Below are 56694 nucleotides of genomic sequence, written 5' to 3'. Positions count from 1 at the left end.
TGGCGCACCAAAAAGATGCGCAGCGTTTGCTCCTTGAAACGGGGTTGCGGAAAGGGATCATTAAGATGGCTCGTGAGATTGAGGGCTTCTAGTTGTGCGGGTTGTCGCAAGCCGTTGCTGAAATTGAGGACACTAATGCCGCCATTGGCCTGCTGCAGCCGCAAATAGCCCTTGACCCCCAAGCCGAGACCCGTGCAAATCAGGGCACGATTCATACCGCTGTGGCCGACAATGACAATGGTTTCATTTTCGTGAGCCGTCAGCAGCGCTTCCAAAACCATGCCCGCGCGATCGTAGAGATCCAATAGCGGAAAAAACTCCTTGGTTTGGCCACTCTCCGTGGTGATTTTCATCATCAAGGTTTCTGGGGCTTCCTGCCAGCGGCGATAGTCCTCGGGAAACCGTGCCTTCACTTCGGCAAAGGGCAGATCTTCCCAAGCGGGCAGCGCAATCTCTTTGAGTAAATCAAGGGAATGGGGTGGCTTGAGTTGCGGGTCTTGGAGCTGAGCATGGATGCCCTCTGCGGTTTCCGTTGCCCGTTTCAGGGGACTGGTGTAAATCTTGCGGATGGGAATGCCCCGTAGAGCGAGACCCACTTGGGCTGCCATCCAATGACCGCGTTCCGTGAGCGAAGAGGCATCACTGTGACCTTGCACCCGCTCTTGGACATTAAACGTGCTTTCACCGTGGCGGACAATAATGACTCGGGTACTCAGAGGTTTCTCCTTAGCGATTGACAGACAACAAGCTTGGCCGTCCCACCGTGCCATAAAGACTGTACCAGAAACCGTGGCTTCAAGAGCGAAAGATTCAGGAATCGGCAGGCATCATCTCTTGAGCATCACATAAAAATCAAAAAACCGACCGCAGGGGCGATCGGCAAGTATTAAAGACCTATTCGCTGATGGATCAGAGGCTACTTCTTGGTGATCCGAGGAGGCTCACGGAAGAAGATGGCAAAGAAGAACAGCGCGATAATGCAGGCAAAGATGAAAACGTAGGTGATGGTTTCCATAGTAGTCCCCTAGGAATGACTAGACAGCTTCTTTGCGACGAGTGGTGACATCGCCCACTTTTTGGTAGAAGCCCCATTCCACTTGCTCCGGCGACAGTTCGGGATCAATCCCAGAGAAGACATCGCGGAACAGCGTGCGGGCACCATGCCAAATGTGACCAAAGAAGAAGAGCAAGGCAAACACCGCATGGCCGAAGGTAAACCAGCCACGGGGACTGGTGCGGAAAATCCCGTCGGAGTTGAGGGTTTCCTTATCGAATTCAAAGATCTCACCGAAGATAGCTTTACGGGCATAGCTCTTAACGGTGGGTGGATCGGTGAAGGTTTGGCCGTTCAATTCACCACCGTAGAAGCTGACGGTCACGCCTTGTTGCTCAAAGCTATACTTCGACTCGGCACGACGGAAGGGAATGTCGGCTTTGACAACGCCATTCTTATCGGTGAGGATGACGGGGAAGCTTTCAAAGAAGGCAGGCATGCGACGGACAAAGAGTTCTTCACCCTCTTTGTTGCGGAAGACGGCATGGCCTTTCCAAGCTTGGGCAATCCCATCCCCTTTGTTCATCGGGCCCGTACGGAAGAGACCTCCTTTGGCGGGGTTGTTGCCAATGTAATCGTAGAAGGCCAGTTTCTCTGGAATGGCTGACCAAGCCTCTTCAAGGGTGGCGCCACTGGCGAGGGAGGCCTGCACGCGGCGGTTAATTTCCTGTTGGAAGTAGCCACTGTCCCACTGATAGCGAGTCGGCCCAAAGAGTTCAATGGGCGTGGTGGCACTGCCATACCACATCGTGCCGGCAACGACAAAGGCAGCAAAGAAGACGGCAGCAATACTGCTGGAGAGTACCGTTTCAATATTCCCCATGCGCAGAGCTTTGTAAAGTCGTTGGGGTGGACGTACCAGCAGGTGGAATAAACCAGCAATAATACCGACAATGCCTGCGGCGATATGGTGAGCAACCACACCACCGGGGTTGTAGGGATTAAAGCCATCGGGTCCCCATTCGGGTGCCACAGGCTGGACACTGCCCGTCAAGCCATAGGGGTCAGAGACCCACATCCCAGGACCAAAGAGACCGGTCAGGTGAAAAGCACCAAAGCTAAAGCAGAGTAAACCGGCAAGGAACAGGTGAATGCCAAACATTTTCGGCAAGTCGAGGGCAGGCTCACCGGTGCGAGGATCGCGGAAGAGTTCCAAATCCCAATAGACCCAGTGCCAGCAGGCCGCCAAGAACAACAGACCTGACAGGACGATGTGAGCGAGGGCAACCCCCTCAAAGCTCCAAAAACCGGGGTCAATCCCTGTTTCGCCAGTAATACTCCAACCGCTCCAAGACCCCGTGACCCCCAACCGTGCCATGAAGGGCAACACAAACATTCCCTGCCGCCACATTGGGTTGAGAACGGGATCACTGGGATCAAAAATAGCTAGCTCATAAAGAGCCATCGACCCTGCCCAACCGGCGACCAATGCCGTGTGCATCAGGTGGGCCGCAATCAACCGCCCTGGATCATTGATCAGGACAGTGTGGACTCGGTACCAAGGTAGTCCCATTGACTACGCTCCTCCTATACAAAAATTTAGCGTTTGCATGAACAAATTTTATTAAGCAGCCGGATCACGGTCATAACCGCTTCCCTACTAAGAGTTTAACGGCCAATTTACCCGTAACTTCAGCTACGGTTGGGCAGTTTTTCTGCCAAAATGAGAATGTATTAAGAATGGTAACTAGCGTAGGTTCCTATGGCAAGCAAAGCTGAATTTGTGGCCACAAATATTAAGTTTGTTAACGAAAACAAAGAAATTATTGCTGCCAACGGCGCGAATCTGCGCTTAAAAGCAATGGAAGCGGGGGTTGACCTCTACACCCTCAAGGGCAAGTTCTTGAATTGTGGGGGCTACGGCCAGTGTGGCACCTGTATTGTTGAGATCGTCGAGGGTATGGAAAACCTTTCCCCCCGCACACCAGTGGAAGAACGCAAGCTCCGCCGTAAGCCAGAGAATTATCGCTTGGCTTGCCAAACTCTTGTCTATGGACCCGTGTGTGTGAAGACAAAGCCGAAGGGCTAGATTATTAGACAGCCCTTTTCAGAGCCTGTAGGGCACTGCCGGCCTGCTCTAGCCACTTGAGTAACTGAGAATCATCAATGCTGTGGGGAATACTGAGGAGGTCTTGCAGGTGTTGCGGCGATCGCCCCGTTGTGGTCTGCCATGCCTGAATGAGTTCTGAATCCCTAGGCAGATGGTGAGGATTGGCGGCAAGGCCGAGTTGGTTGGCTAAATCATAGCGAAAGCGATCTTGCAGCTGTTCTAGGACAAAGTGCCGCTGCTGTGCCCGCTCAAGAACGCCTGCGAGGGCTGCAATGTAGGCGGCACTATTACTGGCCACAGGTTCTTTTTCCAATAGGGGTGGGCCAAAACGTTGACTTTGCTGCCATAGCAAAAAGAGGAGCAAGAGGCTGAATTGCACCCCCACAGCCAGCCAAGGGGTACGACTGAAGTAGTCGAAGAGGGTTTCAGGCACCGTCTCCCTGACCACATCCTCTGGAGTGCGTTGGCGGTAGCCGTGGAGCCATTCATCAAAGTATATCGTTGCCCCTGGTTCGGCCACCTCCTGCAAGAGCTGAGCCACAACCGCAAAGTTGGCAAGGGCCGTTTCGCCGCCATAGACATTGGCCACCAACCAAGGATAGACGCCAAGGATACGCTGTTCATGGTTATGGGGACTATTAGAGCGTCTGAGATAGACAATCAAACCGTGATCATCCTTGAGGAGAGAGCGATCGCCCTGCTGGAAAGGAACGCGGCGGCGGGTTTCAATCAAGACCTTGCCCTGGGGCGTCGAGAGCCGTGCCGCAAAGGGGGCTGCGGTGGGTTCACCATGCCAGTAGAAGCGCACCAGCGTATTGCCCTGAGCCAGCCACTCCACAAGGGACGGTGACCAACCAATGGGACGACCACTAATCTGAATAAGAATGTGCCCTGTGCCCCTGAGGTTGTTATAGTTCCGCTGCCAGCGCTCCACCCGAAACCCCTGCTGCTCTAGGTAGGTATAAAACTGCTGCGTGCCCCAAGGGGAGGCATCAAAGGAGGAGCCAGCGCGGCTACTCGGCGCCGCCGCCAGAATCAGGAGGCCGACCACCAGCAGCACAAGGACAGCGAAGCCGAGGAAAAACCACTGGCGACGGTTGATCGCGATCATTGCTGGCGCTCCCGCAGGAAGGGGTCCACCTCAAAATAGGCGGCTTGACAGGTGGCTAGGGTTTGGGCATCCACCGCCTCGGCGCCATAGTAACTGCGACTGTGAACTTGAAAGAGGTGCTGAATACTCCGCCGCACGGCTGGCGATCGCTCCCCCAGTTGAAAGAGTCGCTCCAATTCCCGTAGATAGTCGCCATTGGTCCAGTGGGGCTGTAGCCGTAGCCAGCCCGCTTCCTGCAACCGATAGAGCAAGGCCATGTAGAGGGCACGACAAGCACCCCCATAATCCCCCGCCAATTGCAGGTCTTGAGCAAGTTCCAGCCACTCGCGCACAGGCCGCGGTCGCTCCTCAAGGGTAGAAACCAGTGTTGCTGAGGAGGATCGCGATCGCCGCTGCCACCATCGCCACAGGCTGCGCCCTAGGAAATAGAGGGCGAGTCCAAGGCCAACGAGCAAGACCCCTTGAAAGAACCAGCGTAGCCATGCCTCTAAGGAGGGGGAATCCTCCCAAAATGGCTCCGTTTGCTGGCGAAAGAGTTGGCGAAAGCTGTACTCAAGGGCTTCAGCCAATTGTCGCCCCTGGCGATCGCCCTGCCAGCGCAGATCATCAAAAAGGCTCACCGCCGCTAGCCCAGACTACGCCTCCAATTGTCGCACAAAGAGCACGGGGCACTCAGCATAGACCCGCACATAGTCTGAAAGGGAGGTGCCCAAGAGGCGATCTAAATCGGGCAAACTGCGGGCGATGGACGGACGCCGATCCGGGGAACCCAGAACGAGGAGATCGGCATTGGTATCAGCAGCAATGCGGCAGATTTCTTCACTGGGCTTGCCGGTGGTCAGGACACACTGGTATTCCACACCCCGCTGCTTGGCCACCGTTGCGGCTTCCGAGAGAATCGGATCTTTTTCAGCAGCCGTGCTGGGGGTATCAGCATGACCCTTGAGGTCGGGATTGACGTGGGCAAGAATCAATTTACCGCCCTTGACCCCCTCCATCAGGCGTACGGCTAAGTCCAAGGAGGCCTTGGCTGCGGCGGAATTATTGAGCGCTACCATGATGCGGTTGATTTTCTTCACAAAGAGGTCATCGCGCACCAGCAACATCGGTCGGGAAGACAGTTGAAACACATACTGGCTGACGGAGTTTTCGAGAATGGATTGCAGGCGCTTGAGTCCCCGCGATCCCATGATGATTAAGTCGGCATTGATTTCATCGGCCACGTGCAACACGGTATCTTTGGGATCCCCCTCCCGCAGCATGGTATTGACACTAATCACTGGGTCAAGATGCAGTCGAGCAACGGCTTCCGCTAGGAGTTTGGCACCCGCTTGACGTTGTTCGGCCATCTCCTCGGCAGTAATTTTCGGTGGAATCACGTGCAAAACAGTGACGGCAGCCCGTTGAATCGCTGGCAACTCCATCAGCGACTTGAGCATTTGTTCGGATTGTCCAGTTCCTGAGTCTGCCAATAGAATATTTTCAATCATAAATCTTAAACTCCCAACATCTGGTGAGCATCAGGGCACGGATGGCCACTACAGCCCTTTTCCCAAGGATGGCACACGCTGAAAACAGTCAAAACTGCTGGAGGATAGGATGCTCTCCTCATTCGTACACGCCACATCTCAAGAAAAGGGCTGTATGACGATCTTAGGTCTGGGGTAGGGGCTTCTTGGTGGAATGCTACAAATCTTAGGCATTGGCTAGGGGGCGCCCTTGGGAGTGCTTTTGATACACTAAGCAAGAGACCGTTCAAGGAAGCCCTATGCCGCGATCACAACGGAACGACAATTTTATTGACAAAACCTTTACGGTCATGGCTGACCTGATTCTCAAGGTCTTGCCCACTAGTTCGCAATCAAAAACCGCCTTTGCCTATTATCGCGATGGCATGTCTGCCCAAGCGGACGGGGAATATGCTGAGGCACTGGAGAACTACCAAGCAGCCCTAGAACTAGAGGAAGACCCCAACGATCGCAGCTACATTCTCTACAACATTGGCCTGATCCACGCCAGTAACGGCGATCATGAAAAAGCCCTAGAGTATTATCACCAAGCCCTTGAACTCAATCCCCGCATGCCCCAAGCCCTTAATAATATCGCGGTGATCTACCACTACTTGGGCACACAGGCAGAGGAGCAACAGCGTTCCGAGGAGGCTGAACAACTCTTCGATCGCGCCGCAGACTACTGGAAACGGGCGATTCAACTGGCGCCCAATAACTATATCGAGGCGCAAAACTGGCTGAAGACCACGGGTCGCTCCAGGATGGATGTTTATTTCTAAGGGAGTACACATGGCAACAAAAGTCATTACCGCAGAGGATGTGCGCAAGGTGGCTCACTTGGCTCGCCTCGCCCTTGATGAAAGCGAGATTGAAGCCCTGACCCAGCAACTAGATAGCATCCTTGACTATGTGAACCAATTGAGTGAACTGGATGTCACGGATATTCCACCGACGACCCGTGCGATTGAAGTCAGTAATGTAACCCGTCCCGATGTGTTGGAGCCTTGGCCAAATCGCGAGGATCTACTGGCGATCGCCCCGGATCGCGAGGATGACTTTTTCCGTGTGCCCAAAATTATGTAAGGCATCAGGCTGTGCGGCGGCGTCAATCCCACCATTTACAACTGGACTTATTTCCCTTCCTCTCGATCTTGGCCTGCACCATTGGCACGCTGATCCTGCTGGTGGTGGTGATTAGTGCTAGTAGCCTTGGGCGAGAACGTACCAATGTGCAAATTTTGGCACGGGAAAATGCCCAAAATGACGGGCGTACCCCCCGCTATCTGGAGTGCCGTCGCGAGGGGGTGATCATCCATCCCCAAAAGGTGCTGGTGTCCAAAGCAGACCTCGGCAAGCCCACTTCCACGCTGGCCATTTTGTTGGCCAATCTCCGCCGTCAGAGCGATCGCGAGTACATTATTATTGCCGTGCGCCCCGATGGCTTTGACTGCTTTGAGGAGGTGCGCTACCAAGCAGAACGGGCGGGGGTGGCTCTCGGTTACGAACCCTTCAATGCGGAATGGGATTTGTGTGTGCCGGCACCGGGGCGCAGCAATTGTCCCTAGGACTTAAATTGCCCAACCTGACCGCCGGCGTTTGGACTGGGTGATCTCGGTGGGAAAGGCGCTCAAGTGCACCACTCGCCCCTTGGCCACAAGGGCACTACCAATGACTTCGGGATGGGTGAGCCGCACATCTGTGCCTTCGGCCAAGGCCTCAAAGGTTTCAGCCGTTGCAGCCGCCACAGTCGTCAAAAAGGCTTTAGCATCGGCAGTTGTGACTTCTGAACCGTGAGAAAGAGAGGGTTTCAGGGCTTCAAGGCCGTAGCTGCGGCTGAATTTGGGGAGCAGTTTGCCAAAGGTAGCAGGGAAGTCAAAGAGTTCCAAGCCCAAAATTTGACCGTGCACGACGAAAAGCGCACCAATCTGCTGGGCGATCGCCCGAAATGCTTGGACGTACTCATCGAGGGAGTGGGCTTCTTTTTCATAAACATCAGCGAGGGCATCGGTGGCGGACTTGCAAGCAAAGAAAAGCAGATGGTCATCGACATCCGCCCAGATTTCCCCCTGATCAGCACGGCGGCTTCCCCTGTGTTTCAACGACTCTGTAACATAGCGGAGTTTCTTGGCGCGCCCTGTGGCATGGTAGGCGCGATCAGCAGCGGCAAACTCACGGCAGCGGTAGTGCCAGCGACCCCGTTCAACACAGGAGACGGGAATTTTCAGATCAGTGTGGGCAGGTACAAGTACTGTGAGGTTAAGAATACGGTTTTGCTTGGCACCGACGAGTTCTTCCCCATCCACAAGCAGTACCGAGCGATCGCTCCAGTTATGGCACAGGAGTTCAGGCACATGCCCCCCTTCAGACACCTCGGTAATCTTTAGCAGGTTTTGGTTCATTGCTTCCGTCAGCGTCCAATAGTCGGGTTCTGCCACAATCGGGCGCAGCAGGGGAAACAGCGTCATGCCACCAAAGGTTTGGGGAGTGCCAATTTCAACGGTTTGTAGGAGTTCTTGGAGAAGATTCATGGGATCACCTCGCAAGGGTATACATCTGGTTATCCATTGCTGTTGTTAGGGATATGCATCCACCCAGAAAATTTGCGATCGCCCCGCCAAACCATCTTAATTAACAGGTGCCTTTGTCCTTAGAAATCGCTTATGCTCAGGGTGAATTCTTGAGAGGTTCCAATGCTCCCAGTCGCGATCGCCTCCCTACTCTTTGGTTTTGCCACCAATATGGATAACTTTAGCGTGGCCGTTAGCTATGGTCTGCGCCGCTATCGTATGAGTTGGCTGGGGAATGTCCTGATTGCGGCTCTTTCTGGTGGCAGTACCTTTTTGGCCATGGAGTTGGGTGGGTGGGTAGAGCAGTATGTGCCGTTGATTTGGACACAGCGGCTTGGCAGTGGCTTGCTAATCGTCATGGGGGCATCGGCACTGGGGGGAGTCTTGCTCAACTTGAATCATCCCTCTAAAACCATAAAGCCGAACTTATTACCGATTCTTGACTATGCCTATGACTTCACGCTCTACCAGTCGCTGCTGTTGGGTTTAGCATTGACCCTGACGAACCTTGCCACAGGGGTAGCTGCGGGTTTGGCACAGTTACCGATCGCTAGTGCTGTGATAGCGAGTACAGTAACCAGTTGGGTCTGCATTGGCAGTGGCTTTTGGTTGGGGCAGCAACTACGGGAACAAGCCCCTCTGCACTTTACGCCCTACTTAGAAGGCGCTGCCAGTCTGTTTCTGATAGCCATTGGTCTCCTGAAGTGGTTTGAGTCCCTCTAGGGCGATCGCCAGAGCACATCGGCCATCCGACACACCTGCACCATTGCCGCCACATCGTGGACACGCACCATCTCGACCCCTTGGGCAATGGCATGACAGCAGACCGCTGCGGTACCCCAAACCCGGTCTTTAGGATTGGGCAGGTTCAGGATATCACCAATAAAGCGTTTGCGCGATGGCCCCAGCAGGAGAGGATAGCCAAGGCTGTGAAATTGCCGCAGTTCTCGTAAAAGGGTGAGATTCTGGGGCGTGGTTTTGGCAAAGCCAATACCGGGATCAATCATCAGATGCTCGGGGAGAATGCCGCTGGCAACTGCCCGCTGCGTTTGTTCCTGAAAATAGCGAAGCAAATCACCAATCAAATCCTCGTAGTCCGTTAATTGCTGCATGGTGGCTGGCGTTCCCCGCCGATGCATGAGGATATAGGGCACCCCCAATGCCGCTACCGTGGCAAACATTTCCGGATCCGCCTGCCCGCCTGAGACATCGTTGACAATATTGGCACCGGCTTCGACGGCTGCGCGGGCAACCACCGCATGGGTGGTATCAATGGAAATGGGAATCTGCGACTGCTGACGGATGCCCTCAATCACGGGCAACACCCGCGCTAACTCAGCACTAATGGGCACTTCACTGGCGCCCGGACGGGTGGACTCACCGCCGATATCAATGACATCAACCCCTGCCGCCACCATCTCAAGGGCATGGGCAACGGCACTGGCGGGATTAAAAAAGTCACCGCCATCGCTAAAACTGTCGGGGGTGATATTTAAGATCCCCATGATGTAGGTGCGCTTCCCCCAAACAAGGGCGCGATCGCCCACGTACCAGCCCTTCATGCACTAGCCTCTCCTTGCCGTTTAGCGTGCAGCCTTAAGAGAATCTCTTGGTGTACCGCTTGCGTAATGGGATAGAGGTAGGCTAAAACAATGCCAATAATGAGAAAAAAGGTTGGTAGCGGTCCAATGGCAATGCGGATTGCCAACAGTGCCGAGGGGGGCTGAACGGGGCGCGGTTCACCGGCAACGCTGGAGAGGTAGCCTGCCCACTGCAAGGCCTGACCGACGAGAAATAGCCCCAAGGCAAGACCAATTTTTTGCAGTAGCACCATAAAGGCATAGAAGATCCCCTCCCGCCGTTGGCCACTGTTGAGTTCATCGAGATCAATCACATCGGGAATCATTGACCAAGGGACAAGGTAGGCCGTTGAAACCCCAAACCCCGCCAGAATCGCGCAGATATAGACCAGCGTTGTTTGTCCCGGCTGCAATAAAAACAAGCCAGCTTGGGCAATCATCCACAGTGCCATGCCCATGTAATAGACCGCCTTCTTGCCAATACGCCGACTCACGGCACTCCAAACAAAAAGCATGATCATCGCCGTCGATTGCACCGCCAGCGCCACTTGCGTATATTCAGCGGGGGACATTTGCAACCAATCGCCAATAAAAAAGGGAATCAGCGAGGCAGTAATTTGCACCGCTAGCCAAGAACAGAGGTAAATGCCCATCACGAATAGGAAGGGCCGATTGCTAAAGACCAACCGCAGTTGCGTCTTCAAGGGTAAAAGACTTTGGCCACTGCTGGGGGTATGCCGTTCAAACTCCCGTACCCGTCCCCGTGTGCCCCAGACACACCAATAGATGGGCAGCACAGATAATACAGCGGCAATGCCCCCTAGGACAATGTACTGAGTTTTGGGTTCCTTAATGACTTGGAAGAGAATTTGCGCCAATAGGAGTGAGCCAATACTGCCGCCAATGGAAAAGGCAAAGCGAAAACTATTCAGACTAGTGCGTTCGTTGTAGTCTTCTGTCAGTTCTGGTGTTAGGGCACTGTAGGGTAGGTTGACTGCGGTGTAAAACGTGTTAAAGAGGAGACCCATGAGAACGTAGTAGCCAAAGAGCAACCCTTGATCCGTCGTTGGTACCCACCAGTTCAAGAAAAAGCAAATGCCAAAGGGAAGGGCTGCTAGGATCATCCAGATGTGGCGGCGTCCCCACTTGCCCACAGGGGTGCGATCGCTGAGGTAGCCGATGATCGGATCATTGATGGCATCCCAGATTTTGCCAATCATCAACACACTGCCTGCCAAGCCCGCATTGAGGCCAGCCACATTGGTCAAGAACACCATCAGGAAAAACACCTGTAAATTGGCAGTGATGGCGGTTCCGAGATCACCAGCACCAAAGGCAAGTTTTGTCCATAGGGAAAGGGGCGAACGGGCACTGGTGGCAGCGGAGTTTGGGCTGGATGGGTCTAATGGCATGATGCGTTGTCCATTGCGATTGTTTTTTTTTAACGATTAGCCAGCCACTGCAACTGCCCATTGACTTGCCCATTCTAAAATGCGCTGCACCTGTTCAGGCGTTTTCCCTTGGCAGTAGAGGCGCAGCAGGGGTTCGGTGCCACTAAAGCGAATCAGTAACCAACCGCCATCGGCCAGATGAAACTTGTAGCCGTCAATGCTCTCCCAGTGGCTCACGGGGCTATCCAAAATCTGGGTGAAGGGATGCGCTGCTAGGATTGCTTCTAGTTGTTGTCGCTGCGCTAAGGACGCGAGGGTGAGATCAACGCGATCGTAGGCACTGTAAAAGTTCGTGGTTGCCTGCAACTGCTGATAGTATTCCCCTACGCTCAAGCCAGATGTCACTAGGGCTTGTAGTAGGTACAGTGCTGAGAGTAAGGCATCTCGTTCAGGAAGATGATGGCCATAGCCAATTCCCCCTGATTCTTCACCGCCCAAGAGGACAGCTTCCCCTGCCAGCATGCGATCGCCAATGTACTTAAAGCCAATGGGCGTTTCAATCACCGCTAAACCATGGTGGGCGGACACTCGCGCCACTAGATCAGAACTGCTAATGGATTTGATCACCGCCCCTCGGTAGCTACTGTGTTGTGCCAGATGATCAATCAAGATGGGAATAATTTCTTGGGCAGTGTACAGCACCCCCTCGCCATCAATGACTGCTAGGCGATCGGCATCACCATCAAAGACGAAACACACTGTTGGGGTGGCACTGTGTTGTTGCCGCAGTTGCTCTTGGGTTGCAGTTAAATAACGGCCAATGGGTTCAGGAGCACCTCCCCCAAAGAGGGGATCGCGATCGCGCCGAAACTCTGGTATCGCTAAATCCAACAAGCGCTCTAGCCCTCCTGCGGCCACCCCATGCATAACATCGGCACAGATCCGCAGCTTACCGCTGGCGATCGCCTCACGAATGGGGCTTGGATCAACATGAGTGCGCAAGGCCGCACAATAGCTGGGCCACGGATCAAAGACTTGATAGTCTGTTTTGGCCTCACCCACGGGTGGCGGCTCTCCCTGAGCTAACTGCGCTTCAATGGCTTGGGTGACGGTCGTGGGTACGGAGCCACCAAAGGCGCCCTTCACCTTCAGTCCCGCATAGATACCGGGATTGTGACTTGCCGTCATTACCAAGCCGCCAATGGCTCCCTCTGCTTTGACGGCCCAACTAAAGGCGGGGGTCGGTGCCGCACAATTTGAAAGCCACACCTCATAGCCTTGGCTCGCCAGTAATTGGGCAACGGCTGCGGCAAACTGTTCCGCTAAAAACCGGCGATCGTAGCCCACAATGATCCGAGGCGTTGTGCCCTTGCCATAGGTTTGATGGAGCACTGCCGCCGCTGCCTTGGCTGCCCGCAGCAGACGGTTAAAGGTAAACTCAGCGCCAATGATGCCGCGCCAGCCATCGGTACCAAAGCGAATCGGGGCATCCTCAGGAATCAAAACCTGATCTAGGCGAAGGACAGAAGCAACCATAGAACCCAAGACCCAAGAACCCCTCTGAACATATCATGCTGCGAGACAGCTCTTTTCTGAAGCGGAAAGGAGGATGATATAATTATTGCGAATTGTTAATTAGGCGATGGGCACTGCTGCTAGGTGCCTTTTGGCGATGACTGATCTCTAGTAGCCTAAACCTGCATCACCTTTAGAGAGGTATTGAGCACTATGGCATTTGTACAAGAACCCCTTCCCTTTGATCCGGGCGCCCTTGAACCCTATGGGATGTCTGCGAAAACCTTTGAATTTCACTATGGCAAGCACCATAAAGCCTACGTGGATAACCTCAATAAACTGACTCAAGATACGGAACTCGCTGACAAATCCCTTGAAGATGTCATTCGCATGACCTATGGCGATGCTGCCAAGGTGGGCATCTTCAACAATGCGGCTCAAGTGTGGAATCACACCTTCTTCTGGAATAGCCTCAAGCCCGGTGGCGGTGGCGCTCCTACGGGTGATGTGGCCGCCCGGATCAACAGTGCCTTTGGGAGCTACGACGAGTTCAAGTCCCAGTTCAAAAATGCAGCGGCGACCCAATTTGGTAGCGGTTGGGCATGGCTGGTGCTCGAAGCGGGTACGCTGAAAGTGACCAAAACCCCCAATGCCGAAAACCCCTTGGTTCACGGTCAAGTGCCCCTCCTGACGATTGATGTTTGGGAGCACGCCTACTATCTCGACTACCAAAACCGCCGTCCAGACTTCATTGATAACTTCCTCAACCAACTGGTGAACTGGGACTTTGTTGCTAAAAATCTAGCGGCTGCCTAAGTTTCCCAATTTTTTGTTCCGCTCTTACTGAATGACTTCACTGATTTCACTGATCCCCGTTCTGATCGAGCGGGGCTTTTTTTGCTGAGCCATGATTCAGCCACAACTATGGTTAAGTTAAAATTAAGATAAAAGTAACCTTGGTTAATAAACGTTAATTTAATAGTGGTATTCCTTTAGGCGTTGAGCAGGGAGGGGGTCTTATGGAAACCCTAGGGCATATCGCGTACGCCGCTTTTGAAAAGTACTACCGCAAAATTAGCAAACACGAGCCGGGGGTGATTCGCGATCGCGATGTTGAGGCAATTCACCAGATGCGGGTGGGCTTGCGCCGCCTGCGAACGGCTCTGGAGGTCTTTTGTAATACCGTACGTTTGCCCAAGGGAGTCTCCATTCAGCGGGTACGGGCGATCGCCGGCAGCCTCAGTCCCGTACGGGATTTGGATGTGATGATGCTGGCGCTCAAGGAGCAGTATTACCCTCACCTACCTCGCCCTGAGCAACAACAACTGGCAAAACTGATCAAAAAACTCGAAAAGCAACGGACAGAACTGCTACAAAAAGCCCTTCAATTGCTGCGCAGCGATCGCTATCGCAAATTGCAACAGGGGCTAGAAGAATGGCTAGCTGCCCCTCAATATCGTGAGATTGCCAACTTACCGACGGAACTGATTGCCCCAGATATTTTGTTGCCCTTGGTGTGTCAACTGTTGCTGCATCCGGGGTGGCAAGTGGCGATTGAATGGCAGGGCGATCGCCCCCTTTTCCTTGCGGTGAGTAACCCGCCCCAGTGGCTGCAAACAGCGGGTGAAGATCTCCACGATCTACGCAAGCAAGCCAAGCGGGTACGCTACCAAATGGAACTCTTTAGCAGTGTCTATGGAGACACCTTCACTGAACAGGTAGATGCCTTTGCTCAGTTGCAAGAACTCCTAGGCACACTTCACGATGGCGTTGTCCTCCATGACTTTTTCCGTACCCAACTTGGACTCAATCTTCGCCAAGCCTCTCCTTGCCTCGCAGAAATGATTGCCCTTGAGCAAACACGCCAGTGGCAAACTTGGCGCTCCGTCCAGCAGGAATACCTCAGCCCCGAAAAACGCCATCAAGTGCGCTCTCTACTCCTCATGCCACCAATGACAATAAGCGCCAATGGCAACTCCCTCGGTCATCCGATGATCTCCTCTGCCAACTGACAGAGGTCGGGCGGCAATGGTAACAATTGATGTTCAATTGTCCTAGGGCGATCGCCCTTGCCGATCCGTATGCGACGATAAAAACAAAACCCCTGCCAGTCGAGGAGAGCAAGAAACGAATGAGTGTTATGGAGCAACAAGCTTTAAGTGTCGGTCTGCGGGTACGCGTCAAGACCCCTACCATCGTCTATCACCATCCTGATCACCGTAACGAACCCTTTGACATTCAGGGCATGGAAGGGGAGATTTTCGCCATTCTCAGCGACTGGCAGGGCCGTCCCATTAGTCCCAACTACCCGATTCAGGTGCGGTTTAGTCCCAAGTTCATTGCCCATTTGCACCCCGACGAGCTGGAAGTGATTTAGGTACCCTCTATATGCCTCCCCGTTGGCCCCGTAAGCCCGATCGCCGTGATCCGAGCTATCGCCGTTTGGACGATCGCATGAATTTTGCGGTTCATGTTGCCCTTTTTGCTGCTTTTAACTCTGGTGGCTGGTTTTGGCATCAGGTGCAACCCACGGCAGTACCCTTTATGCCAACGGTAACGCTGGTGTGGTTAACGTTATTGGCAGGCCATGCCCTCTACGTGTTCGCGATCGCCCGTTATTGAGAAATTATCTCCTTGAACGCAGGGGTGCTGAGATAAGAGCACTTTTTCGTGAGTCTCCATGAGCGATGATCGCACCATCACCTATAGTCCAGCTTTTACTCTTGTACCGACGTACGAGTGTTTTAATCGCTGTACCTACTGCAACTTCCGTCAGGATATTGGCACGAGTGGTTGGTTGAGTTTAGAGGCGGCGGCTCAACAGTTGGCAGGGCTTGACCCCCAACAGGTGCGAGAAATTTTGATTCTCAGTGGCGAAGTTGCCCCCAACAGTCCCCAGCGTTCCCAATGGTTAGAGCGTCTCTATGATCTAGCCGCCTTAGCCTTGGATCAGGGATTTCTGCCCCATACCAATGCGGGTCCCCTCAATCGAGCAGAAATGGCCGCTCTCAAGGCGGTGAATGTCTCGATGGGACTGATGCTAGAGCAATTAACACCGAAGTTGTTGCAAAGCGTCCATCGCCATGCCCCTAGCAAGGATCCGCAACTGCGTTTACACCAACTGGAACAGGCCGGGGAACTGGGCATTCCCTTCACTACGGGCTTGCTCTTGGGCATTGGTGAAGAGCCGCAGGATTGGGCAGAAACGCTCACGGCCATTGCTGAGTGTCATCGGCGGTGGGGACATATTCAGGAGGTAATTTTGCAGCCCCACAGTCCCGGCCAGCAACAGGAAGCAGCATTGCCCCCCTTTGATCTGAGGCAATTACCGAACGTGGTACACTGGGCGCGATCGCTTTTGCCTGAAGACATCACGATTCAAATTCCTGCGAATCTGGTCACAGATCCAGAGGTCTTTCGGGCGTGCCTAAACGCGGGCGCTCGCGATTTGGGGGGCATCGTTCCCTTGGATCACGTCAATCCCGACTATCCCCACACCAATGTGGCAGCATTGAGGGAACAATTACAGGCGTGGGGATGGGAATTAGTGCCACGACTCCCCGTCTATCCCCAATTTGTGGATGGGTTGCCGTCGCCCTTGAGGGAGAAAGTTAAGGGGATGCCTGTTTGAGCTGGAGTCCCAGTTGATAGATGTCGCGCCGTGAAAGCCCTGTGAGATCTGCCAGTTGACGGCTGGCTTGGGTAAGAGAAAGGCCTTGGCTGAGAAGTGTCGCTAATTCGTCTGCGAGATGATTGGGATTCACGGCCACAGAGTGTTCAGGGGCACCGCCTAAAACCAGTGTGTATTCGCCACGGGGGGGATGCTCCTGTAGATAAGTGCAGGCAGTGCCGAGGGTTCCCCGCCAAAATTCTTCGTGGCGCTTTGTGAGTTCGCGGGCGAGGACGAGGGGGCGATCGTTCCCCAAGATTTGACATAACTCTGTTACCGTTTGCAGCAAGCGATGGGGGGCTTCGTAGAGAAGAATTGTGCGCGTTTCCTGTTGCAGTGCTGCTAATCGCTGCTGGCGATCGCGCCCCTTGGTCGGCAAAAACCCTTCAAAACAAAAGCGATTCATCGGTAATCCTGCGGCCATCAAGGCTGTTAAGGCAGCATTCGCGCCGGGAATCGGTGTGACCGGAATGGCTGCGGCAATACAGGCCGTGATCAATTCATAACCGGGATCCGACACCCCCGGTAACCCTGCATCGCTAACCAAGGCAATCTGTTGACCCGCCTCTAGGCGCTGAAGCAGTTGGGGCACGCGCTGTTGGGTATTGTGCTCATGGAGACTGATTTGGGGTGTGGTAATGCCAAAATGCTGTAACAGGCGGCCGGTGTGGCGTGTATCCTCCGCAGCAATGAGATCCACCGCCTTGAGAATGCGCAGGGCACGAGCGCTTATATCCTCAAGATTGCCAATGGGGGTACCCACCACCCACAGTTGCCCGCTGCCCATTAGGAAATTTTCTCGCCACTGAGAATAAAGATCGGTTCCACTGCTGCAAAAATTTGGTGGCCGCCCCGCGTTTCCAGACGATTGATCACTGATTGCACCACCTCTAGGCTGCGGGCTTGGACTGTCGCAAACCCTTCAGAGAGGGCATAGAGATTTTCTAAACTGCTGGCGATCGCCACCAAGCGACCACCGGGCGCAAGATACTCCCACGCTTGCAGCAAAACTTCCTTAATCGGGCGCCCCCCCTCGAGACAAATGCGCTGCGGTGTGCGACATAACTGGGGAAAGCAATCTGGAGCGGAACCGGCAACAATCTGCACATTCTTGACGCCAAAGCGATCGCAATTGCGCTGGATCAGATCAACCACTTCCTCGTCTCGTTCAACGGCAATCACCTGTCCCCGCTTTGCCAAGCGTGCCGCCTCAACAGCGATCGTACCCGTGCCCGCGCCCACATCCCAAAGACAAGAGTCCGGCTCAAGGCGCAAATAGGAGAGCATCAATAATCGCGTTTCCCGTTGGGTGAGGGGAATACCTGGTAAGCGCTCAAAGAGCCCATCGGGGATACCCGGGGTCACAAATGGCCAGGGATCCGCCGTCATAGAAACTGCCTAAAATACTTAAGCGTTGCTGCTTTGGGCAAGGAGTCGTTCCTTAAGCTGTGCTAGGGCATCTGCCCAGCGGGGATCCGGTTGAGCAGCTTCCGTATCCATGGAGCTATATTCAGCCGGCGCCGAATTGGCTTGGGTACGCCGCCCATTGTTTTTATTATTTTTGCGATTATTGCGGTTGCTGGGAGTGGCTTTTTCAGCCACTGCTTCTTCTTTTTCCTTAGCTTCAGATTTCGGCTTGTCGTTGGCCTTCTCAATCTTGAGGGGATTGTCCTTAAAGGTGTAGCCGTTGAGTTTCTCAATCACCTGATCCGCCACTTCCTCGGATTCAACGGTGACAAAGCCGAAACCGCGGCACTTACCAGTCTTGCGATCGGTAATCAGTTTAGTGGTGCCTACTTCGCCCACTTCTTGGTTAAATAGGGCTTCTAGCTCTTCGCGGCTCAGTTCACGCGGCAGATTGCCCACATATAAACGCACGGACATAAAGAAACCTCCCTTAGGCAGCTTAAAAACAACACAATTGAAAAATGGACAGTCGGGCGTGAGAAACCGCTCGCAACTGAGGCCTACGTCCCGCAATGGTACGCAAAGTCTCCGCCTTTATTAGTGGTGTAAAATGACTGGATGGGTTCACAGCGATTGTTGCTAATTGAGAACCTGCATGGATGTCGCAGAGCAAAAGCAATGAGAGCGCTTAAGCTCCTTAATTGTCCCTACTTAGGGTATCACAGTTCCTCCACCTAGGGCTAGGATTTTGCGGAAAAATTTTGCTGTGGCAGCGCAAGCCCAATGTGGCACAATAATCAATGCTGTTTTTGCGATGTGATGCCTGTGACTGCGACTGCTGTCCCTCGTCGGCCTGTTTTTCCCTTTACGGCAATTGTCGGTCAAGACGAAATGAAACTGTCATTGTTGCTCAATGTCATTGACCCCAAAATTGGTGGCGTCATGATCATGGGCGATCGCGGCACGGGCAAATCAACCACCATTCGCGCCCTCGCGGATCTGCTGCCGGAAATTGAGGTGGTCGCCGATGACCCCTTCAACAGTCATCCTAGCGATCCCGATCTGATGAGCGATGCGGTCAAGGTGGCCGTAGCAGCGGGTGAACCCCTTCACACCATCAAGAAAAAAGTACCGATGGTGGATCTGCCCTTGGGGGCAACCGAGGATCGGGTCTGCGGCACCATTGATATTGAAAAAGCCCTTGCTGAGGGGGTGAAAGCCTTTGAGCCCGGACTCTTGGCCAAGGCCAATCGCGGTATTCTCTATGTGGACGAGGTGAACCTGCTGGATGATCACCTAGTGGATGTGCTGCTCGATGCCGCTGCCTCCGGCTGGAATACCGTTGAGCGCGAAGGCATTTCAATTCGTCACCCGGCACGCTTTGTCTTGGTCGGCTCTGGTAACCCTGAAGAAGGGGAACTGCGACCGCAACTGCTGGATCGCTTTGGCATGCACGCTGAAATTCGCACCGTCAAGGATCCAACCCTGCGGGTGGAAATAGTGGAACAGCGATCGCAATTTGATCAAAACCCCGAAGCCTTTTTGGCCAAATACCAAGCCCAACAGGAAGCACTGCAAGCCAAGCTAGTTGCCGCCCAAGCCCTACTGCCCAGCGTTACCATTGATCACGAACTGCGGGTGAAAATTTCCCAAGTGTGCGCTGAGCTAGATGTGGATGGCCTGCGGGGAGACATTGTTACTAACCGCGCGGCCAAGGCGCTAGCCGCCTTTGAGGGACGCACGGATGTCACCGTTGAGGATATTGCGCGGGTGATTGTCCTCTGTCTGCGCCACCGCCTGCGCAAGGATCCCCTCGAGTCCATTGACTCCGGCTACAAGGTGGGCAAAGTCTTCCAAGAGGTCTTTGGGGTGGAGATTGCTGCTTAGGCTGGGATTGGGATTACTTCAGTTGCTCTAGTCCCCACTCGTAGAGCGATCGCGCCACCCCTTTTTCTGGCATTTGTTCTTGATTGAGAACTTGGCAAAGGACATTTAACAGCCCTTGATGAATTTCACTTAGGGAGGCCTCTTCTGAAACGTCGGCTAACGCGGTTAGCTTTTGACGAGTGATCGCTCGATTGCGGTGAACAACGCCATTGCGATATCCATTGATCGTCTCCAGCTTTTTAACAAGGTCATCATCGTCCGATCGCTGCTCCACTTTTGCCCAAGTTCGCCACAGCACCCCCAATGGCAATTTCTTCGGATCACGATAGTTGCCCTCCTGCAAGAATGCCTCACCTAAGTGCCCCTGAGTGTGCCAATCTTCCTGTTCGCATCGCCAAAACAGGAGCCGTTCAAGCATCTGGGCAAATTGCATAAAGGCGAGGGTATAGTTCGCCTGCTGCAAGCTCAGATCAATGAATAGCTCAAATTCCCAAATTTTCAAGAACTTGCTGGTGGCCGTTTCACTATTGGGACAGCGAGTGACCGTCGCGTCGCGCCACTGGTTCCGTTGAGCTTTGCGAGCCACTGGTCTCGTAGACTCTTGATCCAGCCAGCGTTGCCCCTGAATTCCCTTGAGAAAATCTTGAATACTCCAGTTTTTTGCTAAGGCAAGGCGATCGGCCAAGTGATAGAGCGCTTCATAGCGATCGCGATGGGCTTCAAGGAGTACCTTTGCAGCCGTAAAGTCGCCCCGTTTCCATGCTGTGGCAATCCGCTGGCGCTCTAGGGGCCAAAAGATCTCACCTAAAGAGACCACTTCAAAAGATTCAGCACTGCGAGCAGACTGATTGCTTGGATCAAAGAACGGTTTTGGCTCTGTTGGAATAATTTTGCAAACGGGATACTGACGCATGAGAACTGCTGCAATCATGTTCAAAGCATCTGCCATTTGAGGGACAGACCCCTTTGTTTGAATTTGCAACTGCCAATTGCTAGCCGCGTTCTCTGGCAAACGCTCAATATATTGCTCTAACTGCTTTTCCGTGAAGTCCCACAGGGCTTGCCTCTCATTCACATCAACTGGACAGTTCCAAACCGTGACGTTGAGGTGGGGATAGCGCTGCTGAATTGCCCCTGCCATCAACTGCGCCAGCCAACAAGTATCCATGGCGTAAAATTGCCAACCGACCGATTCTGGCTGATCCGTTCCCCAGAGAATCACGTCTGCGGTTTCCGTTGGCGTGGCATAGTGCTCCGCCAAGATTTGCTCATCCAGCAGCAAAACCACGGGTGAAAAGTCATTCTTGGCTTGACAATGCCGATAAACGATTTCACTTAAATAGCGCACGTTGTGGCGGTGCTTTGCCTCAGGATCATGAAAACCCCGTTCGATGCCAAATTCCGCGTACAACTCACTCAGGTGAGGTGGCGCATCCCCCTTACAGGCAGGATCACCATCAGCTCCAAAATTGCGCACAATACCATCCTTGCACCGCCAGCCCACCTGTCGGTTGCCCACAGTAATCATCAGTGTTTTCATGGCACAGCAATTAAAATTGCAGAAATACCTACATACTAAATACTTACATGCTATTTTGTAAAGGGGGATGCTCAAGGGCGATCGCCCCCAAGTAACCGCGGCGATAGTCTTGCAAAAGTTGACGAGCCGCCCGTTCCAAGTCGCCGTGGTAGCGCTTAGTGGCGAGATCATGAAGATAGGTTTCACCCGTGTCGGTGACGGCTAGACCATAGCGAGCGCTGAGGCGATCGGCCTGTCCCAACTGGTGCAGTAGCTCAACAAGAATCGGCGCCACCCGACAAGGATCGTAGGCAGCTTGGCCAATGTCATCGCAAATGGCTAGTTTCACCGCAGCGTCTTGGTTCTTGAAATTCATGGGCAACACCCCCGGCGCATCCAAGAGTTCCAAGGTGGGGGACAAACGCACCCAACGCAGTTGCCGCGTCACCCCCGGCCGAGCGGCACTCTCGACCACCCGCTGCTGCAAAAGGCGATTGATCAAGGCAGATTTGCCCACATTGGGAAATCCCAGAACCACAGCCCGCACGGCTCTTACTTGCATGCCCCGCTGTTGGCGGCGTTGATTCATGACAGCCCCTGCCTGCACCGTCGCCTGTTGGAGGCGGTAAATGCCTTCCCCACGCTGCGCATTGGTGAAAAAGACGGTTTCTCCTTGGGTCTCAAACCAAGTGAGCCACTCTTGGTGATCGCGATCGCTAATCCTGTCCATACCATTGAGCACTAAGAGGCGTTGCTTGCCACTGGCCCACTGCCGAATTTGGGGATGGCAACTGGCCAAGGGAATCCGTGCATCCCGCACTTCTAAGATCACATCCACCTGTTTCAGTTGTTCCTTGAGGGCACGTTCGGCCTTGGCAATGTGGCCGGGATACCATTGAATGATCGGACTCATAGAAATTCCACCCCCTTTTTTACAAAAACAATAGAGCGATCGCCCCCCATGAGTGCCATTCAATTGATTTCGGATAATCCTCAATCATTTTTGAATAGAGAGAAGACTATAGTTATGCGCCTCTGATTAGAAACCCATAAACAACTCTAAAGATTGATAACCCAAACCTATAGAATAATTAAGAATCTCCAAAGCAAAAGTTATTGCATTGGGTATCAACTAAGCTGATGCTAAGCATAAGACCTACGACCATATCACAGGCTTGCGGATGGTTGCATCCTCTCGCTGAGTTTTGCATTGCTCAATTTTGCCCCATTTTCGGGGAATCGTAGCGTTCACACTACCCATTGCAAAGGTTGCCCGTAGAGATTGCTCTACTTGGCACAGTAGCTGTTAAAGAGGAAAAATGTCTATGGCCTACACGCAATCTAAATCCCAGAAAGCTGGGTATCAGGCAGGGGTAAAAGATTACCGCCTGACCTATTACACCCCGGATTACACCCCCAAAGACACTGATATTCTAGCGGCCTTTCGTGTGACCCCGCAGCCGGGCGTGCCCTTTGAAGAAGCTGCTGCCGCCGTTGCCGCCGAATCCTCGACAGGGACATGGACCACCGTGTGGACCGACCTGCTGACCGACTTGGATCGCTACAAAGGTCGCTGCTACGACATCGAGCCCCTGCCGGGTGAAGATAATCAGTTCATCGCCTACATTGCCTACCCGCTGGATCTCTTTGAAGAAGGCTCGGTCACCAACATGCTGACCTCCATTGTGGGGAACGTGTTTGGTTTCAAAGCCCTCAAAGCGCTGCGCCTTGAAGACCTGCGGATTCCTGTGGCTTACCTGAAAACCTTCCAAGGGCCACCCCACGGGATTCAAGTGGAACGCGACAAATTGAATAAATACGGTCGTCCCCTCTTGGGCTGCACCATTAAGCCGAAACTGGGTCTGTCGGCGAAAAACTATGGCCGTGCTGTTTATGAATGCTTGCGCGGTGGTCTGGACTTCACCAAAGATGACGAAAACATCAACTCCCAGCCTTTCCAACGCTGGCGCGATCGCTTCCTGTTTGTCGCCGATGCCATTCACAAAGCCCAGGCTGAAACTGGCGAAATCAAAGGCCACTATCTCAACGTAACCGCTCCCACTTGCGAGGAAATGCTGAAGCGGGCAGAGTTTGCCAAAGAACTGGAAATGCCCATCATCATGCATGACTTCCTGACCGCGGGGTTCACTGCCAACACTACCTTGGCCAAATGGTGCCGTGACAATGGCATGCTACTGCACATTCACCGCGCTATGCACGCTGTGATTGACCGTCAGAAAAACCACGGCATCCACTTCCGGGTCTTGGCCAAGTGCTTGCGGATGTCTGGTGGTGACCACATCCACACCGGTACCGTTGTCGGTAAGCTGGAAGGGGATAAAGCCATCACCCTTGGTTTTATCGATCTGTTGCGGGAAAACTACATTGAGCAGGATCGCTCTCGTGGCATTTACTTCACCCAAGACTGGGCCTCGATGCCAGGAGTGATGGCGGTGGCTTCTGGTGGCATTCACGTCTGGCACATGCCCGCACTGGTGGACATTTTTGGTGATGATTCTGTGCTGCAATTTGGGGGCGGCACACTTGGTCACCCTTGGGGGAATGCACCGGGGGCAACTGCGAACCGGGTCGCCCTTGAAGCCTGCATCCAAGCCCGCAACGAAGGTCGTGACCTGATGCGCGAAGGCGGCGACATCATCCGCGAAGCCGCTCGCTGGAGTCCAGAACTGGCTGCTGCCTGCGAACTCTGGAAAGAAATCAAGTTCGAGTTTGAAGCGCAAGACACGATCTAGGTGGTGCAGTTGGGGTTCAATCGGAGCTACGGCAACGATTTCCCCGTAGGTCTATGGATGTCAAGCACATTGCGAAGCAAACCACCAAAACCCTGATGAGTTATCTCACCTATCAGGCCGTGCGAACCGTGATTGGGCAACTGGCCGAAACCGATCCACCGCGATCGCTCTGGCTACACCAGTTCACGAGTCAAGAAAGTATCCAAGACGGTGAACGCTACTTGGAAGCCCTCTTTCGCGAACAGCCCGATCTCGGTTTTCGCATCCTCACGGTACGCGAACATCTTGCGGAAATGGTGGCAGACTACCTGCCAGAAATGCTACGTGCGGGCATCCAGCAGGCCAATTTGCAACAACGCTGTCAACAACTGGAGCGAATGACCCAAGTGTCGGAAGCCAATGTTGAGAGCAGCAACCCAGAAACCCCTGAATAATTTGTTGACTGTGAACCAATTGAGGAACCTATGAAAACACTGCCCAAAGAGCGTCGTTACGAAACCTTCTCCTACCTGCCTCCCCTCAGTGACGCCCAAATTGCTCGCCAAATCCAGTACGCCATTGATCAGGGCTACCACCCCTGCGTAGAGTTCAACGAAACCTCTGATGCTGAGATTCACTACTGGACGATGTGGAAGCTGCCCCTGTTTAACTGCACCAATGCCCAAGAGGTGCTCAACGAGGTGCAGCAGTGCCGCTCGGAATATCCCAACTGCTTCGTCCGGGTGGTGGCCTTTGACAATATCAAGCAGTGCCAAGTGATGGGCTTTATTGTCTACAAGCCCAATCAGGCCAACAGCGGCTACGGCGGCTATCGCTACTAAGGCTGAGATTTTCTCAGTCCATTTCAGGGGGGAAACACCCCCCTATTTTTTATTGCTTTTTATTGCATGTTAACGAGGCGAGCGATCGCGCAAATAGGCTTCGACTGCTTGCGGTGCCGTTTTCTACTGATCAGAATTGGGTTTAGGCATCGGCACTCAGGGATTGGAGTCGGCGCTGAATAATCGCGAGTTGCTGTTGGGCAGCGGTCAATTGCGCCTGAGCCGTAGCCACCACCTCTGGTTGGGCTTTGTTAACAAAATTGGGGTTGTTGAGGCGAGCCGTTAAAGATTGAATGTCTTTGGTCAGGCGATCGCCCTCCTTCTGGAGTTTTGTTACCAAGGCCTCCACATCTACGACCCCCGCTAGGGGAATGAGCACCTCGCTTTTGCCAACCACACCACTAAACACCTGCTGCGGAATTTGCAGTCCAGTACCAATGGTTAGCGACTCGAGACGCGCTAGGTGTTGAATATCTGTCGCCCCAGCCTCAAAGATCGGTGCTTCCTCAGCACTGGCCTCAATCAAGGCCGTAATATACAACCCCGGCTTAATCCCCGCCTCTGCCCGCAGATTGCGAAGGGTGCGGATGGTTTCAATCAAAAGGCTAAATTGGGCTTCAAGGTCAGGGTCAATGGCGCGGCGATTTACTTTCGGGTAGGGTTGTACCGCTAAAACTTCCCTGTCTCCCACCTGATGCAGCGTGTGCCAAATTTCCTCTGTAATGTGGGGCATGAAAGGATGGAGCAGCTTCAGGATACCATCGAGAACCGTAGCTAGCACCTGTTGCGCCGTGCGCTTGGCTTTGGCGTTTTCCCCTTGCAAACGGGGTTTCACCAGTTCAATGTACCAGTCGCAAAAATCCCCCCAGATGAATTCGTAGAGTCCCTTGGCCGCCTCCCCAAGGCCATAGCTTTCAATGCGTTCGCGGGTGGTTTGAATGGCCGTGTGGTAGCGACTGAGAATCCAGCGATCGCTAGCCGCCAAGTCCCGCCGCCGCGGTGTCCCCAACTGGCTGGGGGTTTGCCCCTCTAGATTCAGCAGCACAAAGCGAGAGGCATTCCAAAGCTTGTTGGCAAAGTTGCGGCCAGCTTCGACGGTTGCCGATTCATCGGTTTTGCGGTTGTACTCTAGGCGAATATCCTGTCCGGCGCCGACCACTTCCTTGACTAAGCTATAGCGCAGGGCATCGGTGCCGTATTTTTCAATTAAGATCAGCGGGTCAATGCCGTTGTTGGCAGACTTGGACATTTTTTTGTTGTTTTCGTCCCGCACCAAGCCGTGGATATAGACATCGCGGAAGGGGATTTTACCGGTGAAGTACTGCCCCATCATTGTCATCCGCGCCACCCAGAAAAAGATGATGTCAAAGCCGGTGACCAAGGTGGCAGTAGGGTAGTAGCAGTGATAGTCTGGCGTATCATCCGGCCAGCCCAAGGTGGAAAAGGGCCATAGACCAGAGGAAAACCACGTATCCAGTACGTCCTGATCCTGCTGGAGCTGAATCTCCTTGCCAAATTGGGCGATCGCCTTGGCGCGGGCAGCGGCCTCATCCATGGCCACCACAAAGGGCGTGTCATCGCGCACTTCGCCTTCGGTTTCACTGACCACATACCAAGCGGGAATTTGATGCCCCCACCACAGTTGCCGTGAAATACACCAATCCCGTAAGTTCACCAGCCAATCGCGATAGACCTTTGCCCAGCGATCGGGGATAAAGCGGGGGGAGTGCTTTTTATCCAGTGCCTTGAGGGTGGCATCCGCGAGGGGACGAATTTTCACAAACCATTGGGTAGAGAGGAGCGGTTCAATGGGCACTTTGCCGCGATCGCTATAGGGAACGGTGTGTTTATAGTCCTCCACCCGTACCAAAAAGCCCTCTGCCTCTAGGCGAGCCACCACCTGTTGACGCGCCACAAAGCGATCCAGACCTGCAAACTCGCCAGCATTCTCATTGAGGGTGCCATCCTTATTCATCAGGTTAATCATGGGTAGGTGATGGCGTTGCCCCATGACAAAATCATTGGGATCGTGGGCTGGGGTGACTTTCACACAGCCGGTGCCAAAGGTCGGATCTACTAAGGGATCGCCAATAATGGGAATTTCCCGATTCATCAGGGGAAGCCGCAGCGTTTTGCCAATCAAATGGCGATAGCGATCGTCCTCAGGGTGAACCGCCACCGCTGTATCTCCCAGCATCGTTTCTGGCCGGGTCGTCGCCACCTCCAAATAGCCTGAGCCATCCGTCAGCGGATAGCGAAAATGCCAGAGATGCCCCTGTACTTCACGGTTTTCCACTTCTAAATCCGAGACTGCCGATTGACTGGCGGGGCACCAGTTCACCAAATACTTACCGCGATAGATCAGCCCTGCTTCATAGAGGCGATTAAAGGCGGTCAGCACCGCCCGCGACAACCCCTCGTCCATGGTGAAGCGTTCGCGCGACCAATCCACCGATAGTCCCAAGCGACGAATTTGGCCGACAATCGTATTGCCCGATGACTCCTTCCACGCCCAAGCCCGCTGGAGATAGGCCTCTCGTCCCAAGGCAAAGCGGTTGGTGCCCTCCGCCTGCAACTGTTGATCCAAAATCGTGCTAACAGCAATACTGGCATGGTCTGTCCCCGGCAGCCAGAGAACGTTGCGACCAATCATGCGGTAATAGCGAATCAGCACATCAATCAGGGCGTGCTCAAAGGCGTGCCCCATGTGCAAACTGCCGGTGACATTCGGAGGCGGAATGACAATGCAATAGGGCTTGCCGGGGTGGTTGGGATCGGCGTGAAAGACACCACTGCTTTCCCAAAGCTGTTGCCATTTGGCCTCGGTTTGCTTGGGATCGTATTGACTGGGGAGGGTAATCGCGTCGGTCATGGGTTGTTGCACTACTCCAAGGCGCCTAGGCCATCACCATACCACCATCCACATTGAAGACTTGCCCCGTAATGTAAGCGGCTGCCGGATCCAAGGCCAAAAAGCGCACCATCCCCGCCACTTCTGTGGGTTCACCATACCGCCCTAGAGGAATGAATTTAAGAATGTCCTCCGCCTTGAGTCCAGCGGTCATCTCAGTGGCAATAAAACCGGGGGCAACGGCATTCACGGTAATGCCCCGACTGGCGAGTTCTTTGGCCACAGTTTTGCTAAACCCAATCACGCCTGCTTTGGCAGCACTGTAGTTGGCTTGGCCAGGGTTGCCCATTTGCCCGGCCACAGAGGCAATGTTGATAATTCGTCCCCGCTTTTGCTTGAGCATCAGTTTACTCACCGCACGGGTACACAGGAAGACCCCCGTCAGGTTCAGGTTAATCACGGCCTGCCAATCCTCGAGGCTCATGCGCAGCAGCAGCGTGTCGCGGGTAATGCCGGCATTGTTGACCAGCACATCGACGCGGCCATAGGTGTCCACAGTTTTGGCCACAAGGGTATCGACCTGCTCAGGGACAGACACATCGGCAGCAATCGCGATCGCTGTTCCCCCTTGCTGTTCAATCATTTGCACCACTTCAAGGGCAGCTTCAGCAGAACGGGCGTAGTTAACCACTACCGTGGCTCCTGCTTTTGCCAGCTCGAGGGCGATCGCCCGACCAATTCCCCGTGAGGCACCAGTGACAATGGCAACGGCTGCTTCGCTCAAATCAGTTCTCTCCTAAGGGCAAAAATGCTGCACGTATGGATAATCCATCACAAATTTTAACAGCCGATGTTACCCCTCTTGGGTCTAGGGCATGTCAACCCAATAGATCAACACGCGAGGCAGTATTCTTAGGCGGAGTGATCGAGCCAATCAAACACTGCCTCTAGGTCAGTGAAGTCTAGGAGTGCTTCTGCCAACGCTTCGATTTGATCGGGAGAGAGCTGACGAATCCGTTCTTCAAGGTCATTGGGCACACTGCCAAACCGCCGCCTTAACTGCCGCAGGACAACGGCTGCTTCGCCTTGCTGTAGCCCTTGTTGCAATCCTTGTTGCAATCCTTGCTGCAATCCTTGCTGCAATCCTTGTTGCAATCCCTGTTGCAATCCCTGCTGTAATCCCTGCTGTAATCCCTGCTGTAATCCATCCTCTCGCGCCTCAGCATAAACCTCTTGATAAAACCGCGTCCGCTTTAGTTCCTCAGTGGTAAACCCCAGCATGCGCAGCACCTCCTCGCGACTCAGCTTGGTGAATTTGTACAACACAATGGTGGTGATCAACTCCATTATGACTTCTGGCCTTGGAACCGCCTCTATGCGAGTGCGCTCTGCCAGCAACCGTGCTGCTGTCGGCATTTCTGCTTCAGGTAACACTGTGAGCTGCATCAGCGCTAGGCTCAATGGCAACGCCTCAAGTGACCCCAGTTCATTCAAATAGACCCGATGCAGGCGATGACTATTCACCAACACCTCATAGGGGTCAAAGGACACTTGTTCTGCTTGACGATGGGGATAAATCACCACCGCTTGCCAGTCAGAAAAGGTGTGGCGATACAGCCGCAGATAGAGAAAGATTTCCGCAAAGAAGCGTTCATAGAAGCTGTTATCGCGCTGAAACTGCACCTCACAGAAATAGACGATTCCTGAGGGGTCAGGGGGCATGAAGACGCCATCAATGCGAAAGGCCGTTTGCTTGAGTTCGACGGACTCAAAACGATACCCCTGAGGGGTGTCTCTGCCCAAAAGGTCAAAGAGGGTCTGGGGTAGTTGGGCAAACAGTTGGTAAAAAAGAGAGTCACGGCGCATGGGCTAGGAAGAGCGATTTAGCCACGCAAACACTGCCTCTAGGTCAGTGAAGTCTAGAAGTGCTTCTGCCAATGCTTCGATTTGATCGGGGGAGAGCTGACGAATCCCTTCTTCAAGGTCATTGGGCACACTACCAAACCGCCGCCTTAACTGCCGTAGGACAACGGCTGCTTCTCCTTGCTGTAGCCCTTGTTGCAATCCTTGTTGCAATCCTTGTTGCAATCCCTGTTGCAATCCTTGTTGCAATCCTTGTTGCAGTCCTTGTTGCAATCCTTGTTGCAATCCCTGTTGCAATCCCTGCTGTAATCCCTGCTGTAATCCCTGCTGTAATCCATCCTCTCGCGCCTCAGCATAAACCTCTTGATAAAACCGCGTCCGCTTTAGTTCCTCAGTGGTAAACCCCAGCATGCGCAGCACCTCCTCGCGACTCAGCTTGGTGAATTTGTACAACACAATGGTGGTGATCAACTCCATTATGACTTCTGGCCTTGGAACCGCCTCTATGCGAGTGCGCTCTGCCAGCAACCGTGCTGCTGTCGGCATTTCTGCTTCAGGTAACACTGTGAGCTGCATCAGCGCTAGGCTCAATGGCAACGCCTCAAGTGACCCCAGTTCATTCAAATAGACCCGATGCAGGCGATGACTATTCACCAACACCTCATAGGGGTCAAAGGACACTTGTTCTGCTTGACGATGGGGATAAATCACCACCGCTTGCCAGTCAGAAAAGGTGTGGCGATACAGCCGCAGATAGAGAAAGATTTCCGCAAAGAAGCGTTCATAAAAGGTGTTGTCCCGCTGAAACTGCACTTCACAAAAATAGACTATTCCCGAGGGGTCAGGGGGCACGAAGACGCCATCAATGCGAAAGGCCGTTTGCTTGAGTTCGACGGACTCAAAACGATACCCCTGAGGGGTGTCTCTGCCCAAAAGGTCAAAGAGGGTCTGGGGTAGTTGGGCAAACAGTTGGTAAAAAAGAGAGTCACGGCGCATGGGCTAGGAAGAGCGATTTAGCCACGCAAACACTGCCTCTAGGTCAGTGAAGTCTAGAAGTGCTTCTGCCAATGCTTCGATTTGATCGGGGGAGAGCTGACGAATCCCTTCTTCAAGGTCATTGGGCACACTACCAAACCGCCGCCTTAACTGCCGTAGGACAACGGCTACTTCGCCTTGCTGTAGCCCTTGTTGCCGTCCCTCTTCTCGTCCTTCTTCTCGCCCTTGTGCTCGCCCCTCTTGTAACCCCTCTTGTCGCCCTTCCTCTCGTGCCTCAGCATAAACCTCTTGATAAAATCGCGTCCGCTTTAGTTCCTCAGTGGTAAACCCCAGCATGCGCAGCACCTCCTCGCGACTCAGCTTGGTGAACTTGTAGAGCACAATGGTTGTGATTAACTCCATTATGACTTCTAGCCTTGGAACCGCCTCTATGCGAGTGCGCTCTGCCAGCAACCGTGCTGCTGTCGGCATTTCTGCTTCGGGTAACACTGTGAGCTGCATCAGGGCTAGGCTCAATGGCAACGCCTCAAGTGAACCGAGTTCATTCAAATAGACCCGACGCAGGCGATCGCTATTCACTAACAATTGATACGGCTCAAAACACTCTTGTTCTGTTTGGCGATCGGGATAAATAACCACCGCTTGCCAATCAGAGAAGGTCTGGCGATACAGACGCAAGTAGAGAAAGATTTCAGCAAAGAATCGTTCGTAGAAGGTGTTGTCCCGCTGAAACTGCACTTCACAAAAATAGACTATTCCCGAGGGGTCAGGGGGCACGAAGACGCCATCAATGCGAAAGGCAGTTTGCTTCAACTCGACTGAGTCAAAACGATACCCCTGAGGGGTGTCTATGCCCAAAAGGTCAAAGAGGGTTTGGGGTAACTGGGCAAACAGTTGGTAAAAGAGGGAGTCGCGGTGCATGGGCGAGGAAGAGCGATCGCTCCGACCAGAAACTTCAGAACTAGAGTGTTATGGAGGCAGGTGTTCCCCCTATGCTAAGCTGAGGACTGTATAGAATATGTTGTGGTTTTGCATAGATCCCTATGGCGACGTACTATTACATTCTCGCAAGCAAAAAGTTTTTGACTGAGGAAGAACCCCTTGAGGAAGTGTTTCGCGAGCGACAGCGTCACTACCGGGAGCAGGGTAAGGAGATTGATTTTTGGCTGGTGCCCGAGCCGGCGTTTTTAGAGCAGCCCCAGTTTGCTGAACAGAAGGCGCGTTGTCCACAGCCCGCCGCAGCCATTATCTCCACCAACCAGCAATTTATTCAGTGGCTGAAGCTACGCTTGGAGTATGTGCTAATGGGGCAATTCACCAGCGAGGAGGTTCCGAATCCCCTTGCTTCCCTTGCAAGCGTTTAGGGACAGGCTTGAGCAACAGCGGGATTTTGTTGACGGTAGTCCTTGAGCCAGTCACAGGCACTGGTTAATAACTGTCCTAGGGTGGCCAGCGGGCTAATCAAGACCTCGTCATCCTCGGTACCGATCGCCACATAAAGTTCGTCTTGGCCACTCACATCAACGCTGTAGGGAATGGCAGAAATACGATCAATCAGTGTAATGAGCTGGCCTCTTTGGTTCCAAACCCGCACACTGCGATCGGGGGAGGCGGTGGCGATCATTTCACCATCGGGGCTAAGACCGAGACTGACAATACTCCGCTGGTGAGCACGAAACACACGGGGGTTGCTGGGGGCAGTTTTGCCGTGAATTGACCACAAATAGACGGAGCCACTTTCGCCAGCCGCCGCTAGGAATTGGCCGTTGGCACTAAATTCAAGACTGGCCAGCCATCCTGCATCAGGGTTCAGGCGATAGGCAAGGCGATCGCCCTCAAAATTCCAGACCTCAATTGTGCCCGCAGACCCCGTACTCGCCAGCAGGGGGAGTGTCGGATGGAAGCTGAGGCTCCAAATTTCCCCTTCACTTTTGCGCTTTTGAATGTTCTCTGGCCGCTGGAGGTCAACAAGATAAATAGTGCCTTTTTCATCGCCTGCGGCTAAGTACCGTCGTTGGGGATCCATGGACACGGTGTAGAGGGGAGCCTCGATGGGCAGTTGCCAGATTTGCTGGGAGCGATCCGCAAGGTTCCAGATCACTAATTTTCCCCCTTTGGTGGCGATCGCCACCCGCTGGCCACTGGGACTAAAGAGCACTTGGTTGATGCCTTGAGGATCGAGAACTGGGGTTGTGGCAAGGAGCGTGCCATCCCGTCGCCAGTACTTGACGCGACCATCTTTGCCCCCCGTGACCACTGTGGCTGCTTGGGGATCTAAGGCCACTGTCCAAATACTTTCTTGATCGGCAAACCAGTGTTCCGTGCGGTGATGATCGAGGTACCACAGCGTCATTTGCCCCCCGCGATCGCTACTGAGGAGAACTGACCCCGTTGGATTAAAGCTGACGGTATTGATCAGGCGTTCATGACTCCCCAACTCAGCAATCAGTTCACCCGTTGGCTGCCACAGACGCATCGTGTTATCTGTGCTCAGGGTCAATAGACGATAGCCCACAGGAGACGTACCCACAAAATACACTGGGGCTGCACTGACACGCCATTGATTGATTTGCTGCCCCTTGGTGTTCCAAAGGCGGAGGGTGCCATCTTTGCCTACCGTCGCCAGTTGGCCATTGCTGAGATAGGTCAAACTGGTTTGGGGAACGGGAAGATCGGCTTGGACTTGCCATGCTTGGAGCAGTTCCCCCTGACGGGACCAAACCCGAATCCAGCCTTCTTCATCGGCAGTGGCCAAGCGATCGCCCCTGATGGCATAACTCAAGCTATTGATACTCTGGCTAGGGGTGGGAATAGTGGCCAGTAATTCCCCTTCAAGGCTCCAACGCAGCATATCCCCTGTAGTTGTGGTGGCCGTCAACTCCTGCCCCTCTGGACTAAAGCGAAAGTTATTGATCGGTAAGGCAGGCAAACGCCGTTCAAAGATAAGTTTTTGCAGTTCGACACGCCACAGGGAAATTTCGCCCTTATTATTGAGCAGACCCACGCGATCGCCCGCAGGGCTGATCCGCGCCAGTTTGACATTGCCAATCTCCAAAGACTGGGCACTCAGTCGCTCGCCGTTCACTCGCCAAAATTCGACAAGGCCGCTTTCACTAATGCTGAACTGCTGACCATCAGCCGTCAAAAAGGCCGCCATCAGGGGGGTATTGTCACTCTGCCATTGGTTGCGGGCTTGAATGTGATCGAGGAAAAAATTGAGCACAAAGAGGGGGCGCGTCGTGGGGTATTGACTCAGGGGGCGATCGCCCACCAGTCGTTTTAAGTGGCGTCCTGCCTCAATACCTGCTAAAAGGGCGGGTAACTCTTGGGTTTGAAACTGTTCCAGAAGATCATTACTGGTTTGCTCAAGGGCTAGACTTTCTTGGGCGGCTTGCAGATTCGCATGGGTCTTTGCCAAAATTGCCGCTACCCCTAGAGAAATCACAGAAACAATACCAAGAGCCATGAGGGCGCGGCGGGTCAGACGACTGGCTTTTTGGCGAGCTGCCTCGAGAATGCGGTTGGCAGCACTGATCGCCTCCTTTTCTTGGCGCTCGAGCAGTAACGTGTCTTGAATCGCTTTCTGGTTGGCCTCCTGACTGGCAGAAAGATACTGATAATCCAGATCACTGAGACTTTTGCCACTGGCCCAGATCAACGCTTCCTCAAGGGCTTGTCCCCGCAGGAGACGGGAGCTATCACTCCCCCCAGAGCGCAGCCATGCTTGGAACTCCTCACTGTAGGGGCGCAGTTGTGCCAACTGTTGCTCCACCCACGCAGCGTCAAAAATATGGGCATAGATGGGGTTAAAGACTTGCAATTTGCCTTGGCGCTGACACACCAGTCCCGTTAGAGCGAGGGCACGCTGCTCACTACTGCCATCAAGGGGAATGCCCCCCGTTTCTAAAACCCGCTGATAGAGACCCAAGAGCCGACCGATGCGCTGTTCATCAGCCAGCAAGCGATTGCGAATGGTCTTGAGGTGTTCGGGTTCATCTTGCCGCTCCCAATCCTGAAGGATATGCTCTTGGACAAACTGGGCTAACTGCTGGGAGAGGGTTGACGTTGGCATGAATGACCCGTGGTGTTGCAGCAGGCGACAGAGTTTTTGGGTCAAGAAGGGTTGGCCACCCGTCCAATTGAGAATTTCCGCCAAGAGTTGATCGGGGTTGTCGCTAAGATGGGCAATGCCCTTGAGTAGGGGGGTGGCTTCCGCAAGGGTAAATCCCTGTAAATCAATGGCACAACCAATGTTAAAGGGGGTGCGTTGCTTATCTTGAATCAGTTGATCGGGAGTGGCCACGCCAAAGAGAGCAAAGGTTAAGCGCTGATATTCGGGATAATCTGCCCGTTGGTTGTAACAAGCGCGGATCCAAGCAAAAAAATCATCGGTGGAAAAGGGCAGACTCAACAAACTATCAATTTCATCAATAAAAATGACAAGAGGTTCACGGGTGTGGGCAAGCAGCACTGTTTCTACGAAATCACTGAGGCGCTGAATGGGTGACACCAGCTGGCGATCGCGCCACCAAGAGCGCAAGGAGACCACATCAGTTAACTGAAATCCCTGAATGAGGGCACCCACAAAGCTGGCATACCACTGCTCGGGTTGAATATTTTGGCTGCCAATTTTGGTAATGTCGAGGGCAGCACAGCGGTACCCCATTGTCATCAATTGCTGCGTCACCTGCACCCGCAAGCTGGATTTGCCCATTTGCCGCGAATTGAGAATATAGCAAAATTCGCCAGCGGTGAGGGCAGCCAACAGATCCGCATCCGCTTGCCGTCGGACATAGACTGCCGATGTGGTGGGTAAACTGCCCCCCACTTGATAGGTGGTTGCTGCATCCATTGAGGGTGACCTAGTTGGAAACGGTACGCTCAGGTGCTGTTGACGTGGTTGCCCTCTCTGAAGTGGCCTGACTAGCAAGAAATTCTTTTTCTGTCACTTCTCCCAGTTGCCCCATCGGTTGGGACGGACCATTATTGACACTCACCTTGACAGCGCCAGCATTCCCCGTGCGGACAATTAAACGTTCCTTGGCTTGCCAACTGCGCTCTGTTCCCGACTCCAAAATACCGGCATAGACAACTCGACCATCGGCTTCCACCTCGAGCCACGAGGCATCGGAGAGGGACAACTTGACCTCAACCGTTTCAGGGGTCGTAGGGCTGGGCGTCGGTGTTGCCGCTGCTGTGGGGGTGGGTGTGGGGCTGGGGGACGCGGTAGGGGTCGGTGCGGGGGCTAAATCGGTGATGCTTTGGGCTTGGGGACGAAAGAGATAGGCCAACCCAGCCACTGCCGCTGCCACGAGGGCAAAGTACATCAGGTAGAGGTGAATTGGGCGCAACTGCCAACCTATGCCACCCTTGGGAACACTGGGTTTATCGGGGCGCTCCACAGGGTCAGCCACTGTTGGAAAATTGGCGGCAATACTTTTGCCATCAAGGCCAAGGGCATCGGCAAAACGGCGAATAAATCCTTGGGTATAGACGGGTTCGGGTAACTCCTCAAGGTTGGCATTTTCAATGGCTGCAAGGATTGACTGGCGCACCAACGTTTTGGCGGCCAACTCCTCAAGACTTAGACCCACTTCCCGTCGCTTTTCGCGGAGGAAGGCACCAATTTCTGCCAGTTTTTCTGCCTGTTGATTACTGAAGTGAGGCATCGCTATCTATCTCCTGCCGTCAGTCTATGCCAATTTGCCGAAGAGGGGTTTAGCCATTGGGATTATCCTATAGCAAGCTGCTGTGGATTGGGGGACTGCCTTTGCTAGGCTAGATCTGGCTTTTAGACGCACCTCATTTTTATGACTCAGTTCTCTCCCTTGTACGAAGGCAAGGCAAAGATTATTTATGCCACAGCGGATCCAGACATCTTGCTGGCGGCGTTCAAGGATGATGCCACCGCCTTTAATGCTCAGAAGCGCGGCTCGATCCAAAACAAGGGAGTGATGAACTGCGCGATCGCCAGCCATTTGTTTCAGTATCTAGCGGCTCAGGGCATCCCCAACCATTTTATTGCCCAAGTGGCGCCAAACAAGATGCACATTCGGCGAGTAGAGATTATTCCCCTTGAGGTGGTGGTGCGCAATCGGGCAGCGGGAAGCCTTTGTCGGCAGACGGGATTGCCCTTGGGATTAGAACTCAATCCCCCCTTGGTGGAGTTTTACCTCAAGAATGATGATCTTGGTGATCCGCTGCTCACGGGCGATCGCCTGCGCCTATTGCAGATTGCCACAGATGAGGAAGTCGCAAAGATCAGGGAAATGGCCTTGGCCGTCAATACCCATCTCAGTCGCTTTTTTGCTGAGTGTGGCATTACCTTGGTGGACTTTAAGCTGGAGTTTGGCCGCAGTCCGACGGGGGAGATTCTCTTAGCGGATGAAATTAGTCCCGACAGTTGCCGCCTCTGGAATCAGGATGAAAGTGATCCTGAGAAGCGCATTCTCGATAAAGATCGTTTTCGCCAAGATTTGGGCGCCATTGAGGATGCCTACGCCCTCGTGATGCAGCGAGTGTTAGCCCATAGCGTGAGTTAGCAAGGGGTGGGCAATGACCGTTGTACTTGGCGCCGATGTGGGTGGCACAAAAACTCTCATCGAGTTATGGGATGTGGTGGGTAGCGATTGGCATTTGCTCCACAGGGCGAAATACGCCAGCCGCGATTTCCCTGACTTGACAGCTCTTTTGCAAATGTTCCTCAAGGAGAGTCCTGCCCATCCCCAGCGGGCTTGTCTGGGGATTCCGGGGCCTGTGATTGACCAAGTGGCTCAGGTAACCAATTTGGGCTGGCGGGTCAGTGGTGCTGAATTAGAAACGGCATTGCAGATCCCTTGCGTGACGCTGCTGAATGATTTTGCAGCCGTGGCCTATGGTGCATTGGTGTTACCGCCGACGGATTTTGTTGTCCTTCAGGAGCGACCGCGGCGCCCCCAGGCGCCTATTGCCCTATTGGGAGCAGGTACTGGATTAGGGGAAGCACTGATGATTTGGCAGGGCGATCGCTACCAAGTGATGCCCCTAGAGGGCGGCCACACCGACTTTCCACCCCGCAATGAACAGGAAATGGGTCTATTGCGCTATTTGTGGCAAACCTACGAGCGAGTTTCTGTGGAACGGGTGGTTTCTGGCGCGGGGCTAGTGGCAATTTACGAGTATCTCAAGAGTGTCCACTTTGCTCCCGAATCAGCAGTGGTTGCAGCAGCCATGGCAGAGGTGGAGGATCGCGCCGCCGTGATCAGTCAATACGGCCTTGAGGGGGATCCTCTGTGTGCAGAAGCCTTACGGATGTTTGTGGATGCCTATGGGGCAGAGGCTGGCAACCTTGCCCTGAAAAGTTTGCCCTTGGGGGGGGTGCTGATTGCCGGAGGGATTGCCCCGAAAATTCTGCCGAAAATGACCGATGGCACGTTTCGCCAAGGGTTTGTGAGTAAGGGACGATTTCGCCCCCTGATGGAGCAGTTGTACGTTGCAGTGATTACGAATCCAGAGGTGGGATTGCGGGGCGCGGTACATTTAGCCGCTCAGGGGGCCTAGGGGTTAGAGGTGCTTCAGTTGTGGATAGGCCATTAGCAACTCATCAGCAGTGAGGGTGTCACCAATGGCTTGGGGTTGCCAGAGCAATTCGACCGCCAGTAGGCGATCGCTACCAATGCCTCCCAACTGTTGCAGCGCTTGCCGTAGCTCTAGGTCATTATTGACTGCGGGCAGTTTCAAGCGACCCGTGGCAGCCACCACCAAAGTTACAACAATATATTCACCCACATCATTGCTCACCACAGGGACGATCGCTGTCTGCTTAATTTCACGGCGGTAGTTGGAGAGGGTTTCTGCACTGAGTTTGCTGCGCTCCGCAAGCGCCAGTTGGTTAAAGGCTGTTTCCGCTTGCAGCAGTTTCGTTTCTTGGCTGCTGGCGTGGGCATAAACCCAGTATTGGGGATGGCGCAGCAGAGCAAGCGTTGCCTCTTGCAGCACTTTGGTGAGACCTTCGGGACTTTGGGTATCAGCGGTGAGCGCTAGTTGATTCAGTTCCTCTTGGAGTTCGCGAGCTTGGGCGAGGAGTCCCACATGCAGCGTATGCAGCGAGACCACGGGGTTGTCTTGGTAGATCTCTGAGTCATCGCCGCTATTGCGGAAGTTGCGGAAGGTGGAGATCAAAATATTGGCCAGCACACCAATCATGATGATCGTGAATAGGCCGCCAAAGCCACCGCCAAAACCAAAGAAGGGAATCAGGAAGGGAAAGCCAAAACCACCGCCATAGACTGGAACAGGCTGAGCATAGCCGCCGTAATCACTGCGGGGGGCACGGTAGGAACGGGCGGGCGCCGGACGACTAAAGGAGCCACCCCCGACACGTCCACCACTGCGGGCTGCCCATGCGGCACCACTGTCAAGGACAAGATGGGCAATCAATACCCCCACTGCCACAATTGCTGTCACAGATTTGAGACGTTGCCAAAAAGTTTTCATCATAAATTGTGTTCCCAAGGATTGACACACCGAAGGAGAGGTCCTGCTCTCAGTCTAACGTTTTGTCATCTTTAGAACAGATGGGTAAACCCTACAGCCCTTTTCGCGGGGATGGAACACACTGGCAGCAGTCAAAATTACGGAAGCCTCGCGCCCCCTTGGTGTAGGCCATATTTTAGAAAAGGGCTGTATTACGATATGAAAAGCAAACTTTCGATGAATGCTTTGCCTGCCGAGTTCTGTTCACGAAAACAATGATTGAAATTCCTGAGTCTCTTAAGCCGGTGATTACCTTTGCCCACCCGGTGCTGATGTGGATTCTTTTTGCGCTCACGCTTTATGCCATGTATTTAGGGATTCAAACCCGTCGCCTACGCTCCCTCAGCGGCGAGGAAAAGAAAGCACTGATCCAATCCAAGGTAAATATCAAACACCACCAAGTTGGCGCCATCCTATTGGCTTTGATGGTCATGGGGACGATTGGCGGGATGGCGGTCACCTACATCAATAATGGCAAGCTCTTTGTCGGACCGCACTTGATTGTGGGTCTGACCATGACGGCTCTGATTGCCCTTTCCGCTAGCTTAGTTCCCTTTATGCAAAAGGGCAGTGAGACTGCTCGAGCCCTGCACATGACCCTGAATCTGTTTCTGGTGATCCTTTTTGGTTGGCAGGCGGTGACGGGTCTGCAAATTGTGCAGCGAATTCTCAATGCTAGTTAGATGCGGGTGGCAACCTAGGCAGCGAGCGTAGCAATTGCAAAATCTCTGCAACAAGCGAGGACTTTTGTGCCAGAATATGAGGAGCACTAGTTACAGCCCTTTTCACAGGGATGAATATGCTTAGCACTGCGAAAGCGCGTGTGGGTCAGCATTTCACTTGCCTGATGTACCCAATATTTCAGAAAAGGGCTGTACTGCAAATAATTCCTAATGCAGTGGGTGCTCCTTCGCTTTACTGATTGCAGACAGTTCGCTTTCTGGGTGATCATGACCACACTTTCCCTGATGCCAACGCTTCAAACAGCCGTCCGGGTTGAGCACTTACATAAATCCTTTGGCCGCTTTGCTGCGATTTGCGATGTGAGCCTCTGTGTCCATGAGGGGGAAATTCTCGGGCTGTTGGGGCCTTCGGGTTGCGGTAAGACAACGCTACTGCGCTTAATTGCCGGTCTGGACACGCCAGATGCTGGGGAAATTTGGGTGGGCGATCGCTGTGTGGCAGCGGCAAATGTCTTTGTGCCCCCTGAGCAACGGTCTTTGGGCATGGTCTTTCAGGACTTTGCCCTGTTTCCCCATTTGACGGTGGCGGAGAATATTGCCTTTGGTTTGCAACAACAACGCCTGAGCAAGCAGCAAATTCAGGAGCGGGTGGCAGCAGTTTTGGCTCTAGTGCAGCTGGCGGATCTGAAAAAGCGCTATCCCCATGAGTTGTCGGGTGGCCAACAGCAACGAGTTGCCTTGGCGCGGGCGATCGCCCCCCAACCAGCGGTGATTCTCCTCGATGAACCCCTGAGTAATCTGGATGCCCAAGTGCGACTGCAACTGCGGGAAGAATTACGCACCATTCTCAAGGGCACAGGGACAACGGCAATTTTTGTTACCCATGATCAGGAGGAAGCCCTGAGTCTGTCGGATCGCTTAGCGGTGATGCGTCAAGGCAAGATTGAGCAGGTGGGTAACCCCCAAGACATTTATTGCCAGCCGGCCTCGCGATTTGTGGCAGGCTTCATTACCCAAGCCAACTTTTTGCCGGCCTGTGCCGAAGGGTCTCAGGTGCGCACGGATGTTGGTGTCTTTCCCCTGCCGGAAGCACTCCCCAAGAGGGAAGGGGAGGTGATGATTCGGGAAGAGGATGTGCAATTGCAGCCAGACACTGCGGCAACCAGCTGCTTTGTGATTCGCGATCGCCAGTTCCTTGGTCGCGAGTATCGCTACTGTATTCAACTGCCCTCCGGTCAAGATCTCCACGCCCGCCAGCCCCTTGCTGTGAATTTACCCGTTGGTACCCCTGTGAAAGTGGCCGCGCAAGCGGTGCGTTTCTTTCCCAAGGAACTCTAGTTTAGGGCACGCCCCATATATTCGCCCCAAAGAGCGGCAGCCAACCCACTACTGCCTTGGGTGGGGCTATTATCATCATTGCCCAGCCAAATTCCGGTGAGGACATCAGCAGCGGGCACGTAGCCAATAAACCAAAGGTCGCGGCCATCATTCGTGGTGCCCGTTTTGCCCGCCACGGAACGGCCAATGGCGGCGGCACGACCCGTCCCCCGGCTGACAACAGCTGTCAGCAAATGCGTCATTTCATTGGCGATCGCTGGGTCGAGCACCCGTTGAGGCCTTTCATCACTCGCGGCATAGATCAGGCGACAGGTCTGCCAGTCGTTTGTACTTTTACAATCACCGCCATCGCGCACCGAAACAATGGCATGGGGCGGAATGCGCTGTCCTTCATTGGCGAGTACGGCAAAGGCACCACTGATTTCAAGGAGGGTGACTTCACTTTGACCGAGAACAAGGCCGGGCACCGCTTGCAGAGGCGTCGTAATCCCCATTGCTCTGGCCAATCGAATGGTGGCCTCCAAACCAACGGCTTGGGCAAGACGTAAAGCAATCGGATTTTCGGAAAGGGCTAACGCTGTGGCTAAATCCATCGCACCACCGCCTGCACGACAGCCCTCAAATTGTTGCCCCTGCCAGAAGACGGGCGCGCAGGAAAAGGTTTCACCAGCCCTATGGCCTTGCAGGAGGGCTTCGGTATAGACAAACACCTTGAATGTGGAGCCCGGTTGACGCAGGGCAAGGGTGGCACGGTTAAACTGGCTTTTTTGGTAATCCACGCCACCCACGAGGGCAAGAATCAAACCATCCCTCGGCCGCAGGGTAATCAGTCCCCCCTGATGAACCCCATAGGCGCTGCCAGTGCTGGTGATAAAATTGCGCAGACTGGTTTCGGCCAGTTCTTGCCAGCGGGGGTCTAGGCCTGTCTCCACAATCAGGTTGCCCTCTTGGGCAAGGTTTTCACCGAGGAGTTGGGCAAGTTCCTGATAGACATGATCCGTGTAGTAGGGAAAGCGCTGGGAGGTGAGCAATTCCCGCGCCTTGGGACTAATTTCAATGCGGGAGCGACGGGCGCGATCGCCCTCTTCTTTGCTGATGTAGCCCTGCTGCACCATGCGCAAAATGACCCGATTGCGATAATCCACCGCCGCATCGTAGTCGCGCACCGGGTTAAAGCGGTTCGGTGCTGGCAAAATCCCCACTAGGGTGGCGGCCTCATTGAGTGTCAAGTCTTTGGCAGGCTTATCAAAGTAGAATTGCGCCGCATCCTCAAAGCCGCGATTGCCTAAGCCCAGATACACGCGGTTGAGGTAGGCCAACAGCAGCTCCTCTTTGCTGTAGAAAAATTCCAGCTTCAGGGCAACCGCCATTTCGCGCCACTTGCGGCCGAGGCTCTCTTCCATCCCCACATGGGAACGAAAGAGTGTACGTGCCAACTGCTGGGATAGGGTACTTGCTCCTTCACGTGTTTGGCGGGTTAATAGATTGGTCACCACCGCTCGCGCCATGCCCAGAGGATCAACACCAAAGTGCCAGTAGTAGCGCACATCCTCAGAGGCCAAGACCCCATGGACTAAGTAAGGGGAAAACTCATTGAGCCGTTGCAGTTCGCGGTGGGGGCGATCTTCGACTGGGTTGATCAGTTCCCCTTGGCGATCGAGGAGAATAATCGGCCCTTGCTCAATCGGAGGCAGGGGACGCACCGCCACTTTGCTAGCTTCGGCAGCTAGTAATCCCATTACAAGGCCACTGATGCCGATCGCCCCCCAAATGCTGTAGGTGACAGCATGAACCCAAGGGGGGGGTGGATTGTGGAAGCGGAGGGTAACAGCACCTTTAACCTCTGGGGGGCCAAGGGTAATGACATCGCCGTGGTGCAGTTCACTTGTTTTCAGGCGCTGCCGTTTGCGATAGATGCCGTTGGTGGAGTCTAAGTCTTGGATTTGAAAGACGCCTGTGGGGGTGAGCCGTTTGAGGCGGGCATGGGTACCACTGACAATCTCGGCATCGACAATAATATCGGCACGGCTGTGGCTACGGCCAATAACATAGCGATCGCCAACCAAGGGAAAGACTTGGCGTTGACCTTTGAACTCAACCCATAACTCGGGCGTGCGAGCATTTTCCCGCAGGGAGACCTGTTGCCAATCAAAGCGAGAGTGTACCGTTTGCACCGCTTGGGTGACGGTTTGAGTCATGGACTGCCAAAAATCTCGGGCAGGATTGGGCATGGCAGCAACGATAGGGACACTGTGATTTGACGAACAGGTAACTCGATTGTATCCCTACATTTCTGGCACATAGCCCGCTGGCACGGCACTCGGATCCGTATCCCGCTTGGAACTGAGAATATCCATTCGGTCAACTAAAATGACCGGCGAGGAGCGATCAGCCCCCGTGTTGCGATCTTGCCAGCGATCGAACTTCAGACTGCCCTTAATACCCAACAGCGTTCCCTTGCGCACATAATCAGCAGCCACCTGAGCGGTTTTTCCCCAAATTTCCAAGTTAAACCAATCGGGTTGATCGTCCTTGGTGGGGCGATTCACCGCCAATGTCAGCCGACACTTCACACTCCCCGACTCAAAATAGCGAACGTCGGGATCACTGCCGACACGACCCACTAGATGAACCACGTTTAGACCCATGGCTGACTGCCTCAAACTGCTCTTTGCCCCATTGTACATGGTTCCATTGGTGCTACTGCCTCAAAGCCCAGCCAGCGCCTTGCTCAGCTGTTGCCTCTCCATAGATTTTTGTAAAAATTGGGTTCTGCGGGGTTACCGAATGCGGGGGTCAGCCCATTTGAGCAGTAAATCCGCTAGGAGGTTGCCAATAATCAGCATCACTGCCCCCATCATCAGGCTGGCCATGACGACATAAATATCTTGGGCAGTTACCGCCTGTAAAATTAAGCGCCCCAGACCCGGCCAGTTAAAGAAAAATTCGGCAATAAAAGCACCACTGAGGAGGCTGGCAAATTCAAAACCCAACAGGGTAATGAGGGGGTTCACCGCATTGCGTAGGGCATGGACGTAGATCACCCGTGATTCCGGGAGTCCCTTGGCTCGTGCCGTTTGAATGTAGTTTTGGCGCAGCACATCTAGTAAATTCCCGCGCATGAGCCGCTGTAAACCCGCAAAGCTGGTGAGGGTGAGGGCAATAGTCGGTAAAATCAGGTGCCAGCCAATATCCAGAACTTTGCCCCACCAAGGGAGGTCGTCGTAAAACAAACTGGTCATGCCCCCCACCGGAAACAAAGGGGTGCTTTGGGCAAGAAAGAGCAGCAAGAGGGCGGTAATGAAGCTGGGAAACCCTTGGCCAATGTAACTAATGACCCGCAGCAGGCGATCGCTCCAACGATCTTGGGTCACCGCTGCCCAAATACCTAAGGGGATGGCTAATCCCCATGTGAGGAGAATCGAACTAAAAGAGAGCAGGAGAGTGGCGGGTACGCGCTCCCACAATAGGGAGGCCACCGATCGCTGATAGACAAAACTAGTACCGAAGTTGCCATAGCGAATAATTTGCCACAGCCAGCGAAAGTATTGCTCTACAGGGGACTTGTCAAGGCCAAATTGCCGCTCCAATTCCTGCAAGCGTTCCAAGGAAATTTGGGGATCCGCCTTGAGATTGTCCAGATAGTTGCCCGGTGCCAACTGCATAATGGCAAAACTCAACGCCGAGGCCAACAGCAGCGTGATCAGGGCTTCTCCCAAGCGTCGCAAAATCAGGCGGCTCGTTTCATTCCCTAAGCCTTGGCCAATGGATTTGAGCATGGATCATTTGGAAGCCAGCACGGCATCAATAGCAGCCTTGAGTTCTGCTTCACTCAGTTGGGTAATGACAAACACCTCCTGCACCGTTTTGCCTCGCCGCGCAATCACCTTAAACCCACCTTTGATGGGCACCGAAACCCGTAGGTGTAGATGGGGGGATTTCCCTTTGACAGGGGCAATGACACCGGGCGTGAGGGTACTAATCCCCGCCACTTTGGCCAATTTTTCCAAGACGGGAATCAAGCCTTCAATATGGGTAGAGTGATTCAGGACAACCCGACCCGTTCCTGCTGCCATTGTTAGGGTAACCACCGTGCGTGCAAGCCGGGTGCCAAAGGTTCTGGCATCCCAACGACAATTTTATCTTGATTTAATTCTAGGGGGAAAAGCCAAATTTGATGCTGTTGAGGGGGCAGTTGACGCGGTGGCGGGGGGGGTGCTTGGGGGTCAGTGGGCAGTTCTGCCAGATCACTGGGACTGGGGTTGACGGGGGCAGTCTCGCTATAGAGATCGCTATTATCCACCACATCGGGCATTTCCCGTCCCTCAACAGAGTCAACGGCCAATGTACGGCCATCGGGTGCCAAACTGAGGTAGAGTTCCTGCTGCGGGTCAAAATCCTTGAGCTTGAACAGTTCCTTGGTTTTCAGATCAAAGAGGGCAAGATAGGGAACTTCGCGGTAAGAGCCTTCCCCTTCAATGCGGGTGAGGATGGCATAGAGAAATTCCCCCTTGGGGTCAAATTGGCCGGCAATGATTGAGCCATTGATGGTTAGCAGTTCCCTATGCTCGCCAAAGATGTCCACCACATAGAGCGATCGCGAGAAATTGGGGTTAAACTTCACCGCTGCCACTTGCCGGCCATCGCGGCTAAAGTCCAGCACCATGCCATACTGGGGCAAAAAGTCAAAGTCACTCTCACCATTGCCGGCTTCTAGGGGCACAATCGCTAACCCCTGCCCTTGGGCAATGATTAAATGCTGGTTGTCGGGGGCAATGCGAAAATCACCGGCCGCCGCTTGGTTGAGCCGCCGAGGCTGAAAATTTTCATCGAGGAGCCACAGGGAGCTATCCGCAGGCTGGAGACGATTTACCCGCTGAACCACGATTTTGCTGCCATCATTGGCCAACTGAAAGCGCAGGTTTTGATACTCGCTATTGTCAAGGATCAGGGAAATTTCGCCCACGGGTCGAGGTTGCCGCCGGGGGGTTTCAGGGGCATTGAAGTATAGCCCGGTAGTCACGGTGTACAGTTGGGGGTCAAAACCCATTTGCTCGCCGCGCTCGCCGGCACTAAAGAGAATGCGATCGCCAGCAGGATAGGGCTGAAAGTCAAACACCCGTAGATTGGGGGGACTGAGGAAGGTCTTCTGTTGCAGCGTTAGGTTATAGAGGATGAGGCGCCCCTCTTCGACCCCGGAGCCAAGATAGACCAGCACGCGATCGCGACTGCGAAACTGTCCCTGAAAGGGTTTGATCGGTTTCCCTTGGGGCACAGAAACGGCATCCTCGAGGGAGACTTTGAAGGTTTGACCGTAGGGAATCGGCTGCGTCAGCGTGTAGGCAAAACGACGACCCGACCAACTGGCCTTGCCCTCAAGGGGTGGCTCAATCTTGAGATGCTCCGCCACCGATGACCAATCCATCAGCCGATTAAAGGCGAGGATAAAGGCGCGATCGTCAGACCCCACATCGCGGTTTTGCCATGTAAAGTCCCGCACTTGGGCTTGGGTGCGATCGCCCCCCCACAACAGCAAAAGGGTCAGCACCAGCGCCACAAGGAACACACTCAAAGCAGCGCGATCAAGGGGCTGAGGAAAGGAGTGAGAACGCATTAGCAGGAACGGTCACACAGCAACAGGCGTACTATACCAGAGGGCTTCAATGTGCTGGATCATGGGTAGGGCTGCCGCTGGTTCTGCCAACAGCACTGTAAGATGACCCAACTTGCGACCCGCGTAGGTTTGACTTTTACCATACCAGTGAAGGTTCGCGTGGGGGAGAGCCGCCAAGGCCTGACATTTTGCCCCATAGTCAACCTGCGGTTCGGCTAAGCCCAAGAGATTTACCATCACCGCTGCCGGTACCTGCATGGCGGGACTGCCCAAGGACTGGCCACTAATGGCGCGCAAGTGCTGCTGAAATTGACTCGTGATGCAGGCATCAATGGTGTAATGCCCAGAATTGTGGGTGCGGGGCGCAATTTCATTCACGAGTACCTCACCCGTGGCTGTGAGGAAAAACTCAATGCCAAAAATACCCACAGCATCAAGTGCCGTTAGGATTTGGCGGGCAATCTGCTGAATTTGCTCACTCACTTGGGGGTCAACCGGGGCAGGGGCAATCACCCAGCGACAGATGGCAGCCACCTGCTGCGTCTCCACCACGGGATAAAGGGCAATCTCCCCTTGGGGCGATCGCGCCGCCATGATCGCCAGTTCTTTGACATAGGGCACAAAGGCTTCCACCAAAAACCCTTGGGGCGGAATTTCTGGCCAACGCTGCTGAAACTGCTGCCATGCCTGCTCATCGGAGATGACAAATGTTCCTTGGCCGTCATAGCCGTGGCGACAGGTCTTAATCACACAGGGCAAGGTGGGGGGGCGATCGCCCAAATAGCCAAAGGCCGGTACAGGAATCCCCAGTTGTTGCAAAAAGTGGCGCTGCTGGTACTTGTCCAAAAGGGGGGCTAGGGAAGCAAGGCGGGGATAAAAACAAACCCCCTGCTGTTCAAGGCGCTGCAACCCCTCGAGATCGACAAACTCATTCTCAAAGGTCATCACATCAACCTGCTTAGCTAGGTGTGCTGTCGTTGCCACATCGGCGATCGCCCCATAGCAGACCCCCTCAGCAACCGCGACGGCTGGATCCGTTGCCGCAGGCGTTTGTACCCACAGCGAGAGTCCCATTTCCTTGGCCGCCAGCCCCAACATCCAAGCCAACTGACCGCCACCAATCACCCCAATCTTGGTTACGTTGTTCACGCTTCCTCTAATCGACTCAACGGAACCTATTGTCCTACACCAATGATCCTAGGGTTCTATGCTTTGTATCCCCTAGAGGGCAAGCTGCACCAACCAAACACTGGGGTCGTCACCCGCAGCAAACTCAAAGTTCAATTTGCGGCAAATACGAATCATTCCCTCGTTATCCTTGAGAACATAGGCGTGGATGGCACTGAGACCCTCATCGCGGCCAATTTGAATCAAGCGGCGTAGTAATTCAGTACCAAGGCCTTGCCGCTGCCAGCGATCGCTAATCAACATCGAAAACTCGGCTGTATTGCTAAAGTGATCCTTACTGAGGCGAGCCGCACCAATAATTTGCGGTTCACTGGCGCCTTGATGCTCCACCACCAGAGCCATCTCGCGATCGTAGTCCACAAAACAGATGCGCACTAGGCGATCGTGGGCAACCCGCTGCGACAACTTCATCAGGTGGAAATAGCGCAAATAGACACTCTGCTCCGAGAGGGTCGCATGGTACTGCCGCATTAGGGGTTCATCCTCTGGCCGAATCGGTCGAATCAGCACTGGGGTACCATCGCGCAACTGCCAGGGACTCACGTATTGGGTGGGATAGGGACGAATCGCAGGCTTGACAAAGGTGCTTTCCTCTTTGTGGAGCAGAATGCGGGCATCCAAGGCCATCAGGCGATCCGGGGGTGCCACCAGCAGGGGATTGATGTCAATTTCCTTAATCCACGGCTGCTCCACCACCAGCAGGCTAAAGCGCACCAGCAGATCTTCTAATAGGGCAAGGTTGACGGCTGGCCAGCCCCGCACGCCGGCAAAGGCACGGGAGATTTTCGTTTGCTGAATCAGACGGCGTGCCAAGGTGGTGTTCAGGGGGGGAAGGGCGATCGCGGTGTCTTCGAGGACTTCCACCAACTGTCCCCCCGTACCAAAGAGAATCACCGGCCCAAACTGAGCATCGGTGGAACTGCCCAAAATGAGTTCAAACCCCTTCCATGGGATCATCGGCTGCACGGTGACACCAGCAAAATGACCCGCGCCAGCAGCAGTGGTGACATTTTTCTCAATCTGTTGGTAGGCGGTAATGACCGCAGCGGCATCGGGAAGATTGAGGGCAACACCCCCGACATCGGTTTTGTGGGTAATTGTGGGCGAATAGAGCTTGAGAACTACGGGATACCCTAGGCGATCGGCAGCAGCCACTGCCTCTGCTTCACTGCGGGCAATACAGGTTTCCACCACCGGTAGGCCGTAGGCAGCAAGAACCGCCTTGGCTTCCCACTCCGTCAATAGGGTGCGCCCCTCACTGCGCACGTGCTCAAAGAGTTGACTGACAGCATCCCGATCCGGGGGGGTGGTGGTTAGGGGCAGCGAGGGGGTTTGGTAAAGCGCCTGCAAGTGATCGCTATAGCGCCACATATAACTAAAGATGCGGGCAGCGGTATCGGCATAGGCATAGGTGGGAATGCCCGCCTGATTGAGAATCGCTTCTCCCCCTTTGACCGTTGTGCCCCCCATCCAACTGGCCAAAATTGGCTTGGCACCACTGGGACGGTTTTTGGCATAGGTAGCGAGATCTTGGGCGATCGCCAGCGGATCCGTCATTGCTTGGGGCGTCAGCACCACCAGTAGGCCATCACTGTTGGCATCGGTTTCACAGTGTTGCAGTGCCTTGAGGTAGCGATCCGCAGTGGCATCCCCCAAAATATCCACGGGGTTACCGTGGCTCCAAGCGGGGGGGAGCACTTGATTCAGTGCCTGTAGGGTATCCCCAGAGAGGGGACTGAGTTTACCACCCGCCCGAATCAGGGCATCAGTGGCCAAGACCCCAGGTCCACCGGCATTGGTGAGAATCGTCAGATGGGGGCCTTTGGGGCGCGATTGCTTGTCCAAGACTTCGGCCATGTCAAACAAATCTTCAATGGTTTCCACCCGCAGCACCCCACAGCGTTCTAGGGCCGCATCCACCACTGCATCGGATCCCATCAATGCCCCGGTATGGGAAGCGGCGGCCTGAGCGGCGGCGGCAGTGCGTCCTGCTTTGATGACAATAATCGGCTTGACATAGGCCACTTCCCGCGCGGCGGAGAGGAACGATCGCGCATCCCCCAGAGATTCCATGTAAATAACAATGCAGCGGGTTTGCGGATCATCGCCTAGGTAGTAAATGAGGTCGCCCCAGCCCACATCCAGCATCGTGCCAATGGACACAAAGGCACTAAAGCCGACATTTTCCTGCAAACTCCAGTCCAAAATTGAGGTGCACAGGGCGCCACTTTGACTGAGAAAGCCGACATGACCCGATCGCGCCATTGTCGCGGCAAAGGTAGCATTCAGCCCCGTGGGCGGACACATTACCCCCAGACAATTGGGACCAATAATGCGCATCCGCGCCTGACGGGCGATGGCTAAAATCTCTTCTTCGAGGGCAAGACCCGCCGCCCCCACTTCCCGAAATCCCGCCGAGACAATAATTGCCCCCTTCACACCCGCTGCTGCACACTCGGCAACCACCGCTGGTACTGTAGCCGCAGGGGTGGCAATGACTGCGAGATCAACCGCTTCGGGAATCGCGGTCACACTGGCATAGGCCTTGATGCCCAACACCGAACTGCGGCGCGGGTTGACGGGAAAAACCGTTCCGCCAAAGGGGGTTTGAATCAGATTCCAGAGAAGGGTGCGGCCAACACTGCCTTCTTTTTCACTGGCACCGATGACAGCAACACTTTTGGGGGCAAAGAGGGGACGCAGGGGCTGATGACCGGCGCGCCAAATATCGTAGGCGGTGGTTCGTGTCATGCTGTTACTCGCGCTACAGAGGTTGAGAACTGAGCCACCTCTACTCTAGCGAGGGCGATCGCCCCTAGTTACGCTTCGTTACGCTGAGTGCACTTCCCAGTCACAGCCCTTCTCGCCGGTGCGCCAGAGCCGCAGATGAAAGCGACTGTCACCGACCCGCAAATTACGGAGGTGGAGTTCCTCGATACTGTTGGGCAACAGGGGCTGATGCACCAAAAACTTGCCTTGGGGCACATCCACCAGCGGCCAAGCCATGATCTGAATGAATTGAAACAGACTGCCCGTTGCCCAAGCTTGGGGAGAGCAGGCTACGGGATATTGCACCGGTTGGGGATAGGTCTGGCGATCGAAGCCACAGAAAAGTTCTGGTGGGCGCAAATCTGGCTGCCGACAGGCCATATCAAAAAGGGTATCCACTAAGGTCAGGGCAAAGTCACTATCACCAATGGCGCGCAGCCCCAAGGCAATCAGACCCGTATCGTGGGGCCAGACCGACCCCAAGTGATAGCCAATGGGATTGTAGGCAGGGGAGGTGCTGCTGAGGGTGCGAATGCCCCAACCATTGAATAGATCCGGCAGCCGCAGGCGTTGCCCTATCCGCTGCGCTTTCTCGGGGTCGCAAATGCCCGTCATCAAGCACTGCCCCGCATTAGAGGTGAGGCTATCCACCGGCTGACCGTCGCCATCGAGGGCAAGGGCATAAAAACCCTCTGATTCCAGCCAAAAGTCACGGTTGAAGCGGTCTTTGAGGGCAGCGGCTTCGTTTTGCCAGCGATCGCCCCACTCGCCATAGCCAAAGTCTCGAGCAAGGGCACTCAGACGGGTTTTGGCGGCATAGACGTAGCCTTGGACTTCACAGAGGGCAATGGGACTGTGAGCCAGTTGACCGCGACGGTTGACGATACAATTGCCAGAATCTTTCCAGCCTTGGTTGTCAATGCCCTTGGCTGCTTGGCGATCGTAGGTGAGGTAGCCCGTGGCGGCCATTTGTTGATCCACCCAGTTCATTGCCGCAAGGGCATGGGGCCAGAGCGCCTCGACCGTGGTGCGATCGCCCGTCCATGCGTAGTAGTCGGCATAGAGCATCAGCCACAGGGGGGTGGCATCCACCGTACCATAGTAGGGGGTATGGGGAATCTCGCGGTTGCGCGCCATCTCGCCAAAGCGCAGTTCATGGAGAATTTTCCCCGGCTGCTCATCGCGCTCAGGACAGACCTGTTTCCCTTGGTAATGGGCAAGGGTGCGCAGGGTATCACGGGCGATCGCTGGATTGAGGATCAGCGTCTGTATCGCCGAGATGATCGAGTCACGGCCAAAGAGCGTCGCAAACCAAGGAATCCCCGCAGTCAAAACCTTGCCATGGCCAAAGGACTGCAAGAGCATATAGAGATCCGCCATGCCCCGCCGTAGGATGCGATTCCACTGCGGATTTGAGGTGACAATTTCCGTGCAGTCTGACCACCATTGTTGCCGTTCCTGTTGCGCCGCTTGATCGGCAGCCGCTAGGGATGAAGGCACAGGGACATGGGCGGTGGGTGCCCCATTGGTAAAGGGACGGACGCAATAGTGAATGCTGTGGTAGCCTTGGGGTTCTAGCTTGAGGTGCCATGTGGCGGTGGTGTCATCAAGACGGTCGGGGGGGGTGCCCAAGAACTGCACTTGGGTCTCCATGAGGGCACCATCAAGGCCTTGGTAGGCAAAGCAGAGATCGGCGCGTCCTTTGGTGTGGCGCAATTCACAACTGACGGGTTGCAGCGTTTTTCCCCGCTGTGGGCGACCACCGCCGTATTGGCGAATTTCAAATAAATCTTGAAAGTCTGCCGCAAAGGTTAAACTAATCTCCACGCTGGCCGGCTGCGCCTGATGATTGGTGATGAGAATCGTTTCAAAGAGGGCACCCCGCACCACTAGGAATCGTTCAATTGCTAAGGCCTCCGCGGGCAGAGAAGGTTGCTTGGAATTAGTGCACACCACCTTGAGCGCATGGCTACCCGTACAATGAAAACTCAGCAGAATCGGGCGATCGCCCCCCACGCGCAACTCCGCTTGACTGAGGAAGCGGGTATCCTGACAAAATAAACCTGTAATAGCCGTTTGCTGCTCATCATTGCAGATATTGCCCAATTCATCACAAATGAGCAGCACATCGTTGTCCTTGAGGACAGGAACAGTTTTCGGGTGAGTTCGAATTTTAGTAGCCGGCAGGGGCGGGGCGACAATGGGGATATAATCGCGCCCATACAGGGAAACAACATCGCTCTCCATGGGTGCGGCAGCAGTCTGTGTTCAATAGGAACAATTTTCGGTTATTCGTTAGATCATCTCGCAGGACAGCCATAATTGCAATAAGTAAATATGCACAATTGTAATGAGTAAATATGCGGTTGCCTCTGGTTGGAAGGTAAACCCCCGATGGCCTTAAGGTGGCGCTTTGCGCCATTGCAAATAGGTGGCCACGCCCGTGTAAATGAGGCTGTGGAGGATCAGCAGTCCCCAATTTAGCAGCAGATTACCCCAAGTGGGAGCATAGACAGGTGTCGGATCAAAGGGCTGAGGCGGTGGTTCAAACAGGCCAAAATCAAGGGGCGGCGGTACCATGCCATTCACGTCAATCAAGGCACCATAGGCACCCATTGTCCAACGGCCAATCGTCAGCCAAGAGAGTGCCCTTGCAATTCCCGTGAGCTTAAAGAGGACACCGGCAAAGATAATTTGCGGCAGGAGCAATGGCGGTAAAATCTTGCTCGCTTGATCGCTATTACTCACGGCAGCGGAGATCAAAAGTCCCAGACAGAGACTGGCCACCAGCGTCAGGAAGGTGGTGATGCCAAACCCCACCGGCCAAGGGAGGAGGGCACCCTGCGGCAGACCAAAGGCCAACAGTGCCACAAGGGTAATGAGCAGTGTTTGTACCAAAGCCATCCCCTTACCAAGGGTGAGTTTAGCTGCCATGTAAGCCCAGAGACTGAGATTGGCAAGACGTTCGCGGCGGTAGATGGCCACCTCTGTAATCAAGGCTTGCGCCCAGCCGGAGAGTCCCACCCAAAGACAGGCACAGGTAAAGACAAAGAGAATGCGCAGGGTTTGAGCCGCTTGCAGCAGGCCGGGGGGATCTTGGGGGACAAAGGGGGAGCGATCAATAGCAAAGCGGGTGAGCAGCAGGGCAATGGGGACGCTGATCAGATTCAAGACAAGGCTGAGGCGATCGCGCCACAGGAGTTGCCACTGGCGTTGACACAACACCCGCCATTGATAGAGGTGAAGGGGTGCTGGCTGTTGGGGAGGGGATTCGGCACTGGCACGGTTTTCGCCCCCCAAAACACTGGTGCTCTCATAGTGGTGCCCCATGCTGAGGTGGCTGGCAAGGTAGCGTTGATAGTCCGTGGATTGGCGAAATTTTTGACTCCATTCAGCACTATTTTCGGGAGTCAAGAGGGCATAGATTTCAGCCACGGAATTCAGGGGGCGATCAGGACTAAAGAATTGCCGAGCCTGATCGCCGGGGCCAAAATAGCAAAGACGCCCACCAGAGCCTAGAACCAGCAGGCGATCGCACAAATGCACATGACTCGTAGCATGGGTCACCAAGACAATCGTGCGTTCTTCATCTGCCAATTGCCGCAGCAACTGCATCAACAAAAAGTCTAGCCCCGGATCCAGACCCGAGGTGGGTTCGTCAAGGAAAAAGAGCTTGGGGTTGGCCAATAGCTCAACGGCAATACTCACCCGCTTGCGCTGACCGCCACTGAGACTTGCCACCAGTTGATCTTCAGTTCCCGTTAACTGCACTTGTTCAAGAACTCGCTGAATGGCGGCTTTGCGGTTTTGGGCATCGGTATCCGCTGGTAAGCGCAGTTGCGCCGCATAGTTCAGGACTTCGGCCACCGTGAGGCGGGCGTGGACAATATCATCTTGGGGTACATAACCAATTTGGTGACGGTAGGTGGCAAGATTGCGATGCAGATCGAGACCATTGAGTAGCACCTGTCCTGCCTGAAGGGGAGCCAGCCCCATCAACACTTTCAAGAGGGTGGATTTCCCCGTACCACTGCCACCGACAATACCCACAAGCTGCGTCGGCTCCGCCACAAAGGAGACCTCTTGCAAGAGGGAGCGATCGCCCGCTGGGGTTTTCACCCGTCGTTCCAATCCCCAAGCATCAATGCGAATGTGACTGCCCTGATCCGTAATCTCTAGGGTCTCGTGGCGGTAGAGCAGGACAAAAGGCCCAATGCGAATCTGATCCCCGTTGCGCAGCGTGTAGGGGTCTTTGAGGAGTTTGGCGTTGACATAGGTGCCGTTGCTGCTGCCCAAATCCCGTAGGACGTAGAGGCCGGCACTGGTGCGATCAATACTGGCGTGGCGCAAAGACACCGTGGGGGCATCCAGTTGCCAATGCTGATAGCTGTTGCTGGCTTCGCGCCCTAAAGTCAGCGGCCATTCTTTGAGGGTTTTGAGGACAAGGCGGCGCTGCTGCGGCAAAGGCGGTGCACTGGCCGTGCCTGAAAACTGGATCTGCACCAGCAATTGCACTTTGTTTTTCGGGTCTTGGCCAATTTCTAAGCGTAGGGTTTCCCCAAGGGCAAAGCCCTCTTCAATGCCGATGCGGCGTCGGTTGTAGAAGGTGCCATTGGTACTGCGGCGTTGATGGCCATCGCCATCCCAGAGGTAGTAGGTTGCCCCCTGTTGCTGAAAAACGGCATGGCGGCTGGAAATCACTGACCACAGTGGCTCATCGGGCACTACTAAATCCGCCCATTGGTAATCGCGTCCGAGGCGATGCTCCGGTTGGGTCAGGGAATAGGTCAACATTTTCCCCTGACTTTCGAGGGTGAGGGTGACGGTGGGGAGATCAACAACCGTTTTTGGGGGGGGCGATCGCATCACTATCTGCCTGTTCAAGGTGTTCAAAGCTCTAACTAATATCTTGCCTAGTTTGGCAGACACCCTGTCCTCGTGACGCACAAACCCCTCAGAATGGAGAAGATCGAGTGGCATTTTGCGATTTCTAAGGGTTGACCTTCGTGGGGGTAGAAGATTGAGAGGGTTCGGTATGAGCTGCGGAATTCAGCCGCTGTGTTCGATAGGCTTGCCAACCCAGACCTGCCCCAAATAGAGCGATCGCCCCAACAGCCGCCCCCAACCAAATCCACGGTAGAGAGTCTGTTTCCGGTTTTGTGTCTGAAGTAGCGGTTGAGGTATCCCCCCGCAGAGATTGGGCATAGAGTTGCATCGTACCTTGGGTAACAATACGATCGCCCCCATAAAGACCGCTAATTACTTCTACCTGATCGCCAACTCGCTGGCCAAGGGTCACTTCGACAGCTTCAAAGGCAGTACCATTCTGCACAAACACAAGGGGGGCTGATCGACTGGCTCAACGATCGCGGACTGGGGAATCATCACGGCATTGCGAGTTTGGCGATCGTCAAAAATTTGGACAGTCGCAAAGCTACCAGGTTTGAGTTCTTGGCTGGAATTAGCCAAGCTGGCGCGTACCGCAACTCGCTGCGTGGCGGGATCAACGACACTATCAATGAGTTCAATACGACTGCGGAAAACACGATTGGGAAGTCCTGCAACAGTGATATTTACAGCTTGACCCACAGCCACCTGTGCTCGCTGTGCTTCTGTAGGGTAAGCAACCGTTGAGAATAGCGCTCATGGTGAGGGCATACCAGAGGGCAAGACGACTGCGGCTGTGGCGGAAGAGCTTATGATCAACCATGATCGACAACAAAGCGATAGCCTAACCCATGGACGGTTTCAATGCAGTGCTCTTGACCAAGGAGGGCGAGTTTGCGGCGCAGCAGGCGAATTTGTGCTGCCACTACATTACTACTGGGTTCACTGCCCACTTCCCAAAGCTGCATCATCAGTTGGTCGCTACTGAGAATCCGCTGGGGGCGTTTCATGAGGTATTCCAAGGTCTGGAATTCCTTAGCGGTTAACTGCACCTCAGTACCCGCCCTATTTCTCAGGGTGAAGGTACCATAGTCTAACGTTAATGCCCCTTGACACAATTGCTGGGGTTGGAATTGGGGCGATCGCCGCAGTAAA

Annotated in this window: 54 protein-coding genes (2 of these 54 cut by a window edge); 19 read left to right on the top strand and 35 right to left on the bottom strand. The window is 54.2% G+C overall.

Annotation, left to right across the window (positions count from 1 at the left end; all coding sequences use genetic code 11):
- The 3 genes from M0646_RS08175 to psbB form a co-directional block, all read right to left on the bottom strand.
- A protein-coding gene (locus M0646_RS08175) for a histidine phosphatase family protein (RefSeq protein ID WP_286625282.1) crosses the window boundary here: on the bottom strand, positions 1–770 show its 5' portion. 637 nt of this gene lie to the left of the window's left edge; only the first 770 of its 1407 coding nucleotides appear in the window; the start codon lies at positions 768–770; its stop codon lies beyond the left edge, outside the window.
- A gap of 146 nt (positions 771–916) precedes the next feature.
- Positions 917–1015 carry a photosystem II reaction center protein T gene (locus tag M0646_RS08170; RefSeq protein ID WP_011057371.1) on the bottom strand — a complete coding sequence of 33 codons (99 nt, stop codon included), beginning with the start codon at positions 1013–1015 and terminating at the stop codon, positions 917–919.
- A 19-nt stretch (positions 1016–1034) separates the two neighbouring features.
- Entirely contained in the window at positions 1035–2567 is a 1533-nt protein-coding gene (gene psbB, locus M0646_RS08165) for a photosystem II chlorophyll-binding protein CP47 (protein ID WP_149819834.1), read from the bottom strand.
- A 189-nt stretch (positions 2568–2756) separates the two neighbouring features.
- On the opposite strand from psbB, the gene M0646_RS08160 reads away from it, so the two are divergent.
- A complete protein-coding gene (locus M0646_RS08160) occupies positions 2757–3083 on the top strand; it encodes a 2Fe-2S iron-sulfur cluster-binding protein (protein WP_286625277.1) in 327 nt (108 codons plus the stop codon).
- 4 nt (positions 3084–3087) lie between these two features.
- Here M0646_RS08160 and M0646_RS08155 read toward each other — a convergent pair whose 3' ends face one another.
- From M0646_RS08155 to M0646_RS08145, 3 genes are read right to left on the bottom strand one after another with little or no spacing between them, the layout of a single operon-like run.
- On the bottom strand, positions 3088–4215 hold the full coding sequence (locus M0646_RS08155) for a DUF4350 domain-containing protein (protein WP_286625275.1): 1128 nt from the start codon (positions 4213–4215) through the stop codon (positions 3088–3090).
- Positions 4212–4835 carry a DUF4129 domain-containing protein gene (locus M0646_RS08150; protein WP_286625274.1) on the bottom strand — a complete coding sequence of 208 codons (624 nt, stop codon included), beginning with the start codon at positions 4833–4835 and terminating at the stop codon, positions 4212–4214. Before M0646_RS08150 ends, M0646_RS08155 begins: the two co-directional genes overlap by 4 nt.
- Positions 4836–4850: 15 nt before the next feature.
- Positions 4851–5705: a universal stress protein gene (locus M0646_RS08145; RefSeq protein WP_286649508.1), complete on the bottom strand. Its 855-nt coding sequence runs from the start codon at positions 5703–5705 to the stop codon at positions 4851–4853.
- Between the two features lie 278 nt (positions 5706–5983).
- Here M0646_RS08145 and M0646_RS08140 point away from each other — a divergent pair, with 278 nt between their 5' ends.
- Genes M0646_RS08140 through M0646_RS08130 form a run of 3 tightly spaced genes read left to right on the top strand, consistent with a single transcriptional unit; the run spans position 5984 to position 7291 of the window.
- Entirely contained in the window at positions 5984–6505 is a 522-nt protein-coding gene (locus M0646_RS08140; RefSeq protein WP_286625271.1) for a photosystem I assembly protein Ycf3, read from the top strand.
- Positions 6506–6515: 10 nt separating this feature from the next.
- Positions 6516–6809 (top strand): Asp-tRNA(Asn)/Glu-tRNA(Gln) amidotransferase subunit GatC, encoded by a 294-nt coding sequence (gene gatC / locus M0646_RS08135; RefSeq protein WP_149819822.1) that lies wholly within the window; start codon positions 6516–6518, stop codon positions 6807–6809.
- An 11-nt stretch (positions 6810–6820) separates the two neighbouring features.
- A complete protein-coding gene (locus M0646_RS08130) occupies positions 6821–7291 on the top strand; it encodes a hypothetical protein (protein WP_286649507.1) in 471 nt (156 codons plus the stop codon).
- 3 nt (positions 7292–7294) lie between these two features.
- Here the strand turns inward: M0646_RS08130 and M0646_RS08125 are convergent, their stop codons facing one another.
- Complete coding sequence (locus M0646_RS08125; RefSeq protein WP_286649506.1) at positions 7295–8254, bottom strand: ARPP-1 family domain-containing protein; 960 nt, start codon at positions 8252–8254, stop codon at positions 7295–7297.
- 162 nt (positions 8255–8416) lie between these two features.
- On the opposite strand from M0646_RS08125, the gene M0646_RS08120 reads away from it, so the two are divergent.
- A complete protein-coding gene (locus tag M0646_RS08120; RefSeq protein WP_286649505.1) occupies positions 8417–9016 on the top strand; it encodes a hypothetical protein in 600 nt (199 codons plus the stop codon).
- On the opposite strand, the gene folP is transcribed toward M0646_RS08120, so the two are convergent.
- Genes folP through M0646_RS08105 form a run of 3 tightly spaced genes read right to left on the bottom strand, consistent with a single transcriptional unit; the run spans position 9013 to position 12800 of the window.
- Entirely contained in the window at positions 9013–9855 is an 843-nt protein-coding gene (folP, locus tag M0646_RS08115; protein ID WP_286649504.1) for a dihydropteroate synthase, read from the bottom strand. The genes M0646_RS08120 and folP overlap by 4 nt on opposite strands.
- Positions 9852–11285: an MFS transporter gene (locus M0646_RS08110; protein WP_286649503.1), complete on the bottom strand. Its 1434-nt coding sequence runs from the start codon at positions 11283–11285 to the stop codon at positions 9852–9854. The genes folP and M0646_RS08110 overlap by 4 nt, the downstream gene beginning before the upstream one ends.
- A 36-nt stretch (positions 11286–11321) precedes the next feature.
- Positions 11322–12800 carry a phosphoglucomutase/phosphomannomutase family protein gene (locus M0646_RS08105; RefSeq protein WP_149819810.1) on the bottom strand — a complete coding sequence of 493 codons (1479 nt, stop codon included), beginning with the start codon at positions 12798–12800 and terminating at the stop codon, positions 11322–11324.
- A gap of 192 nt (positions 12801–12992) precedes the next feature.
- On the opposite strand from M0646_RS08105, the gene M0646_RS08100 reads away from it, so the two are divergent.
- The 5 genes from M0646_RS08100 to cofG all read left to right on the top strand — a co-directional run bounded on the left by M0646_RS08100 (position 12993) and on the right by cofG (position 16410).
- Positions 12993–13595 carry a superoxide dismutase gene (locus M0646_RS08100; protein ID WP_149819807.1) on the top strand — a complete coding sequence of 201 codons (603 nt, stop codon included), beginning with the start codon at positions 12993–12995 and terminating at the stop codon, positions 13593–13595.
- 203 nt (positions 13596–13798) lie between these two features.
- The gene (locus M0646_RS08095) at positions 13799–14791 is read left to right on the top strand and encodes a CHAD domain-containing protein (protein ID WP_149819805.1); all 993 of its coding nucleotides are present in this window, start codon (positions 13799–13801) and stop codon (positions 14789–14791) included.
- 119 nt (positions 14792–14910) lie between these two features.
- On the top strand, positions 14911–15156 hold the full coding sequence (locus M0646_RS08090) for a ferredoxin-thioredoxin reductase variable chain (RefSeq protein ID WP_149819803.1): 246 nt from the start codon (positions 14911–14913) through the stop codon (positions 15154–15156).
- A gap of 11 nt (positions 15157–15167) precedes the next feature.
- The gene (locus M0646_RS08085) at positions 15168–15401 is read left to right on the top strand and encodes a hypothetical protein (RefSeq protein WP_149819801.1); all 234 of its coding nucleotides are present in this window, start codon (positions 15168–15170) and stop codon (positions 15399–15401) included.
- A 58-nt stretch (positions 15402–15459) separates the two neighbouring features.
- On the top strand, positions 15460–16410 hold the full coding sequence (gene cofG, locus M0646_RS08080) for a 7,8-didemethyl-8-hydroxy-5-deazariboflavin synthase subunit CofG (RefSeq protein ID WP_286625265.1): 951 nt from the start codon (positions 15460–15462) through the stop codon (positions 16408–16410).
- Here cofG and rsmI read toward each other — a convergent pair.
- Genes rsmI through M0646_RS08065 form a run of 3 tightly spaced genes read right to left on the bottom strand, consistent with a single transcriptional unit; the run spans position 16391 to position 18333 of the window.
- A complete protein-coding gene (rsmI, locus tag M0646_RS08075) occupies positions 16391–17236 on the bottom strand; it encodes a 16S rRNA (cytidine(1402)-2'-O)-methyltransferase (protein WP_149819797.1) in 846 nt (281 codons plus the stop codon). The genes cofG and rsmI overlap by 20 nt on opposite strands.
- Positions 17236–17838 carry a precorrin-6Y C5,15-methyltransferase subunit CbiT gene (gene cbiT, locus M0646_RS08070; RefSeq protein WP_149819795.1) on the bottom strand — a complete coding sequence of 201 codons (603 nt, stop codon included), beginning with the start codon at positions 17836–17838 and terminating at the stop codon, positions 17236–17238. Before cbiT ends, rsmI begins: the two co-directional genes overlap by 1 nt.
- Before the next feature lie 18 nt (positions 17839–17856).
- Positions 17857–18333, bottom strand: a complete 477-nt coding sequence (locus M0646_RS08065) for an RNA-binding protein (protein WP_286649502.1) — start codon at positions 18331–18333, stop codon at positions 17857–17859.
- Positions 18334–18675: 342 nt separating this feature from the next.
- On the opposite strand from M0646_RS08065, the gene bchI reads away from it, so the two are divergent.
- Positions 18676–19743, top strand: a complete 1068-nt coding sequence (bchI, locus tag M0646_RS08060; protein ID WP_286649501.1) for a magnesium chelatase ATPase subunit I — start codon at positions 18676–18678, stop codon at positions 19741–19743.
- Between the two features lie 13 nt (positions 19744–19756).
- On the opposite strand, the gene M0646_RS08055 is transcribed toward bchI, so the two are convergent.
- Together M0646_RS08055 and ylqF are read right to left on the bottom strand one after the other, a co-directional pair.
- Positions 19757–21283, bottom strand: coding sequence for a hypothetical protein (locus tag M0646_RS08055; protein ID WP_286649500.1), 1527 nt, complete (start codon positions 21281–21283; stop codon positions 19757–19759).
- 43 nt (positions 21284–21326) lie between these two features.
- Entirely contained in the window at positions 21327–22175 is an 849-nt protein-coding gene (gene ylqF / locus M0646_RS08050) for a ribosome biogenesis GTPase YlqF (RefSeq protein ID WP_286649499.1), read from the bottom strand.
- Between the two features lie 412 nt (positions 22176–22587).
- Here ylqF and M0646_RS08045 point away from each other — a divergent pair, with 412 nt between their 5' ends.
- From M0646_RS08045 to M0646_RS08035, 3 genes are read left to right on the top strand one after another with little or no spacing between them, the layout of a single operon-like run.
- The gene (locus tag M0646_RS08045; RefSeq protein ID WP_286649498.1) at positions 22588–24015 is read left to right on the top strand and encodes a form I ribulose bisphosphate carboxylase large subunit; all 1428 of its coding nucleotides are present in this window, start codon (positions 22588–22590) and stop codon (positions 24013–24015) included.
- A 53-nt stretch (positions 24016–24068) separates the two neighbouring features.
- Positions 24069–24449 (top strand): RuBisCO chaperone RbcX, encoded by a 381-nt coding sequence (rcbX, locus tag M0646_RS08040; RefSeq protein ID WP_149819785.1) that lies wholly within the window; start codon positions 24069–24071, stop codon positions 24447–24449.
- Between the two features lie 30 nt (positions 24450–24479).
- The gene (locus M0646_RS08035; RefSeq protein ID WP_149819783.1) at positions 24480–24836 is read left to right on the top strand and encodes a ribulose bisphosphate carboxylase small subunit; all 357 of its coding nucleotides are present in this window, start codon (positions 24480–24482) and stop codon (positions 24834–24836) included.
- Between the two features lie 142 nt (positions 24837–24978).
- Here the strand turns inward: M0646_RS08035 and M0646_RS08030 are convergent, their stop codons facing one another.
- From M0646_RS08030 to M0646_RS08010, 5 genes are all read right to left on the bottom strand, one after another.
- The gene (locus tag M0646_RS08030) at positions 24979–27708 is read right to left on the bottom strand and encodes a valine--tRNA ligase (protein ID WP_286649497.1); all 2730 of its coding nucleotides are present in this window, start codon (positions 27706–27708) and stop codon (positions 24979–24981) included.
- A 25-nt stretch (positions 27709–27733) separates the two neighbouring features.
- Positions 27734–28471 carry a 3-oxoacyl-[acyl-carrier-protein] reductase gene (fabG, locus tag M0646_RS08025; protein ID WP_286625256.1) on the bottom strand — a complete coding sequence of 246 codons (738 nt, stop codon included), beginning with the start codon at positions 28469–28471 and terminating at the stop codon, positions 27734–27736.
- A gap of 128 nt (positions 28472–28599) precedes the next feature.
- Positions 28600–29553 (bottom strand): Rpn family recombination-promoting nuclease/putative transposase, encoded by a 954-nt coding sequence (locus M0646_RS08020; RefSeq protein WP_286649496.1) that lies wholly within the window; start codon positions 29551–29553, stop codon positions 28600–28602.
- A gap of 3 nt (positions 29554–29556) precedes the next feature.
- Positions 29557–30546 (bottom strand): Rpn family recombination-promoting nuclease/putative transposase, encoded by a 990-nt coding sequence (locus M0646_RS08015; RefSeq protein WP_286649495.1) that lies wholly within the window; start codon positions 30544–30546, stop codon positions 29557–29559.
- 3 nt (positions 30547–30549) lie between these two features.
- Complete coding sequence (locus M0646_RS08010; RefSeq protein ID WP_286625252.1) at positions 30550–31467, bottom strand: Rpn family recombination-promoting nuclease/putative transposase; 918 nt, start codon at positions 31465–31467, stop codon at positions 30550–30552.
- 122 nt (positions 31468–31589) lie between these two features.
- Between M0646_RS08010 and M0646_RS08005 the strand changes: the two genes are divergently transcribed.
- Complete coding sequence (locus M0646_RS08005; protein WP_011057339.1) at positions 31590–31910, top strand: MgPME-cyclase complex family protein; 321 nt, start codon at positions 31590–31592, stop codon at positions 31908–31910.
- Here the strand turns inward: M0646_RS08005 and M0646_RS08000 are convergent.
- A complete protein-coding gene (locus M0646_RS08000; protein WP_286649494.1) occupies positions 31907–35398 on the bottom strand; it encodes an AAA-like domain-containing protein in 3492 nt (1163 codons plus the stop codon). The genes M0646_RS08005 and M0646_RS08000 overlap by 4 nt on opposite strands.
- Positions 35399–35408: 10 nt before the next feature.
- A complete protein-coding gene (locus M0646_RS07995; protein ID WP_149819765.1) occupies positions 35409–36215 on the bottom strand; it encodes a helix-turn-helix domain-containing protein in 807 nt (268 codons plus the stop codon).
- A gap of 141 nt (positions 36216–36356) precedes the next feature.
- On the opposite strand from M0646_RS07995, the gene purC reads away from it, so the two are divergent.
- The gene (gene purC, locus M0646_RS07990) at positions 36357–37088 is read left to right on the top strand and encodes a phosphoribosylaminoimidazolesuccinocarboxamide synthase (RefSeq protein WP_149819763.1); all 732 of its coding nucleotides are present in this window, start codon (positions 36357–36359) and stop codon (positions 37086–37088) included.
- A gap of 13 nt (positions 37089–37101) precedes the next feature.
- Positions 37102–38085: a glucokinase gene (locus M0646_RS07985; RefSeq protein ID WP_149819761.1), complete on the top strand. Its 984-nt coding sequence runs from the start codon at positions 37102–37104 to the stop codon at positions 38083–38085.
- A 3-nt stretch (positions 38086–38088) separates the two neighbouring features.
- Here the strand turns inward: M0646_RS07985 and M0646_RS07980 are convergent, their stop codons facing one another.
- Positions 38089–39024: a DUF1517 domain-containing protein gene (locus M0646_RS07980; RefSeq protein ID WP_149819759.1), complete on the bottom strand. Its 936-nt coding sequence runs from the start codon at positions 39022–39024 to the stop codon at positions 38089–38091.
- A 251-nt stretch (positions 39025–39275) separates the two neighbouring features.
- Here M0646_RS07980 and M0646_RS07975 point away from each other — a divergent pair, with 251 nt between their 5' ends.
- On the top strand, positions 39276–39743 hold the full coding sequence (locus M0646_RS07975) for a DUF4079 domain-containing protein (RefSeq protein ID WP_149819757.1): 468 nt from the start codon (positions 39276–39278) through the stop codon (positions 39741–39743).
- Positions 39744–40010: 267 nt separating this feature from the next.
- Complete coding sequence (locus M0646_RS07970; protein ID WP_226971912.1) at positions 40011–41081, top strand: ABC transporter ATP-binding protein; 1071 nt, start codon at positions 40011–40013, stop codon at positions 41079–41081.
- Here M0646_RS07970 and M0646_RS07965 read toward each other — a convergent pair.
- From M0646_RS07965 to rppA, 12 genes are all read right to left on the bottom strand, one after another.
- Positions 41078–43312: a transglycosylase domain-containing protein gene (locus M0646_RS07965; protein WP_286649493.1), complete on the bottom strand. Its 2235-nt coding sequence runs from the start codon at positions 43310–43312 to the stop codon at positions 41078–41080. The genes M0646_RS07970 and M0646_RS07965 overlap by 4 nt on opposite strands.
- 54 nt (positions 43313–43366) lie before the next feature.
- The gene (locus M0646_RS07960; RefSeq protein WP_286625244.1) at positions 43367–43729 is read right to left on the bottom strand and encodes a single-stranded DNA-binding protein; all 363 of its coding nucleotides are present in this window, start codon (positions 43727–43729) and stop codon (positions 43367–43369) included.
- 132 nt (positions 43730–43861) lie between these two features.
- Entirely contained in the window at positions 43862–44860 is a 999-nt protein-coding gene (locus M0646_RS07955; RefSeq protein ID WP_286625243.1) for an ABC transporter permease, read from the bottom strand.
- Positions 44861–44863: 3 nt separating this feature from the next.
- A complete protein-coding gene (locus tag M0646_RS07950; RefSeq protein ID WP_190278328.1) occupies positions 44864–45157 on the bottom strand; it encodes a DUF2103 domain-containing protein in 294 nt (97 codons plus the stop codon).
- 2 nt (positions 45158–45159) lie between these two features.
- Positions 45160–46695: a hypothetical protein gene (locus tag M0646_RS07945; RefSeq protein WP_286649492.1), complete on the bottom strand. Its 1536-nt coding sequence runs from the start codon at positions 46693–46695 to the stop codon at positions 45160–45162.
- Positions 46696–46707: 12 nt separating this feature from the next.
- Positions 46708–47793, bottom strand: a complete 1086-nt coding sequence (locus tag M0646_RS07940; RefSeq protein WP_399363215.1) for a 5-(carboxyamino)imidazole ribonucleotide synthase — start codon at positions 47791–47793, stop codon at positions 46708–46710.
- Positions 47794–47916: 123 nt separating this feature from the next.
- Complete coding sequence (locus M0646_RS07935; protein ID WP_149819740.1) at positions 47917–50634, bottom strand: bifunctional acetate--CoA ligase family protein/GNAT family N-acetyltransferase; 2718 nt, start codon at positions 50632–50634, stop codon at positions 47917–47919.
- Positions 50635–50712: 78 nt separating this feature from the next.
- On the bottom strand, positions 50713–52899 hold the full coding sequence (locus M0646_RS07930) for an amylo-alpha-1,6-glucosidase (protein ID WP_286649491.1): 2187 nt from the start codon (positions 52897–52899) through the stop codon (positions 50713–50715).
- A gap of 153 nt (positions 52900–53052) precedes the next feature.
- Positions 53053–55518: an ATP-binding cassette domain-containing protein gene (locus tag M0646_RS07925; protein WP_286625239.1), complete on the bottom strand. Its 2466-nt coding sequence runs from the start codon at positions 55516–55518 to the stop codon at positions 53053–53055.
- A gap of 124 nt (positions 55519–55642) precedes the next feature.
- Positions 55643–55990, bottom strand: coding sequence for a hypothetical protein (locus M0646_RS07920; RefSeq protein ID WP_286649490.1), 348 nt, complete (start codon positions 55988–55990; stop codon positions 55643–55645).
- On the bottom strand, positions 55948–56241 hold the full coding sequence (locus M0646_RS07915) for an efflux RND transporter periplasmic adaptor subunit (RefSeq protein ID WP_286649489.1): 294 nt from the start codon (positions 56239–56241) through the stop codon (positions 55948–55950). The genes M0646_RS07920 and M0646_RS07915 overlap by 43 nt, the downstream gene beginning before the upstream one ends.
- Before the next feature lie 113 nt (positions 56242–56354).
- Positions 56355–56694, bottom strand: partial view of a two-component system response regulator RppA gene (gene rppA, locus M0646_RS07910; RefSeq protein WP_286625237.1) — the end only. Its footprint extends 347 nt past the window's final position; 340 of the gene's 687 nt are visible here — the last part of the coding sequence; its start codon lies beyond the right edge, outside the window; the stop codon is at positions 56355–56357.

This window comes from Thermosynechococcus sp. B3 (assembly GCF_030323045.1).
Lineage (GTDB): Bacteria > Cyanobacteriota > Cyanobacteriia > Thermosynechococcales > Thermosynechococcaceae > Thermosynechococcus.
This window is presented reverse-complemented; position numbering and strand designations above follow the sequence as displayed.

What these genes read in the sequence shown, in the direction of transcription:
- M0646_RS08170 (WP_011057371.1), bottom strand. Translation starts at nt 1,015, where the DNA reads ATGGAAACCATCACCTACGTTTTCATCTTTGCCTGCATTATCGCGCTG.
- psbB (WP_149819834.1), bottom strand. Translation starts at nt 2,567, where the DNA reads ATGGGACTACCTTGGTACCGAGTCCACACTGTCCTGATCAATGATCCA.
- M0646_RS08160 (WP_286625277.1), top strand. Translation starts at nt 2,757, where the DNA reads ATGGCAAGCAAAGCTGAATTTGTGGCCACAAATATTAAGTTTGTTAAC.
- M0646_RS08155 (WP_286625275.1), bottom strand. Translation starts at nt 4,215, where the DNA reads ATGATCGCGATCAACCGTCGCCAGTGGTTTTTCCTCGGCTTCGCTGTC.
- M0646_RS08145 (WP_286649508.1), bottom strand. Translation starts at nt 5,705, where the DNA reads ATGATTGAAAATATTCTATTGGCAGACTCAGGAACTGGACAATCCGAA.
- M0646_RS08140 (WP_286625271.1), top strand. Translation starts at nt 5,984, where the DNA reads ATGCCGCGATCACAACGGAACGACAATTTTATTGACAAAACCTTTACG.
- gatC (WP_149819822.1), top strand. Translation starts at nt 6,516, where the DNA reads ATGGCAACAAAAGTCATTACCGCAGAGGATGTGCGCAAGGTGGCTCAC.
- M0646_RS08125 (WP_286649506.1), bottom strand. Translation starts at nt 8,254, where the DNA reads ATGAATCTTCTCCAAGAACTCCTACAAACCGTTGAAATTGGCACTCCC.
- M0646_RS08120 (WP_286649505.1), top strand. Translation starts at nt 8,417, where the DNA reads ATGCTCCCAGTCGCGATCGCCTCCCTACTCTTTGGTTTTGCCACCAAT.
- folP (WP_286649504.1), bottom strand. Translation starts at nt 9,855, where the DNA reads ATGAAGGGCTGGTACGTGGGCGATCGCGCCCTTGTTTGGGGGAAGCGC.
- M0646_RS08110 (WP_286649503.1), bottom strand. Translation starts at nt 11,285, where the DNA reads ATGCCATTAGACCCATCCAGCCCAAACTCCGCTGCCACCAGTGCCCGT.
- M0646_RS08105 (WP_149819810.1), bottom strand. Translation starts at nt 12,800, where the DNA reads ATGGTTGCTTCTGTCCTTCGCCTAGATCAGGTTTTGATTCCTGAGGAT.
- M0646_RS08100 (WP_149819807.1), top strand. Translation starts at nt 12,993, where the DNA reads ATGGCATTTGTACAAGAACCCCTTCCCTTTGATCCGGGCGCCCTTGAA.
- M0646_RS08095 (WP_149819805.1), top strand. Translation starts at nt 13,799, where the DNA reads ATGGAAACCCTAGGGCATATCGCGTACGCCGCTTTTGAAAAGTACTAC.
- M0646_RS08090 (WP_149819803.1), top strand. Translation starts at nt 14,911, where the DNA reads ATGAGTGTTATGGAGCAACAAGCTTTAAGTGTCGGTCTGCGGGTACGC.
- M0646_RS08085 (WP_149819801.1), top strand. Translation starts at nt 15,168, where the DNA reads ATGCCTCCCCGTTGGCCCCGTAAGCCCGATCGCCGTGATCCGAGCTAT.
- cofG (WP_286625265.1), top strand. Translation starts at nt 15,460, where the DNA reads ATGAGCGATGATCGCACCATCACCTATAGTCCAGCTTTTACTCTTGTA.
- rsmI (WP_149819797.1), bottom strand. Translation starts at nt 17,236, where the DNA reads ATGGGCAGCGGGCAACTGTGGGTGGTGGGTACCCCCATTGGCAATCTT.
- cbiT (WP_149819795.1), bottom strand. Translation starts at nt 17,838, where the DNA reads ATGACGGCGGATCCCTGGCCATTTGTGACCCCGGGTATCCCCGATGGG.
- M0646_RS08065 (WP_286649502.1), bottom strand. Translation starts at nt 18,333, where the DNA reads ATGTCCGTGCGTTTATATGTGGGCAATCTGCCGCGTGAACTGAGCCGC.
- bchI (WP_286649501.1), top strand. Translation starts at nt 18,676, where the DNA reads ATGCCTGTGACTGCGACTGCTGTCCCTCGTCGGCCTGTTTTTCCCTTT.
- M0646_RS08055 (WP_286649500.1), bottom strand. Translation starts at nt 21,283, where the DNA reads ATGAAAACACTGATGATTACTGTGGGCAACCGACAGGTGGGCTGGCGG.
- ylqF (WP_286649499.1), bottom strand. Translation starts at nt 22,175, where the DNA reads ATGAGTCCGATCATTCAATGGTATCCCGGCCACATTGCCAAGGCCGAA.
- M0646_RS08045 (WP_286649498.1), top strand. Translation starts at nt 22,588, where the DNA reads ATGGCCTACACGCAATCTAAATCCCAGAAAGCTGGGTATCAGGCAGGG.
- rcbX (WP_149819785.1), top strand. Translation starts at nt 24,069, where the DNA reads ATGGATGTCAAGCACATTGCGAAGCAAACCACCAAAACCCTGATGAGT.
- M0646_RS08035 (WP_149819783.1), top strand. Translation starts at nt 24,480, where the DNA reads ATGAAAACACTGCCCAAAGAGCGTCGTTACGAAACCTTCTCCTACCTG.
- M0646_RS08030 (WP_286649497.1), bottom strand. Translation starts at nt 27,708, where the DNA reads ATGACCGACGCGATTACCCTCCCCAGTCAATACGATCCCAAGCAAACC.
- M0646_RS08020 (WP_286649496.1), bottom strand. Translation starts at nt 29,553, where the DNA reads ATGCGCCGTGACTCTCTTTTTTACCAACTGTTTGCCCAACTACCCCAG.
- M0646_RS08015 (WP_286649495.1), bottom strand. Translation starts at nt 30,546, where the DNA reads ATGCGCCGTGACTCTCTTTTTTACCAACTGTTTGCCCAACTACCCCAG.
- M0646_RS08010 (WP_286625252.1), bottom strand. Translation starts at nt 31,467, where the DNA reads ATGCACCGCGACTCCCTCTTTTACCAACTGTTTGCCCAGTTACCCCAA.
- M0646_RS08005 (WP_011057339.1), top strand. Translation starts at nt 31,590, where the DNA reads ATGGCGACGTACTATTACATTCTCGCAAGCAAAAAGTTTTTGACTGAG.
- M0646_RS08000 (WP_286649494.1), bottom strand. Translation starts at nt 35,398, where the DNA reads ATGGATGCAGCAACCACCTATCAAGTGGGGGGCAGTTTACCCACCACA.
- M0646_RS07995 (WP_149819765.1), bottom strand. Translation starts at nt 36,215, where the DNA reads ATGCCTCACTTCAGTAATCAACAGGCAGAAAAACTGGCAGAAATTGGT.
- purC (WP_149819763.1), top strand. Translation starts at nt 36,357, where the DNA reads ATGACTCAGTTCTCTCCCTTGTACGAAGGCAAGGCAAAGATTATTTAT.
- M0646_RS07985 (WP_149819761.1), top strand. Translation starts at nt 37,102, where the DNA reads ATGACCGTTGTACTTGGCGCCGATGTGGGTGGCACAAAAACTCTCATC.
- M0646_RS07980 (WP_149819759.1), bottom strand. Translation starts at nt 39,024, where the DNA reads ATGATGAAAACTTTTTGGCAACGTCTCAAATCTGTGACAGCAATTGTG.
- M0646_RS07975 (WP_149819757.1), top strand. Translation starts at nt 39,276, where the DNA reads ATGATTGAAATTCCTGAGTCTCTTAAGCCGGTGATTACCTTTGCCCAC.
- M0646_RS07970 (WP_226971912.1), top strand. Translation starts at nt 40,011, where the DNA reads ATGACCACACTTTCCCTGATGCCAACGCTTCAAACAGCCGTCCGGGTT.
- M0646_RS07965 (WP_286649493.1), bottom strand. Translation starts at nt 43,312, where the DNA reads ATGCCCAATCCTGCCCGAGATTTTTGGCAGTCCATGACTCAAACCGTC.
- M0646_RS07960 (WP_286625244.1), bottom strand. Translation starts at nt 43,729, where the DNA reads ATGGGTCTAAACGTGGTTCATCTAGTGGGTCGTGTCGGCAGTGATCCC.
- M0646_RS07955 (WP_286625243.1), bottom strand. Translation starts at nt 44,860, where the DNA reads ATGCTCAAATCCATTGGCCAAGGCTTAGGGAATGAAACGAGCCGCCTG.
- M0646_RS07950 (WP_190278328.1), bottom strand. Translation starts at nt 45,157, where the DNA reads ATGGCAGCAGGAACGGGTCGGGTTGTCCTGAATCACTCTACCCATATT.
- M0646_RS07945 (WP_286649492.1), bottom strand. Translation starts at nt 46,695, where the DNA reads ATGCGTTCTCACTCCTTTCCTCAGCCCCTTGATCGCGCTGCTTTGAGT.
- M0646_RS07940 (WP_399363215.1), bottom strand. Translation starts at nt 47,793, where the DNA reads ATGTTGGGGCTGGCGGCCAAGGAAATGGGACTCTCGCTGTGGGTACAA.
- M0646_RS07935 (WP_149819740.1), bottom strand. Translation starts at nt 50,634, where the DNA reads ATGACACGAACCACCGCCTACGATATTTGGCGCGCCGGTCATCAGCCC.
- M0646_RS07930 (WP_286649491.1), bottom strand. Translation starts at nt 52,899, where the DNA reads ATGGAGAGCGATGTTGTTTCCCTGTATGGGCGCGATTATATCCCCATT.
- M0646_RS07925 (WP_286625239.1), bottom strand. Translation starts at nt 55,518, where the DNA reads ATGCGATCGCCCCCCCCAAAAACGGTTGTTGATCTCCCCACCGTCACC.